A 57,671-nucleotide genomic window follows, 5' to 3' on the forward strand; every position below is an offset into this window, starting at 1 on the left:
ATCGGCCTTTGGACTTGTCCATTCCCGGTTTTCGACCAATACCTTTCCATCTTGGTCGTTGGCACAACCTTTCCGCATGATTGCCCACAATGGGGAAATCAACACCCTGACCGGCAACTTGAACTGGTTCTATGCAGGTGTTCGAGCCTACTCCTCGCCCTACTTTACCGCAGAAGAAATGGAAATCCTATTGCCGGTGGTGGACCGAGGGCAGTCGGACTCCGCCTGTCTGGACAACGTCGTGGAATTGCTGCTGCATTCCGGCCGTAGCCTTCCCCACGTCATGTTAATGCTGGTTCCCGAAGCGTGGGACGGCAATACACAGATGGACCCTTTGAAAAGAGCGTTCTATGAATACCATGCCACCTTAATGGAACCTTGGGACGGCCCTGCTGCCCTTTGTTTTACGGATGGCAATATGATCGGTGCCACATTGGATAGAAATGGCCTTCGCCCATTGCGCTATGCCGTTACTTCCGATGATCGTGTAGTCGTAGCTTCCGAGGCCGGCGCTTTGCCGATCGATGAAGCGACCATTATCAAAAAGGGACGACAACAGCCCGGTAAGATATTCGTAGTGGATATGGAAGCAGGCAAGATCCGCACGGACGAGGAAGTGAAGGGCGAGCTTGTTCGCCAACAGCCGTACGGCGAATGGATCAACAATTACAAGATTAAATTGGAGGAACTGGCAGAACCGCGGGTAACCTTTACCTACCTGTCCAAGGAATCCGTATTCAAATACCAATTATCCTTCGGGTACTCCCGGGAGGATATCGAAACGATACTGACGCCAATGGCGCTAACAGGCTATGAACCGATCGGATCGATGGGTACCGATGTGCCCTTGGCGGTACTATCCGACCAACCGCAGCACATCTCCAGTTACTTCAAGCAATTCTTTGCCCAGGTAACCAACCCACCGATCGACCCCATCCGGGAGCGCCTGGTCATGAGTCTAGCCACGTTCATTGGCAATTCCGGCAATATTCTGGTGGAAGACAAGAAGTTCTGCCATTGTGTAACGCTGGAGCATCCCATCTTGACCTCCAGCGAACTGGAAAAATTGCGCTCGATCGATACGGGTGTTTTCCAGGCGAAAACCATCCAGAGTTACTTTCGAGCAGATGGTAAACCAGGATCATTGGAAGCTGGTCTGGAAAGGCTATGCCGCTATGCGGACGATGCCGTTCGTGACGGTTTCGAGGTCATTATATTATCCGACCGAGCAATAGATTCGCAGCATTGCGCTATCCCATCCCTGTTGGCGGTATCCGCTGTGCACCACCACCTGATCAAAACCGGAAATCGCGGTGCTGTAGGATTGGTTGTGGAAGCGGGAGATGCCTGGGAGGTCCATCATTTCGCCTGCCTATTGGCCTTCGGCGCAACAGCTATCAACCCGTACATGGCTTTGGCGAGCATCCGCACGATGAAGGAAATCGGCCAATTGGACACCGACCTGACTTGGGATGATCTGAAGAAAAATTATGTGAAGGCCGTTTGCAATGGCCTATTGAAGATATTTTCTAAAATGGGGATCTCCACCCTACAATCGTACCATGGCGCCCAGATCTTCGAGGTCCTGGGGATCGATAGCGAAGTGGTGGACACCTATTTCTGCGGTGCAGTATCCCGCATTGGCGGCTTAAAATTGGACGATATCGCCAAGGAATCCCTAGCCAAGCATTGGCGAGGATTTGAGAACAGCCGCATAGCACCTACCCTGCTTCCCGAAGGTGGTCTCTACCAATGGAAGCGCCGCGGTGAAGGGCATCTATGGAATCCACAGACCGTACATTTATTGCAACAGGCATGTCGCACCGGCGATTTTGCAATCTATAAGAAGTATGCTGAATTGATCAACAACCAAAAGGAACGCATGTACACCCTACGTGGCTTATTGGACTTCGCAAAACACCGCAGTCCGATTTCCGTTGACCAGGTAGAACCGGCCAGCGAGATCATGAAGCGCTTTGCAACGGGTGCCATGTCCTTCGGTTCGATATCACACGAAGCACACAGCACTTTGGCCATTGCGATGAACCGCATTGGCGGAAAATCCAATACTGGAGAGGGTGGCGAGGATGAAATCCGCTACGCCAAATTGCCGAACGGTGATTCCATGCGTTCAGCGATCAAACAGGTTGCCTCTGCACGCTTCGGTGTAACATCCAATTACCTAACACAGGCAGATGAGATCCAAATCAAGATGGCGCAAGGCGCAAAACCTGGAGAGGGAGGTCAGCTTCCTGGCCATAAGGTTGATGAATGGATCGCTAAGGTTCGCCATTCCACGCCAGGCGTTGGGTTGATTTCTCCGCCACCACACCACGATATCTATTCCATTGAGGATTTGGCTCAGCTGATCTTCGACCTGAAGAACGCCAATCGCCAAGCCCGGATCAATGTGAAGTTGGTATCAAAGGCCGGCGTAGGTACCATTGCCGCAGGTGTGGCAAAAGCCCATGCCGATGTGATCCTCATTGCCGGATATGACGGCGGAACGGGCGCATCGCCCATCAGCTCCATCAAGCATGCCGGCCTACCTTGGGAACTCGGACTTGCCGAAGCACACCAGACCCTGGTGCTGAACCGACTGCGCAGCCGCGTTGTCCTTCAAGCCGATGGACAGATGAAAACCGGACGCGACCTGGTGATTGCGACTTTATTGGGAGCCGAAGAATGGGGCGTTGCCACGGCAGCCCTTGTTGCTGGTGGATGCATCATGATGCGCAAATGTCACTTGAATACATGTCCGGTAGGTGTTGCCACCCAGGATCCGGAATTGCGCAAGCTCTTCTCCGGAAAACCAGATGATGTCGTACACCTCTTCCAGTTCCTGGCCGAGGAAATGCGTGAGATCATGGCGGAATTGGGTTTCCGCACCATCAACGAAATGGTGGGACGGGCACAATTCCTCAAGAAAAGAGAAAACCTGGAACATTGGAAGGTGAACAAGATTGACTTCTCAGGAATCCTGCACGTGGCGGCAAATGCCCAAGGCGAGACACTATACAATACGGAAGAACAAGATCACGGCATGAGCATGATCCTCGATTGGGGGCTCCTCCAGCAGGCGAAAGCCGCCCTGGACACCAAGACACCCGTGTTTGGAACCTTCCATGTGAAAAACACCGACCGGACCATAGGAACTATGCTATCAAACGAAATATCGAAGCGCTACGGTTCCGAAGGGTTACCGGACAACAGCATCAACTTCAAGTTCGAGGGGTCAGCCGGTCAATCGTTCGGCGCCTTCAATACGAAGGGTATTTCATTTGAATTGGAAGGCGAAGCCAATGACTATGTCGGCAAGGGCTTATCCGGTGGCCAGCTGGCCATTTATCCGGCAAAGGAAAGTGAATTGGTTCCGCATGACAACATCATCATCGGCAATGTCGCCCTGTACGGTGCAACATCCGGGCACCTGTTCATCAATGGTAAAGCCGGCGAGCGATTTGCGGTGCGGAATTCCGGCGCCACAGCGGTCGTGGAAGGCATCGGCGACCACGGATGTGAATACATGACGGGCGGTCGAGCGCTGATCCTTGGGGAGACAGGGCGCAATTTTGCGGCCGGTATGAGCGGCGGTATTGCGTGGATCTACGATATCCAGGGAACTTTCCGGGAAAACTGCAACCGCGAGATGGTGGACCTGGATCCACTGGAAGGTGCCGACGAATCGGAAATCATTGCGCTACTGAAACGGCATATCCACCTGACAAAAAGTGAACGGGCGAGCTATATCCTCAACAATTGGGCAGCAGAGAAAAGCCGGTTCATCAAAGTATTCCCGAAAGAGTACAAGAATGTTTTACAGATAAAATTAGCAACAGCATAACCGCGGAGGGTCAATATCATGGGAAAACCTACAGGATTTTTAGAATTTGAAAGAGCTGTTCCTCAGAAAGATGCTGCAGCGGACAGAAAACAGAATTATCAGGAGTTTGTGCATTCCTTTTCGGATGAGCAACTTAACAACCAAGCAGCGCGCTGCATGAATTGCGGCATCCCGTTTTGCCACTCGGGATGTCCTTTGGGCAATGTGATCCCGGAGTTCAACGACGCTGTATACGATGGGAATTGGGAAGAAGCGTATGCGATTCTCAGCTCCACCAACAACTTCCCCGAATTCACGGGTAGGATCTGTCCGGCCCCTTGTGAGTCGGCATGTGTTCTGGGCATCAACAAAAATCCGGTGGCCATTGAGGAAATCGAAAAGCATATCATCGAGATCGCCTTCAAAAAAGGTTTTGTGCAACCAAACAAGAGCTATTTAAAAACGGGCAAGCGTGTCGCTGTTGTCGGCTCCGGCCCTGCAGGCCTTGCTGCTGCCGCACAGCTCAATAAAGCAGGTCATGATGTTGTCGTCTATGAACGGGACGATAAAGTCGGAGGTCTCCTCCGTTATGGCATCCCAGATTTCAAACTTGACAAATCGGTAATCGACCGCCGCATTGAGGTCATGGAACAGTCGGGCGTGGAATTCAGAACCAATTCCGAAGTGGGAAAAAACGTTCCTACGGAAGAATTGGACAGCTATGACGCCATCGTCCTCGCAGGCGGCTCCACCATTCCACGGAACCTGAATATCCCCGGTCGGGAGTTGAAAGGTGTGCATTATGCCATGGAATTCCTGAAACAGCAGAATAAACGCGTTGGAAACTCGGCCATTGAGACGGAGGAAATACACGCGAAGGATAAAAATGTCCTTGTGATCGGCGGTGGTGACACGGGCTCCGATTGTGTTGGTACATCCAACAGACATGGTGCGAAGTCTGTAACGCAATTTGAACTGATGCCCACACCGCCGACTGCACGGACGGAAGCCATGCCTTGGCCAAGCTACCCGATGCTCCTGAAAACAACGACTTCCCACGAGGAGGGCTGCCAGCGTCACTGGAGCATCAGCACCAAAGAATTTTTGGGTGATGCTGACGGCAACCTGCGTGCAGCGCGCGTGGTAGACCTGGAATGGGAAACCGATGCATTGGGTCGCCCCGTATCCTTTAAAGAGGTGGAAGGTTCCGAACGTGAACTTCCTTGTGAGCTCGTGACGTTAGCGATGGGTTTCTTGCATCCTCAGCACGAAGGCTTGCTCCAGCAATTGGGCATCAAGCTGACGGATAGAGGAAACATCGATGCAACGGAAACCGAGTTTCAGACCAACAAAGCCAATGTGTTCACAGCCGGCGATATGCGCCGCGGCCAATCCCTCGTTGTTTGGGCCATCTCTGAAGGACGTGAATGTGCTAGAAAGGTGGATGAATACCTGATGGGAACTTCTGTTCTGGAAAGTAAGGAAGCGGTCATGGGCATTGCGGGATAAGCACTAGAACCGTACATAAAGAAATCACTATTTTAAAACAACGTTTTCCGAAACAGACCGCCCTTGGATGAAAATCCAGGGGCTTTCTTTTTGGTGAATCGGCATAGGCCCGACCAATTTTCCGTAGGCAAAAAGTGCATAAACTAAAAAAGCCCTCCAAAGAGGGCTTTTTATCCAAGTAGCGGGGACCAGACTCGAACTGATGACCTTCGGGTTATGAGCCCGACGAGCTACCAACTGCTCCACCCCGCAATGTATTGTAAATGTCTTTGGATTGCGCCTCGCGCGCAATCCGGTTGTTGTAGTAGCGGGGACCAGACTCGAACTGATGACCTTCGGGTTATGAGCCCGACGAGCTACCAACTGCTCCACCCCGCAATATATTTTCAAAAAATCTACTCTAAAATTATTTAAAAGCAGATTATACTATCTCCGAATTGGAGTACAAAGATATTATTTGTTTCTTTGTAAAGCAAATAAAATTTGAAATAATGTCGCATAAAGCAGGATTCGTCAGTATCATCGGTAAACCAAATGCCGGAAAATCTACCCTAATGAACGCATTAGTGGGGGAAAAGATGTCTATTATCACCCCTAAAGCGCAAACAACCCGGCACCGAATTATCGGAATCGTGAATGATGAAGACTATCAAATCGTCTTCTCCGACACACCCGGTGTGATCAAACCCAACTATTCCCTACAGGAATCCATGATGAATTTTGTGATGGGTTCGATAATCGACGCCGATGTGCTCCTCTTTGTTACAGACATCCACGAAAAATACGACGAAAATGATGTGCTCGATAAATTGAGGAACACAGGTTCGCCAGTTGCTGTCATCATCAACAAGGTCGATAAATCTTCGGAAGAAGAGGTCAAGGCTAAAATTGAGTTTTGGCAAGAAAAGATTAACCCAGATGCCATCTTTCCTATTTCTGCCCTATTGGGATACAATGTGGAAGCGGTCATGAATTACATCAAGGACAAATTGCCGGTCCATGCCCCATACTACGAGAAAGATGAACTTACAGATAAATCCATGCGATTCTTTGTCTCGGAAATCATCCGCGAGAAAGTCTTCAAATTATACGATAAAGAAATCCCTTACAGCACCGAGGTGGTAATTACATCCTTCAAGGAGGAAGCCCATATCACCCGTATTGCGGCAGAGATTATCGTGGAAAGGGATTCGCAGAAAAACATCATCATCGGAAAAGCCGGAGCCATGATCAAGAAGGTCGGCACCTATGCCCGCCAGGATATTGAAGAATTTATCGGTGGTAAGGTGTTCCTGGAAATGTTCGTTAAGGTCCTTCCCGATTGGAGAAGTAAGAAAAATTACCTGAAGAGGTTTGGATACGACGACTAGAATGCAAAAATATAGATTAGGGGGTAGCAGCAATGCTACCCTTTTTTTCGTTATGTCGATCAGTTTTCCACGGAAGCTTCCAAATCGCTGAGTTTCTTTTTCGGCTTTTTCGCGGTTTCCTTCTGCCCTGCCATGGTATTCCAGATATTCCGGGATTCCTTCGTCAACAAAGGCGAAATAATCGACAGCAATAATACATAGACCACAACGAAGGATTGGATCACAGGCAGCAATTTCCCCGCCTTACCAATGTTCGCCATAATAATGGAAAACTCGCCACGTGCGGATAGGGTAAAGCCGATATCAACGGAATTCTTTGCCGGCAGTTTGGAAAACCGACTGGCAAAATAGCCGGAAGCCACATTGCATACTACGGTAATCGCCGCCGCAAATACTGCCCAACCAACTGCACCGCCAAGGGAATACATATCGATGGACAGGCCGAAACTGAAAAAGAACATCGCCCCGAAGAAATCCTTGAACGGCAGCACCATCCCTTCGATCTTCTTGATGTATTTCGAATCCGCAAATACCAGACCTGCCATCAATGCGCCAATGGCTTCCGCCACATGAATGGTCTCCGAAAACCCTGCAATAAGGAACAGCAAACTGAAGATGATCAGAATAAAAAGCTCCGAGGATTTTTCGTACAATAGCTTATCGATGAATGGAACCAGTTTACGACCCAATATCAGAAAGGAAAGGATAAAGCCCAGGGCTAACAGCGATGTTCCCGCAACGGTCCAGAAAGACGAACTGCCCGTCAGGATCAGACCCGACAGGAAAGAAATATGCATGGCGATAAAAAGGTCATCAAACATGATCATTCCCATGATAACCTCGGTTTCGGGATTGGCGGTACGTTTCAGGTCCGTCAGCACCTTCGCAACGATCGCTGTGGAGGAACTAGTCATGATCCCACAGAGCACCATCATTTCCTTGAAGGGCAGATTCATCATCCAACCAACCAAGAGCCCAGAGAAGAAGTTCAGCAGCACATAGATCGTCCCACCAGCCACAATGGACTTCCCGGACTTGATCAGGCGCCCAACAGAAAACTCCAGCCCCAAATAGAACAAAAGGAACAGCACACCCAGCCGCCCCATAAACTCGATGAACGGCTTACTCTCGGTAAAGGTGAGGAATTTCCATACGGAATTAAACCCTTCCTTCAAGCCCTCACTGCCCGTATTGTTCAGGAAATCAGCAACAAATCCAGGGTACGATTCGTTCCCCAAGACCATACCGATCACAATAAAAAATGGAATAACCGAGAACTTTAGCCGATTGGCCAACAAACCGACCAAAGCTACCAATAAAACTGCGATTCCAATTTCTATAATGAGGGTACTATGCATAATTCGCGATTACAGTAAGATTTCTTTTAGCAATTTGATATTCTTTAATTTACCGGCAATGACCAATGTCGTTCCTGGGGTGATGACATAATCAGGTCCGGGGTTGATGATGGTTTCATCTTCCCGAATGGCAGCAATAATGGATGCACCGGTTCGCTGCCTTACTTCCAATTGGCCAATGCTCTTGTTCACGCCATCATTGGAAGCTCCAACCTTATACCATTCGATCCGTAGATCATCCAAAGCGACCTCAATGGTCTCCAATGCTTTGGGTTTATAGGACAGTCCTCCCAAAATACCGGCCACCTGACGGGATTCCTCATCCGACATCGTCATCACACAATGCGTCTCGTTGTCCTCATCCTCATGGCGGTATAACTCCCGACGGCCATCATCGTGGATGACCACTACCATGTTGTCGCCAGCTTCCGTTTCAATCTGATATTTCTTGCCAATACCAATTAGGTCACTCTCTCTAACTATCGACATGATTTCCTTTTGTTAATTAAAAATTAGATTATTTATTTCCCAGCTTATTTCAAATATATTGAATTCAAATGATTTATCCAGCATCGATGATCTTATAACTGCCATCTGCACGCTGTTCTGGTCTTCCGACGGAAATATTCTTGGAATGGTAAAACAGGAACACCCATCCTTCAGGAGCGCCCGCTTCCCAATATTGCGCCCGTAGATCGCGCGCCTTTCTTCCATCGTAATCATACTTGGCGATAAAGCTGCGGAAGATTTCCTCCGGTTCGGGCAATTCATCGCCTCCAAAGAAGAAATGCTCACCCTCCGTTTTCACGTGAAAGACCTGATGGAATTCGCTGTGTCCACCTGAAAGTTCATAACTGATCTCCGGCGTCAACTGCCCGTCGCCATTCACGAACAGGATGTTGCCGCTCCGCTGCAGGACGTCAAAGACCTCCGTCCGGTAGGATGGAGACTCGGAGCTGTACGCACTCTCCCACTCCTGTTCCTGGATCACATATTCGGCATTCGGAAAGGCCACCCGTTTTACGCCGTCCCTGATATCCACCATACCGCTGGCATGGTCCTTATGCAGGTGGGACATCAACACATAGCGGACATCGTTAATGGAAAACCCCAATTTCTTGATGTTCTCATGAATCACCAATTCCCCCGCTTCGTTGCGCAGGCCCAATCCTGTATCAAGCACGATCAAGCCATCCTTGGTTTCAATCAGGAAAGGATGCACATGGATGAACAGGGACCCGGGCCGATCCTTGGGATCGTCCTTTTTCGGATCAAAGGGAATAAATTGTTTCGTTTTATCAACAGAGTAGGAACCTTCAAATAAGGAATATGCTTTAGCCATATGTATTTATTTGTCTTCTTGACAGTTAAGTGCAAGTGATTTTGAACTTCGTGTACCACATTAGGTATCTAAGCCGATATAATGTATCTTTACACGTTAATTATTAGGCAAAGATATGCAAAAAAGGTGGGTGCTGAAACCAAAAAGGAATCAAGAAAAGATTAGCAAGCTCCAGGAAGCGCTTGGTGTAAACCCCATCATTGCAGAACTCCTAATCAACCGTGACGTTGAAACATTCGATCAGGCTCGGGATTTCTTCCGACCATCCCTAGATCAGCTACACGACCCCTTCTTGATGAAGGATATGGACGTGGCCATTACGCGCATCGATCGCGCCATCGGGAACAAGGAGAAGATCCTTATCTATGGCGATTATGACGTCGATGGTACCACGGCAGTTTCCGTGGTGTACAGTTTCTTCCGCGATTACAATTCAGGCATTGAGTTTTATATCCCAGACCGATACAGTGAGGGGTATGGTATTTCCAACAAGGGCATTGACTATGCCTATGAAAACGGATTTACACTTATCATTGCATTAGACTGTGGTATCAAGGCTGTCGATAAGATCGCTTATGCCAACAGCAAGGGCATCGACTTTATCATCGGTGATCACCATCTGCCCGGTGATGAACTTCCGGATGCAGTCGCTGTCCTGGATCCGAAGCGCAGTGATTGCCCCTACCCCTACAAGGAACTATCGGGCTGTGGCATCGGTTTTAAGATCGTACAGGCCTTCCTCCAGCACAACGGCATGCCCAAGGAGTTGGCTTACCAATACCTAGACCTCGTGGCGGTGAGCATTGCCTCGGATATCGTTCCGATTACCGGCGAGAACCGCATCCTCACCCATTATGGGCTGAAGAAACTCAACACCAACCCGTGCGTCGGGCTGCAGGCGCTGATCAACCTGTCGACTCACAAATCCGGTTCATTTTCCGTAAACGATGTGGTCTTCCAGATCGGTCCGCGCATCAATGCCGCCGGCCGTATAGACCATGCCAAGGACGCCGTCAAACTATTGACCGTAAAGACCCTGCAGGATGCAAAACCCTACTCGGATAGCATCGACGACCAGAACAATACCCGCAAGGGCTATGACCTCAAAATCACCAACGAAGCCCTTGAGCTACTGGATAACGACGAGATCCTGAAGGCGCGGAAAACAACGGTGCTGTACAAGGAAGACTGGCACAAAGGTGTAATCGGCATTGTGGCCTCCCGTCTGACCGAGAAGTATTACCGCCCGACCATCATCCTGACAAATACCAACGGCCATATCGCCGGTTCGGCAAGGTCCGTCTTGGGATTCGATCTTTACGAAGCACTCAGCGAATGCAGCGACCTGCTGGACCAATATGGCGGCCATAAATATGCGGCCGGCCTGACCATGCAGACTGTCAATGTCCCTCTTTTCCAAGAGCGTTTCGAGGAAGTTGTCAGCAAGAGTATTAAACCTGAGATGCTGCAGCAGGAAATATTGATCGAGAAAGAAATTACGTTAAAAGATATAGACGCCAAGTTTTACAAGATCCTGCATCAATTCCAGCCTCATGGACCAGTGAACGAAGCACCGACTTTTCTGGTCAAGGGCGTCACCATGGGCTACGGCGCTACCATTGTAGGTAGCACCCACCTCAAATTCTCCGTTAAACAGGGAGAATCGCCTATTTTTGACTGCATAGGTTTTGGTCTTGCCCTGTATATCGATCGGATCTTGGCCGGCAGGACCTTTGACATTTGCTTCAGCATTGAAGAGAACAATTGGCGTGGCAAGAAGAATTTGCAATTAAATGTAAAAGCAATTCGATTTTAAAAAATATATTTGCAATTAACGGTATAAGCACATGATTCTACGAGCAGAGCACCTTATCAAGAAATATAAACAACGAACCGTTGTGAACGATGTATCCTTCCATGTGGAACAGGGAGAGATTGTCGGTCTGTTGGGTCCCAACGGAGCCGGAAAGACGACCTCCTTCTACATGATCGTAGGCTTGATCAAGCCCAACGAAGGACAGGTTTTTCTTGATGACCTGGAGATCACCCAAGACCCGATGTACAAGCGTGCACAGCGTGGAATTGGCTACCTTGCCCAGGAAGCCTCCGTTTTCAGAAAGCTTTCCGTAGAAAATAACATCCTTTCCGTACTGGAGATCCATCACCCCAACAAAGCCGAGCGCAAGGAGAAACTGGAAGAACTGCTGACGGAATTCAGCTTGCACCGTGTCCGCAAGAACCGTGGCGACCTATTATCGGGTGGTGAACGCCGGAGGACTGAGATCGCTCGTGCCCTGGCCGCAAACCCGAACTTCATCCTGCTCGATGAGCCCTTCGCTGGGGTTGACCCGATTGCCGTTGAAGAGATCCAAACCATCGTTGCCAAATTGAAAACACGCAACATCGGGATCCTAATCACCGACCACAACGTACAGGAAACACTTTCCATCACCGACCGAGCGTATCTATTGACCGAAGGAAAGATCATGCTTACGGGAACTCCCGAAGAAATCGCAGACAATGAGCTTGCACGTAAATTTTACTTGGGAAGACATTTTGAATTAAGAAGGAAAAAATTCTAAATTTACGATTCTATAACCACTGTATGGCCTTATTAAACTCACTTTTTACGTGGATCATGAAGAAACGCATGCATCAGATCGATCTGTTCATGAAGTATCCCCATGATGTACAAGATGAATGGTTCCAAAGCTTGATTTCCGCAGCGGAGGCGACCGAGTGGGGCAAAAAATATGGCTATAACAGTATCTATACACCTGAGGAATACAAAAACCGGGTTCCCATTCAGGATTACGACGATATTAAGGGGTATGTGGACCGCATGATCAAGGGTGAACAGAATATCCTCTGGCCATCCGACATCAAATGGTTCGCCAAATCCTCCGGAACGACCTCCGACCGCAGTAAATTTATTCCCGTGAGTATGGAGGCCCTTGAGGAATGCCACTACCAGGGCGGAAAGGACATGCTGTCCATCTTCTGCCACAACAAACCGGAGAACAAGGTCTTCACCGGAAAGTCCGTCGTTATCGGCGGATCCTCCCAGATCAACAACTTTAGCCCAGATTCCTATTATGGCGACCTCTCTTCCATCCTGATCCGCAACCTCCCTTTTTGGGCCGAATTCAAACGGACACCGAATATCGAGGTCACACTGAATCCGAATTTCGAAGAGAAAATCGAACAGATCGCACAGATTACCATCAAGGAGAATGTCACCTCGCTGGCGGGTGTGCCAACCTGGAACATGGTCATGGCCAACCGGATCCTTGAGATCACAGGCAAGGATAATCTCTTGGAAGTATGGCCGAATCTGGAATTCTATGGCCATGGAGGTGTAAGTTTCAAACCTTACCGGGAGCAGTTCAAGAAACTGATCCCATCGGACAACATGTATTTCTTCGAGAATTACAACGCCTCGGAGGGCTATTTTGGCCTTCAGGACCGTTCCGATTCCGAGGATCTGCTGCTGATGCTCGATTATGGGATCTATTATGAATTCCTTCCCATGGAAAATATCCATGAGGAAAACCCGAAAACGCTGGCGCTGCATGAGGTGGAGGTCGGTAAGAACTACGCATTGATCATTTCGACCAATGCGGGTCTATGGCGGTACAAAATCGGGGACACCATTAAATTTACATCCATTTCACCCTACCGTTTCCAGATTTCGGGCAGGACAAAACAGTACATCAATACATTTGGCGAGGAGGTGATCGTGGACAATGCCGAACAAGCCTTGGAAGTAGCCTGCAAGGCTACCGAAGCGACGATAAAGGATTATACTGCCGGACCGGTGTATTTCAACGACAAGACCGCTGGAGCCCATGAATGGGTCATCGAATTCGAGCACCAGCCCAATGACTTCCAACGATTCCGTGAAATCCTGGACGCCACATTACGGGAAATAAATTCCGATTACGACGCAAAGCGGTACAAGGACATGGCACTCGCTGCACCTATCATCCACAATGCGCCAAAGGACAGTTTCTATAACTGGATGAAGAGCCGGGGTAAGCTGGGCGGACAGAACAAGGTACCACGCCTGGCCAACAGCCGGGAATACCTGGACCCGCTCCTGCAACTGATAAAAGGCTAAAAAACAAAAAATCCAGTGCACCGCGCTGGATTCGTATTCTTTTTTTAAGCACCGATGGTGCAATTCAACAATTAATTCTTACGCCGACCCCTTTGGTACCCCCACCATTCCAACCGAATGCAAAAGGTAGTAAAGAAACCTGCGTCATTTATCCTTAAGGACGGATGGCAGTTTTGTAAAGGAAAACAAAAAAACCAAGGATAAACTTCCATACACCTACCTGCGCGGTAGCCTGTACATTTAATTCTGTAGATTCTCTTTCCATAATGTTACCAATAAAATCTTTAAAGTTCTCACTCCGGAAACTTGTATCTCCCGTCCAGATCCTGAACAGCCGCAGGTTAGTTGCGACAGAGCTTCCAAAGCATAACCTCTATGCCAAATTCTGTACCGAAAATCGAGAATCATTCCCCCAACTGCGAAACAATCGTTTCCGCTGAGAAATCATGCCGCGGAACTATCCAAAAGAAAGGACAACTGATGCATAGGAAAATATACAATGTCCTAAAAGTGTTACGTAACAATAAATTAACCTCCGACCCACTTTCCAATTTAATCCCCCAAATGGCCGGTGCTTTTAATATTTTTGACTAAATTGCAGCCATTAATATTCTAACATTATGAGTTCCTCACAAACAACTACGATACAAGTGGAGCCTACACAACAATCTAGGCTTGCGCAAGTGGATTTTAACAATTTAAAATTTGGTCAGATCATGTCCGACCACATGCTGGTTGCTGAATATGACAATGGAAAATGGGAATCGGTAAAGATTGTACCTTATGGGGATCTTGCGGTCAGCCCTTCCATGTCTGCATTACATTACGGACAGGCAATTTTTGAAGGTATCAAGGGTTACAAATTTGAAGACGGAACAGTTAGTATCTTCCGTCCGGACAAGAACTGGGAGCGTTTCAACAAATCAGCTGCTCGCCTGCAAATGCCGGAGGTGCCTGAAGAGATCTTTATTGATGGCCTGAAGCAATTGTTGGACGTAGACAGCGAATGGGTACCAAACAAAGAAGGTACTTCCCTGTACATCCGTCCATTTATGTTTGCTACAGAAGCGGCATTGGGTGTCCATCCTTCCAAATCCTATAAATTCATTATCATCACCTGCCCTGTCGGTGCTTACTACAGCAAACCAATCAGCTTAAAGGTGGAAACACACTATACGCGTGCCGCAGAAGGTGGTGTTGGTTTCTCGAAGAATGCCGGAAATTACGCCCTTTCCCTATACCCTACGCAATTGGCAAACGATGAAGGTTACGACCAGATCATGTGGACCGATGCTTTGGAACATAAATACATCGAAGAAGCAGGAACGGCAAACTTAATCTTCCGCATCGGTGATAAGATTATTACACCTCATGGCGACACCATCCTTCACGGTGTGACAAGACGCACGATTATGGAGCTGGCTGAAAAATGGGGTTACCAAGCCGAGCAGCGCAAGGTATCCGTACAGGAATTGATCGACGGTATCAAGGCCGGTGAAGTATCGGAAGCTTTTGCCGCAGGAACCGCCGCAACCATTACCCATATCGACCGTATCGGATTCGAAGGACAGGATTATACACTGCCTCCAGTAGAAGGCCGCGAGTTCTCAAACAAAGTGTTGGGCTACCTCAATGACTTACGCTACGGCAAAACAGAAGATCCATTTGGCTGGAATTTAATCGTGAAATAAAAACTGCCAAAGTAGAACATAAAAAAAGCCACCGAAATCGGTGGCTTTTTTATGTTTTAGCGATTCCAATCTATTATTTTTTTTGAGGTAAAATTTACTGATATTCAATATTATACCTATTTTTTTTTAATAGCCAGTGCTAAATCTTTTTAACAAAACAAATTGATGATTAGTTTTCTTCTCAACTCTACTAATCAAAATATTTATTAAAGAATTCTACCCCTAAATCATAGTAAGAAAAACTATTACTCAATCGATTTCGTAGTTAAAACAATCGATTGTTTGCGATTAACAATTCGTTGATTCTAAAATTCTTCCTAGAATTATAGCTATAAATAACCAAAAAGATAACTCTAATAATAATCACAAATTGGTATGCATATGACTAATTACTTTACTCGGGTAAGGTGGACAAAATTATATTGCCATTTGGCACTTCTGTCACCCCTTACATTGATTGCAGGTCCCTCGTTTGGTACCACGATCGAGTTTACCAAACCAGATTTAAAAAATCAAACCCAATTAACAGCTACTTTTCAACAAACCATTACCGGTACTGTAAGGGACCAAGATGGCAACCCTATTGCAGGCGTTACAGTTGGTGTCAAGGGCGGTACCGCTAAAACATCGACAGATCAAGGTGGCCATTATGAAATTTCAGTCCCTAGTAATACTGCGATTTTAACGTTTTCTTCAATAGGCTATGTCACTTATGAAACTCAGGCTTCGAATGCTAAAACGATCACACTTGCTAGTTCAGAAGATACATTAGATGAAGTGGTGGTGGTTGGATACGGAAGACAGAAAAAGACAAACTTAACGAGCGCAGTTTCTCAAGTTGATTCAAAAATGTTGGAAAACCGTCCAACGCCTACAGTAACCAACATGCTTCAAGGGGCTGCTCCAGGTTTAGTGGTTACGAGAAATTCTGGACGTCCAGGGGCACAAGGATTAAATATCTCCGTCAGAGGGGCTACTTCCGCAAATGGTTCTGTCGCACCTTTGGTCGTTATCGATGGGGTAATCAGTTCAGACCAGACATTTGTAGCTTTAAACCCAAGTGATATTGAGAATATTTCGATCCTAAAAGATGGTGGAGCAACAGCAATCTATGGAGCGCAGTCTGCAGGAGGAGTTATTTTGGTAACCACGAAAAAGGGAAAAGCTGGTGTTGGCCGTATTTCCGTTTCCAGCAATATAGGATTTCAAAAACCAGGTGCAATGCCTGATCGTCTTTCCCTAATTGATGAAATGAACTATGTCAATTTAGCGAGACAAAATGCAGGTATTGCTGCAGAGTACAGTGAAGAAGATTTGGAATATGCTGTCAATGGACCAACGTTTGTATTGGGTTCAAATGGACAGTGGCGGACTTACAACCAACAAAATATCTTGGATCAAATTGTAAAAGATAATTACAACATCTACAATAACAATATCCAGTTTTCTGGAGGTTCTGAAAACATAACCTACTTAGCGTCATTAGGAAATATGACTCAGAATGGTATGTTCAAAGTGGGCGATGACAAATTCTCCCGTATAAATGCGCGGGTAAATGTTTCTGCTAAGGTTAATAAGTATTTAAAATTAGATCTAGGCAATGCCTTTATCAATCAAGACACAGATAATCCACAAGATGGTGGTTACGGAATTGATGGTGGTGGAAATTCCATTCTTAGACAATTTTACTCCTCAAGAATGAGATTTCCAATTTACAATGAAGACGGCACCTATTATAAAAGTGGTACATCTTCTGCATTTGGATATGCACTTATGAAAGATGGTGGCTTTAATACTGATCGCAAAAAAACATACTTCAATAATGCGACAGCAACCCTTAACAATTTTGTCAAAGGATTAGAAATTAAGTTGATGTATAGTCGTGAGAGCATTGATCTACAAAACAGAAATTTCCGTAGAACAGTTGATTTCTATTCAGGACCTACTGCAAATACGAAATCACAGCTGAATAATCCAAACAACTATAGCATCACAAATTACAAAACACTTAAACAAAATGTTCAAGCTGTAGTAGATTACGATTTGACGGTTGCTGAAAATCACAACTTCCATATTATGGCCGGATATCAGTTTTATGACCACGATTATCAATACCAGAGTGCTTCTACCAAGAACCTGTATGTAAATGATAATCCGAGTTTAAACTTTACATCCGATCCACTAAATAAATCGCACAGCCAATATGCTGAACGTGAAAAAATGCAATCATATTTCGGACGTTTTAATTACAATTTTAAAGAGAAATATTTGTTTGAAGCTACAATTCGTAGTGATGAAAGTTCTCGATTATCGCCAAATGTGAGAACTAAAGTTTTCCCTTCATTCTCTGCAGGTTGGAATGTCGCAAAAGAAGATTGGTTTGAAGGAGCCACAGGAATAATTACCGAATTAAAACCAAGGCTCTCTTGGGGTAAAGTCGGTTCTAAAATTGGTATTGGCTTTTATGATTACATAACGCAATTAAATTCGGGATCCAACATTATTATAAATGACCTTAAGCAAACTTATATCTATCAAAATTCATTACCGGCAAGTGATCTTTCTTGGGAAACAATTGAAACCAGAAATATTGGTGTAGACTTCAGCCTGTTGGGAAGTAAACTTACAGGTAGCTTTGACTATTTCCAAAAATACAACAACAATATGCTCGTGTCTATCAGTTTACCAGCAACTATCGGCATAAATGTTCCTAAATCAAATCAAGGCCAGATGAAAACTTGGGGATGGGAAGCTACCTTAGGCTACCGCGATAAGGTCGGAGAAGATTTCAATTACAACGTTTCCGTAAATCTTGCTGACAATCAAAATAGATTAATAAAATATGGCGGTGCTAATGATATTATTTATTCTGGAACAAATGGTTTGGTGGAAGGATATGCATTGAACTCTATATGGGCATACAAAACGGATGGTTATTTCCAAACAGAAGATGACGTCAAAAATGCGCCTAATTATGAAAAAATCATCAATAAAGCGGGCGTACCGGGAATAGGTGATATTCGATATGTAGACGTAGATGGTGATGGTTATATCACTCCTGGAGATAATAGACTGGGCAAAACTGGAGATTTAGTGTATTTAGGAGATACGAATCCAAGGTATCAATATGGAATCAATGCCTACATGGGTTACAAAAACTTTGATTTCTCTTTCTTTATCCAGGGTATCGGCAAAAGAAACCTGAAACCAAGCAATGAATTGATTCAACCGCAGTTATACTCTTATTATTTACCCATGGATTTCCAAATGGACTACTGGACACCTGAAAATAGAGATGCGGCGTTTCCACGACCATTCTTAGAAGGTAATCAAAACTTCCAAAATTCGGATAAGTGGTATGTAAGTGGAGCTTATGCACGATTGAAAAACATACAATTAGGATACACATTAACAAAAGATCTTGTGCGGAAAATGCCTTTCAACAGAGTGCGCCTATATGTATCTGCTGAAGATATTTTAACGGTATCCAAATTGGGTGTGTTCAAAGGGGCAATTGACCCAGAAATAAGACCCGAGGACAGTAAAGTTTCTCCATATCCTTTTGCAACCACGGTATCTTTTGGTTTAAACATCGACTTATAACAGATAATCATGAAAAAGAGAATTTTATATATACTATTAGCATCATTGAGTTTAACTCAATTCACATCTTGCGAAATTGACGAGATGCCAGAAACAACTTTGCATGATCAAAATTTTTGGAGAACCGTTTTGGATTTAAAAATGGCATCCAATTACTTTTACACGACTCTACCAGGTTTAAACACGAGTGATGTCACAGAAGATGTTTGGTCCAGCTATGGTTATTCCAACAGTGGAGATGCAACAAAGATAAACGATGGATCACGAGTAGCTCCAGCTTCAAGTGGCGACTACAACTATTATAATATTTATCAAACAAACAAATTACTTGAAAGCGCACCACTTATCCTAGAACAAGGTGGGAATGAAAAAGAGGTGAATTGGTATGTAGGGGAAGCAAAATTTTTTAGAGCATTCTACTATTTTGAAATGTTCAAAAGGTTTGGGGGTGTACCATTGATCTTGAAGACATTAAAGGTTGATGATCCTGAAGTATTTGCAGATCGTGCAACCCGCGAAGAAACATTTAATCAGATATTAATTGATTTGGATGATGCGATTAAGTTACTTCGTAGCGCTGATGAATTGGCATCTGCAAAAGAATACGGTCGCATTTCTAAAACCGCAGCTCAAGCCTTTAAAGCGCGAGTTGCATTGTTTGAAGGAACTCGTGAGCAGTACCATAAATATGGAGATGCAAGAAAGCACCTTACCATTGCAAAAGAAGCTGCAAAAGAGGTTATCGATTCTAAACAACATGCCTTATTTTCCCAACCTTCAGAAGGCACCAATGGTCAGCGACTAAATGACGCTTATTATAATTTATTTCAATTGGCTGGTGAAGGAAGAAGTAATAAAGAAAATATTATTGTTAGACCGTATGGTGTAAACAGGGAAAATGCGATCAGTTCAGTGGCTGTACAACGTTATTATGAAGGCAGCAATGTATTGCCAACGCAAAATTTTGTGGACAACTATTTAATGGCAGATGGCCTTCCAATAACAAAATCAAAATTGTATAAAGCTCCTACAAAAGAAACCACCCATGCTCAGTATTTTAACATGAAAGATCCGAGAATGTCCTTCACGATATTCAAGCGTGGCGATGAGTTTATTTCAAGCAGTAATTATACGATTCCAAATCCACGCCAACACCGTAGTGGTTATGGTATCCGAAAATACGCTAATAAAGAATATTGGAACCTCCAAGCTTCATACATAGACAAACCAGTATTAAGGTATGCAGAGGTACTTTTGATTTATGCAGAAGCAACTTATGAGCTCGATAAAAAGATTTCTGATGAAGACTTAAACTTGACTATAAATGCTCTCCGTGAAAGGTTACCTCAGATCAATATCGGTACCACTGAAGCTCCAAATTTCGTGGATATGCCAAAGCTCACAAATGCATTTGCTTCAACAAATGGATTAAACCTACTTGAGGAAATTCGTCGTGAGCGATTGGTTGAATTAGCATTCGAAGGCTTTGCTTACTGGGATTTAATCCGTTGGAAAACCGCAGAAATTGAAATGGTGAAACCGTTGATAGGAAGCTACCTCTTTACAGAATTTATTACGGAAAAAGGTGAACCTTGGGACCCAAAAACGCAAGTAGATACTAAAAATCATATTATCTTACAGCCAGCAAGCTTGAGAAAGTTTGATCCTGAAAAGGATTATTTATGGCCAATACCTACTACTGAAATTGCAAAAAATGGAAAAATTAAGCAAAATCCTAAGTGGTAGAAAATCAATTTAGCAATTGAAAAGGGTGTTCTATTTAGAACACCCTTTCTTTTTGAGGCCATAAGAAAAGGACAGAATATCTAGGGAGTGTGAATAATAAATCCACCCCCCTTTTTACCCCCACCAAACTCGCAAAATAAGCGTTTATCAACCATTTTACCTACCACACCAAAAATCACATAAAACCTTAACTACCAATTTATTAAAACAAAAAACATCCAAATCCTAGCTAAAAACTAACTGGACCTTGTCTGAGGTGCGTCCGAGGTGAGAGCGTACTGAGAGCGTGGTGAGAGCGTGTCTATAGGCACGCTCTCACCACGACTACACCACGCATGCAGTACGGCTTCATGTCAGACAAGGTCTAGGCTATGAAAAACACAGATTTACGCAAAAATGAAAATTGAAAAAGAGGTAAGAAAATAACAGAAATCTTGAAAAAGTCGTAGGACGACAGCGTGTAGCCGTTGCTATATTACAAAACAAAAACCTTGAAAATTAAGGATTTACCAAAACAAACTGGGAGTCTGTCTTATGGAAGGAATTTGTTTAAAAATACAAAATATGCCTGGATATTTCCGTTTTATTCCGGCAAAAAAAGAAGGCGCACCGTGGTGCACCTTCCTTTCAAAACTTATATAAATCATGTATTACATTTTCGCATCCATCAGCTTATCGGCCACCTTTTCTGGTGCTCCCCATTCCATCTTGATGACAAAGGCACGGTCGGACTGGAAATCTTTGGGTAAGATCACATCGTAATACGTGTTCTTATCCAAATCCAATCCAATATCTGCATGTTTGACCTCCAATTGCTGGCCATTGGCCAACAGTACCGCCGCCACAGGTACCTCTTTTGCATTTTTAGGTACAGCAATCCGCGCAATATTATTTACGGGTCTATTGAAAACGGTTAGGTATAGATTTTTATCCTTTTGGGTATAATAACCTAGCTTGCTCGTTGGCAGATCAACATGGCGCACGCCATAAACAGCTTCGGCGTTCACCTTCATCCAATCGCCGATCTCTGTAGCCAATTTATCCTCTCCAGGATGCATCTTCCCTTGTCCGTCGGGACCGAAGTTCAGTACAAAATTTCCGTTCATGGAGACCGTCTGCATCAGCATATCCAGGATATCATCGGTGGTTTTGGTATATAATCCTGACCAGTCCTTCATATACCCCCAGCCATTCGGCGGAATGGTCATTACGGCATCCCAATCATTCCCGTCCAGCCAAGAAACATCCTTTGGCAACTTGCGCTCCCAACCCTGTTCGTAATCGCCCAGGATGTCACCATTGCTATCGAAGTGGCGCTTACCATGTTCGTCATTACGGAATCGCGAACCTATGATCAATCCCGGATGTTTCGCACGAAGTTCCTTCTCCAAGTTGTAGGTAAATTCATACGATTTTATCCACGCCTGATCCCAGGTACCATCGAACCAGAATCCTTTGATGGTCGGGTATTTATCCAGCAACTCAAATAGTTGATTCTTGGTGTACTGCAGGAACTTATCATATTTTTTCTGCTCGGCTTCATTCTGTGGGGCCTTGTAGAAATAATCGGGGTTATTCCATTCCAGAACGGAGAAGTACAGGTAAACATCTATCCCTTCAGCATTGTAAGCATCCACGACTTCCTTCACGATATCCTTTTTATAGGGCGCTTTGGTGATGTTATAGTCGGAATATTTGGTCGGCCACAAGGCAAATCCGTCATGGTGCTTTGTGGTGAAGATCATGTACTTCGCACCCATATCCTTGGCCTGTTTTGCCCAAGCCTTCGGGTCGAAGGATTTCGGATTGAACTGCTTATAGAGGTTATCGTATATCGTTGTCCAATCTTTTGGTGCATTGGGTCCCTTCCAGGTGCGGATCCATTCGGATGCAGCGGCACCTTTGCGGGCGCTGACACCTTCCCATTCATTTCCCGGAATGGCATACAATCCCCAATGGATGAACTGACCCAATCCGTAATTCCGGAAAGCTTCCATATCGGCATCCGTACGGTGCTTCGGCGTAATCGGACCATATTTCACGTCCACTCTTTCCGTTGGCTTCACCTTCGGACCCGTCCATTGCCCGAAACTCTGTTGGCTCATCAGCAGGCAGGACATGCCCAACAACGCAATCTTTACTATATTTTTCATCGGTATATTTAAGCTTAAGTTAGTTTAACGTCCATTTCATCTCATCCGAAAGGGTTTCATTTTCATGCTTTCCTTTGGCTTGGATGGTATTCTCTCCTTTTTGCAATTGCACATTCTCCACCACCCAGTGTCTTTTATTGACGCCTTGCTTGGCGGTATAGGATTTACCGTTCACGATCAGCTCCACGGCCGGCAGATTGGAGAATACCTGCACCTGTGTGTTGGCCATGGTCCGTTGGTTATCCCGACGGTTGGCGATATAGAGCATAGGTTCTGGGTTCCAATTGGCTTTGTACCAATAGAAGGAGTCTTTCTTACGCTGGCGATCAAATGTGATCAAACCCTTCAGGTTGCGTGCATTCACACCACCGCGGTTCCATGCCGGAACGGCAAATTCGAACATATTCCAGACATAGGATGCCAGGATTATCGGGTTCTGCTCGATAGCGGCCCATTGCTGGATATGCGTTTCTGTCTGGTAGTTCTCAGCAAAGGCCTTCCCGCTGATCACATTATCCGGTTCTTCCACCTTTTCCTTGCCGATATCAATATTGCCATCCGCACCATATTCCGACAGCATCACTTTGTAATCCGGAAAATCCTGCTGTACCTTCTTTGCCCATGGAGCCAGGTCGCCGATTTTGCCGCCATACCAACCGAAGTAGTGGTTGATGCCCTGCACATCCGTGCTGAGGTTTTCCTGGCGATCGATGACATTGTACCCGGTAACCGCAACGGTATAGCGATCTGGATCCAATGTCTTGGCGATATCATTCAGTTCCCGGGATAGAACCGGAACCTGCTCATCCGCAGTTTTGGAATAAACTTCGTTGTGTACCCCCCAGATATAGATGGATGGATGGTTGAAATTCTGTTTCACCAGTTCCGTCATCTGCTGTTTCGCATTGTCATTTTCATAATAGGATACGCGGTTTACGAATGGGATCTCTGCCCAAACCAGGAAGCCCATTGTATCCGCTAGGGCGTACATATCCTGTGATTGTTGGTAATGGGCCAAACGGATGGTCGTGGCGCCAATCTCTTTGATCAGCTCCATATCTTCCTTATGCTGAGCAAAAGATAGCGCGGAGCCATAGCCCCAGCGGTCCTGATGTCTCGTCACCCCGTACATCGGGTATTTCTTATCGTTGAGATACACACCATCACCAGCTTTCAATTCCACTTTCCGCACACCTAAAGGTTGCTTCACGGCATCCAGCTCCTTCCCGTTCGACAGCACCTTGGCCGTTAGGGAATACAGGTACGGATCGCGAACACCATCCCACAGGTGCGGTGCCTTCATCTTGATCTGCTCATGAACATAGGTAACCCCTTGCGGACTGATCTTTACCGGTTGCTTGGTGCTATGAACCAACTTTCCTGCTTGATCGTGGATCTCGACTAGGAGTTCAGCAGATTGCACATGTTTCTCTTTGGTTTCCAATTTGGCTTCCACCTGAATATCGGCCTGCTTGGCGGACACATTTTTCTGGCGGATGTAGATCCCGGCAGCAGCTTGGTCCGTCACGACGAAACCGGTTTTATTGGTACTGATCAACTGCACCGGACGGTAGATTCCACCATACACCGGGAATAAAAACTGGTTGATCGGGATGATATCTTTTCTGGATTTGTTATCCGTCACCACAGTAACGGTATTTTCTTTTTCGTAGTCAATGGAATTTGTGATCTCGAACACGAACATGGAGTAACCCCCTTTATGTTCCCCGATGTAATTTCCATTGATGTACAATTGTGCTACGGCACCTACGCCCTCAAAGCGTAGAAAAGTCCGACGATTTCGCTCTTCCGGGCTCACCTTGAACGTCTTTTGGTACACGGCTTTGCCCTCGAAGAAATTACGGTCCTGCTGCATATCATCTTTATTGTAGGTATGTGGCAGCGTGATATCTTCCCAGACCTCCAATTTCGTCCATTGATTCTGGCTCTCGAAATATTTCTGGCCATTTTCAAAATCCGTAAAGAAGGTGGAATTATTGGCCTTATAGAATTTCCAATCTGTATTGAAAGAACTCACCACTCGCGATTGCGCCAGGGCCGATCCACTGACTACCAACCCTAAAAGAAGGGAAGCAAAGAATTTATTGCACGTAATACTCATTGTTAGGTATATATTGAAACATCCAAGATACTCAATAATACGCTAAGGTGCTTTTCACAAACGATTGCGCAAGTCACGAAATGGTTTTCGTAATAAAGGCATTGCAATGGAAATATCCGTTTTCAGGTATTTATACCGGCTCAGGAACACCATATCTTTGTACTATGCGAGCAATCCGACATTCGGCTTCACGAGCAGCGCGCATCCCAAGAATTATCTTTTATACGACTATACTACCATTAAAAAAGCTCCTATGGGGCTTTTTCTCTTTCTTGAGCGATATGCTCTATGATTTCATCAAATTGCTGTGGCAGAAACCAGGTAGTTTCTCCATATTTCTTGAACCAGGTGATCTGTCTTTTAGCATAGCGCCTGGAGTTTTGCTTAATCAAGTCAATGGCCTCCACCCAAGACAGCTTTCCCTCAAAATAATCGAATAACTCCGCATAACCCACGGTTAAAAGAGCTGGTTTATTCCGGAATTCAATCAGGGATTGCACCTCGCCCATCAAGCCCTCCTCCAGCATGTGGTCCACCCGGTTGTTGATTCGCTCATACAGATCCGCACGATCCATATTCAGGCCTACCGTAATGATGCGGAAAGGTCTTTTGGGGGATTGGTTCTTTAGGAAAAGGGACATCGGTTTGCCGGAAGCCTCAAAGACTTCAATGGCGCGAACGACCCGTTGCGGGTTATCAATATCGGCTTTCGCGTAGTATTCGGGGTCGATTTCCTGCAGATAGGCCTGCAGTGATTTGAGTCCTTCCATGCGCAAGCGATGGTTTAAGGCTTCACGCATCTCTTCGGGTGCTTTGGGCAGGTCATCCAGGCCTTCGCATAGCGCCCGCACAAAAAGTCCGGATCCGCCAACCCCAATAACCGTGTCGTGTTCTTTAAACAGGTCCGCCAACAGCACCAATGCATCACGTTCAAAATCGCCCGCGGAATAGTCCTCCCGGATGGAATGGGAATCGATAAAATAATGGGGCGCCTGTGCCAGTTCCTCCGCATCCGGTTTTGCCGTGCCGATGCTCATCTCCCGATAAAATTGTCGGGAATCCGCAGATATAATGGCAGTATTGAAATGATTGGCCAAACGGATTGCCATGGCGGTTTTCCCAACGGCTGTTGGCCCCACCACCATAATTAACGTCTTCTGTTTTTCCAAACCCTTAGTCATGTCACAAATTGACAAAAAATAGATGAAAGGCAAAGCCTATCATCTATTCTTTTCATATCGTGTACTATTAATAATCTACTAATAATCCTCTTCTTTGGATCCACTGGATTCCCCTTCGGACTCTCCACCCTCTTCGTCATCGAACATATCGAAGTCATCTTCCTCATCCACGCCGTACTGTTCTGCATCTTCATCTACAAAATCCTCATCATCATCCTCCTCACCCGTCACCGGGAAATTGGCAGCAGAAAGGACCCTCGGAGCCTCCCCGACTTTCTTGAAGATCGACGGGTATTCTTTGCCATCTTCCTCTTTCAAGATCTTGATCAATTCCACATGCAGGTCATAGGGACGATCAAAGTTGTAAACGTAATAGAATTTCTGATGTGGATCATCAATAAACTTGCTCAGTCGGATATCTTCCATGCCCAACACACCCGCAGCTTTCTTTCTTTCATTGGGCAGGTAGGCGATTTCCGTACCTTTTTTCCACTGATCATTGCTCACATAAAAAGAAGATGATTTCTCTACATCATAACCTGTTGATTTTTGAATACTTGCATGCAAGTCCATGAAAGTACTCTTTGAAGGCATATCAATCTCACGGTAAACATCCTCATAATCTTCAAACGATATTCTAAATCTATAAATCGCCATGGTATCTATTTAATTTAAAAAGCCCTTAATAGGCATTAAAGTTACATATTTTTTAAAAAAATCAATTGCCATTTACGGGGTTCAGGCCTAAGTTTTTTCCTTTTTCCAGCATAAAGCGCATGGCCTCCTCTCGGGAGTTTGGAATATCACCTTCCAGAATAGCTTCACGGATGGCGTTCTTGATCATGCCGACGTGCCTGCTCGGTCCGATGCCGAAAGCCTGCATAATGTCCTCACCATCGATGGGTGGCTGCCAATTGCGCAGGTGATCCCGCTCTTCCACATCCTTCAGCTTTTGCTTCACCAGCTCAAAGTTCTCGCGGTATTTTTTCTTCTTGTAATCGTTCTTGGTTGTTACGTCCGCATGGCACAGCATCATCAGGGCATCGATATCATCACCGGCCTCAAAGAGCAGGCGCCGCACCGCTGAATCGGTCACGATATCCTTGACCAGCACAATAGGGCGTAAGTGCAGCATCACGAGCTTCTGCACAAACTTCATCTTTTCGTTGAGTGGCAGCTTCAGGTCCGCAAACAGCTTGGGAACCATCTTTGCTCCTCGGTCCTCATGTCCGTGGAAGGTCCAGCCCACTTTTTTATCAAAGCGCTTGGTTGCTGGCTTGGCGATATCGTGCATAATGGCGGCCCACCGTAACCACAGGTCATCGGACATCTCCGCTACATTATCCAGTACCTCCAGGGTATGGTACAAATTATCTTTATGCCCCTTCCCTTCGATCACCTCGACCCCATGCAGTTGGTGCATGGCCGGGAAGATACGCTCCAACAGACCGGTATCAAACAGGTATTTGAAGCCGATGGATGGTTTTTCGGCTAGGATAATCTTATTGAGTTCGTCGATAACCCGCTCGCGGGAAATAATCTTGATCCGATCGGCATGGCTTGAGATGGCATCCAATGCCAAGGAATCGATCCGGAAGTTGAGCTGTGTGGCAAAACGGATTGCGCGCATCATCCGCAGGGGATCATCGGAAAAGGTAATGCCCGGTTCCAAAGGGGTCCGGATAACGCGGTTCTCCAGATCCTCCACACCGTGGAATGGATCAACAAGTGCACCGTAATCGGCATCGTTCAGGGAATACGCCATGGCATTGATGGTGAAATCACGCCGATTCTGGTCGTCTTCCAGGGTTCCATCTTCCACAATGGGTTTTCTGGAATCCTGACGATAAGATTCCTTGCGGGCGCCCACAAACTCGATCTGCAGACCATCGTATTGCAGCATAGCCGTACCAAAGGACTTGAAGACAGTCACCTTGGCCTGTAGGATCTCGCCGAGTTTATTCGCAAAATCAATCCCACTACCCAATACCACGATATCAATATCGTTCTTGAAAGGACGGCCCATAATATGATCGCGGACAAAACCACCGATCACATAGCAAGAAACACCCTCTTGTTTCGTTAAATCTTTGATTATAGGGAATATGGGATGACTTAAATTTTCACTCATAGCAACAAAGTGCAAAAGTAATGAAATTTATAGACAACAGCGGTCGCAGGACCAAGTAAAAATCAAGGGAATGTCCTAATCTCTATCTTTTGACAAACGTCGGAAGGATAAAGGATTCTCCGTTAAGATCTCTTGTTCGCGTCGTCTGCGTACAATATGTTCGGCTTCAAAGATGGCTTCCAAGAAAGAGGTATGCGATGCAAGGTTCTTACCTGCAATATCATAGCCTGTTCCATGGTCCGGTGAGGTGCGCACGACCGGCAAGCCTGCCGTAAAGTTGATGCCCGTCCGGGAAGCGATATGCTTGAACGGAATCAACCCCTGATCATGGTACATCGCCAGAACAGCGTCAAATTTTGTATAGGTATCTCCGGCAAAAAAACCATCTGCTGGATACGGTCCAAAACAGAAGATGCCTTCCTTATTTGCTTTTTCCACCGCTGGGCGGATAATATCCTTATCCTCGGTACCGATCAGGCCATCATCTCCCGCATGTGGGTTCAATCCCAATACGGCGATTTTGGGTTTCTGGATCCAGAAATCCTTCTTCAGGCTATCGTTCATCATGCGCAACTTCTGCAGGATGCTCTCCTCGCTGATGGCTGCAGCAACGTCCTTCACGGGAATATGACCGGTCACTACGCCGACGCGCAGATCTTCGCTCACCATGAACATCAGCACATCTTTCGCACCGAAGGCATCTTGGAGATATTCGGTGTGCCCAGGAAACTGGAAACCTTCCTGTTGGATATTGTGCTTATTGATGGGTGCCGTAACAAGCGCATCTATCAATCCGGCTTTCAGGTCCTCCGTTGCGCGTTGAAGGGAGATAAAAGCATATTTACCACCAATCTCATTCTCTTCACCCAGAGAGATCTTGACATCTTCCTGCCAACAGTTGATCATGTTGGGACGCTTTGGATTCGCTTGGTCGGCAGAATTGATCACATTAAAGCTGAAATCATTCACGCCAACTGCTTTCCGATGAAATGAAGCTACTTTGGTATTCCCGTAGACAATCGGTGTAAAAAAATCCATCACGCGGTTGTCCATCAAAGACTTGATGATCACCTCTAAGCCAATTCCGTTAATATCACCTATTGAAATACCTATTTTTAATTTTTCACTCATCGTATCCTGATTTATAGATATCCAAAAATAGCAAAAAAACATAAACATTCAGGCGCAATTGGGATTTAGGTCGTATATCCGGATTTTCTTGAGCCCTATACCTGGCAAAAAATGTATCTTTGTGGCAAATACTTCCTATGGGTTCAGTACGCGCAAAGAAACATTTAGGCCAGCACTTCTTGAACGATAAGCTTGCGGCACAGAAAATCGTAGATGCTTTAACGCCATCCCTTGGCTTTAAGCAGGTTTTGGAGGTGGGCCCCGGTATGGGCGTACTTTCGGATTTCCTCTTGCAGCATGAAGAGTACGAGACCTTCCTGATCGATGTCGATGATGAATCCATCGAGTTTTTGGCCGATAAGTACCCCCAACTAGGCGAACGCTTGATCCATGGCGATTTCTTGGAACTGGACTTCGGTAATTATTTCGAGGACAAGATGGCGGTCATCGGGAATTTCCCGTACAACATCTCTTCGCAGATTCTATTCAAGGTCCTGGAGGAAAGGAACCGCGTGGTGGAAATGGTTGGGATGTTCCAAAAGGAGGTTGCCGAGCGTTGCGTGGCGAAACCGGGCAATAAGGAATACGGTATCCTGAGTGTTTTCCTGCAGGCCTATTACGATGTGACCTACCTATTCACGGTGAAAGCCGGAGCGTTCAACCCGCCACCAAAGGTGCTATCTGGAGTCATGCGCATGGTCCGGAACAACCGGGAAACCTTGGACTGTGATGAGAAGTTATTCTGGCGCGTGGTGAAAGCATCCTTTAACCAGCGACGTAAAACCCTGCGCAATTCCCTTTCCGCGGTGATTCCAAAGGATAGGATGAGCGATAACCCCTTATATGACCTGCGGGCGGAACGACTGAGCGTTCAGGATTTTGAAGTACTCACCAACGAAATAGCAAGCAAACTTTAACGATGCGGAATCAGACAGAATTTACGATCATAGGTGGTGGGGTTGCCGGATTGACCGCAGCGATTGCTCTCCAGAACCTCGGTCGTGAATACCAACTGTTTGAACAGGCCGAAGAACTGAAAGGGATAGGTGCCGGATTTGGCCTTGCTGCCAATGCCATGCATGCCCTCGACCTATTGGGGCTGCGTGATGAAGTGGAACAGTATGGCTATTACCTGGATTCCTTTGCCATTCTGGATCAAAAGGGAAACGTCCTTGCCGATCCCAACACCAAAGATATTTCAGCAAAATATAAACAGTGGAATTTCGCCATACACCGGGCGGATCTCCACCTCTACCTCCTGTCCAAGATCAACCAGGAACACCTTTTCTTGGGAAAACGCGCGCTTACGCTAGAGCAGGATCATGACGGCGTAACCATCCATTTCCAGGACGGCACGCAACAGCGCAGCAAATACCTGATCATTGCAGATGGCGTAAAATCCCCTTTGCGGCAGTTTCTCGTACCGAGTGCGACACCGCGCTATGCAGGTTATTCTTGTTGGCGGGCGACCATCGACAACAGCCAGATCAAATTGAAAAAAGGCACCGAAACTTGGGGCAAATCAGGGCGCTTCGGTATGACACCCCTGATCAACGACCGTATATACTGGTATGCCTGCATTAACGGACCACAGCAGAACCCCACTTTTAAGCAATATACAATAGCTGACCTTTCCCGTATTTTCCGGGATTACCACGATCCGATTCCGGCGTTACTGGATAACACCCGGAATGAAGACCTGATCTGGAGCGATATCATCGATCTAAAACCCTTGGATCACCTGGCTTACGGCAGGGTATTGATCATCGGTGATGCCGGTCATGCCTGCACACCAAACATGGGACAGGGCGCCTGTCAGGCGATTGAGGATGTTGCCGTCCTGGTGGACGAGCTTCAGCAGCCCAAAGCCGTGATGGATGCTTTTGCAGCATTCGAAAGAAGACGGAAATCCCGGGTGAAGTACATTACGGACACCTCAAAATTCATTGGTGAGGTGGCCCAATGGGAAAATCCTGCCCTTATTTCCCTGCGCAACCTGATCATGAAAGTCACGCCCGACCGCATCAACCAACGTGCGCTGGACCGGCTCTTCAAACAAGATTTTATGACCCTTAACAAAAACTAACATGAATATATTGATCGTAGATGACCTGCACGAGATCCTTTTGGAAAAGTTGCGGAAGGCCAATATTCCTTTCAACTACCAACCCGACATTACACGGGAGGAAGCGGAAAAGCTGATTCCAGAATATCAGGGTCTGTTGATCCGCTCGAAGTTCCAGGTCGATCAAGCCTTCATGGATCTGGCGCCCAACTTGGAGCTCATCGGCCGTGCCGGCGCCGGTATGGACAATATTGATGATGCCTACGCGGCCAGCAAGGGCATCACCTTACTATCCGCAAACGAAGGAAACTGCGATGCCGTTGGCGAACACATGATCGGGATGTTGCTGAACTTAATGAACAACCTGAACCGTGGCAACTGGGAAGTGCGAAACGGGCAATGGCGCCGTGAGGAAAACCGTGGCTATGAGTTGAAAGGTCGCACGGTCGCCCTGATCGGTTATGGCCACAATGGCAAAGCTATGGCCAAGAAACTGTCCGGATTTGACGTGAATATCATTGCTTACGATAAATATAAAACAGGATTTTCCGACCAATACGTCCGTGAGGTCTCCATGGAGGAGGTCGTCCGCCAGGCAGACGTACTGAGCTTCCATATCCCCCTGACCCGCGAGACCAAGGGCATGGTGGATGAGGAATACCTCTTTCATTTCCGCAAACCGATTTTCTTCCTGATGGGTGCCCGCGGGGGAATCGTACAGGTGCCAGCCGTACTCAAAGCATTGGACAGCGGCAAGATATTAGGAGCCGCTTTTGATGTGCTTCCGGTGGAAAAATTCCCTACGCTCCAAGAGCAGGCTTGGTTTGCCGATCTGATCAATAGAGAAAATGTTTTGCTGAGCCCGCATGTGGCAGGATGGACTTATGAAAGTTATTATAAGCTGTCGGATTTCCTAGTGGAAAAGATCTTACATTACGTAGCTGAAAAACAACACCAATAGCCATTGGAGGATTAGCGCAAAGTCCAAGAGATATACATGGTGGTAGTGCTTCTGTTTGGCAAAGATCACGTACTGGAACAACACAAGGATTAGCGCAGTCGTCAATACCATCCCGTATTTAACAATGAGCGCATAGGGAGACCCAATGATCAGCAACAGATGCAGCACGCCAATTCCAAAGGACAACTTGATGGCGTTCTCCTTACCCAGGAGCGTCGGCACAGTCTTCAGGTTATATAGACGATCCTGATCATAATCCCGGATATCAAAAGGGAGGGTACAGAGCACCAAAAAAACAATCTTCACGATGCCCAGGTAATTGGCCATGTACCAGTCGATGGCTGTTCCATTGGCAAACAGTTCGATAACCGGCAACCCGACACTACTCAGGGACCATACCATCGCAATATAGAATACCTTAAGTCCTGGTACTTGGCGCATGCTCGACCATTGCCCCCTGATCCGTACCAGCGGCACCGAATAGGCAAGGCTGACCCCACCTACCATTCCCAAGAAGAAGAAGGTCATGAGATGGATATGCAATAGGGCATAAAAAGTCCCGATGGCGGCAAGTATACTCAATGTCCAGAACAACCACATGTTACGGCCTATCCATCTAGTCCGCTGAAAGGGCGACTTCTGCGGTTCCCTAGGCATGGAAAGGTATAGGCTCAAGTTATAAAGCAACAGGGTGGTTGTCCCCTCAATCACTAAAATATAAGGGTCAACCGGCAAATTGAGGATCATATAGGTCAGTGCGCATTGCGCCACAGCAGCTAAGGCGATCAGCAGATTGCTATGCACCATAAAGTAATAGATCCTTTTAACTGCTTCTGTCATGTCAAACTAACAACTGCCCCCAATTTTTGTTATAGCTGCACAAAAATTAGAATTTCAAACGAAAAAAAATTAAATTAGCTATACAGGCCGCGATATTTTCCGCTCTTAATAATTAATTGACCGAATCTAATAATATCCTGCCATAAAGTAAATGTAGACCTATAATTTTTTTAAAAAAGATGAACTTTCAGATTAAATCTTTTGAGGAGTATCAAGAAGCTTACAAGAAGAGTGTTGAAGAACCCGAAGCGTTTTGGGGCGAGATTGCCGATCATTTCTTCTGGAAAAGAAAGTGGACCAATGTACTGAATTGGAATTTTAAAGAACCGGACATCAAATGGTTCGAAGGCGGGAAACTGAACATCACCGAAAACTGTTTGGACCGTCATATATATAAACTAGGCGATCAACCTGCCATCATTTGGGAACCGAATGATCCCAACGAAGCCCACCGCGTACTGACCTATAAGCAATTGCTGCAAAAAGTGGAGCAATTTGCCACGGTATTGAAGAACAACAACATCCGCAAGGGCGACCGCGTATGTATCTACCTACCGATGGTTCCGGAGTTGGTGATTGCCGTATTGGCATGTGCCCGTATCGGTGCCATCCATAATGTGGTTTTCGGGGGCTTCTCCGCGCGATCAATCGCTGACCGCATCATGGATGCGGAATGTAAATTGGTCATTACCGCAGACGGCGGTTTCCGTGGTCAGAAGGTGCTGGAATTGAAATCCATTGTCGACGATGCCCTAATGCAGTGCGATTCTGTCGAGAAGGTGATCGTCCTTACCCGTACGCGCACACCGATCTCCATGATCAAGGGCCGCGATGTATGGTGGGAAGATGAAATCAAGAAAGTGGAAACCATGGGCAACCCGCCATGTCCTGCCGAGGAAATGGATGCGGAAGATACCCTATTCATCCTGTATACATCTGGTTCAACAGGGAAACCGAAGGGTGTGGTACACACAACCGCAGGTTATATGGTCTATACAGGCTATACATTTGCCAATACGTTCCAATACCAACCGGGAGAGGTGTATTTTTGTACGGCAGATATCGGTTGGATCACCGGTCACAGTTACATCATTTATGGGCCGTTATCACAGGGGGCAACATCCTTGATGTTCGAAGGTATCCCGACCTATCCGGATGCCAGTCGCTTCTGGGACATCGTTGAAAAATATAAAGTAAACACACTCTATACGGCACCTACCGCCATCCGTTCGTTGATGGCCTTTGGTGATGAATTCATCGAGGGTAAGGATCTTTCCTCCCTACGTGTATTGGGTACGGTTGGTGAGCCGATCAATGAGGAGGCTTGGAACTGGTACCACGATAAAGTCGGCGGCGGAAAATGTCCGATTGTGGATACGTGGTGGCAAACGGAGAATGGCGGTCACCTGATTACGCCGATCGCTGGTATTACACCGGAAATTCCGGGATATGCGATGTTGCCATTGCCAGGCGTTCAACCGGCATTGATGGATGAGAACGGCGAGGAAATCCAAGGGAACGATGTTTCCGGAAATCTCTGCATAAAATTCCCATGGCCGGGCATGCTGCGCACCACATGGGGCGACCATGAACGCTGTCGTCAGACCTATTTCTCCACGTATGAGAACATGTACTTCACCGGCGACGGCTGCTACCGTAGCCCGGAGGGATATTACCGCATCACAGGCCGTGTGGATGACGTATTGAACGTATCCGGCCACCGTATCGGTACAGCCGAGGTGGAGAATGCCATCAATATGCACGCAGACGTTGTAGAATCGGCAATCGTAGGCTACCCGCATCCAGTAAAAGGACAGGGAATTTATGCCTATGTCATCGCCAACCACCATATCGACGCCGAAAAGACACGCCAGGATATCCTGCAGACCGTGACTCGAATCATTGGCGCCATTGCAAAACCGGATATTATCCAGTTTGTCGATGACCTGCCCAAAACCCGATCCGGTAAGATCATGCGCCGTATCCTCCGCAAAATCGCGGAAGGCGAACTCGAATCACTCGGCGACACCTCAACCCTACAAGACCCAACGGTGGTGGAAGCCATCATTGAAGGATCAAAACAAATGAAGTAACGCAAAAAATAAGCTCGGCATGCCGAGCTTATTTTTTGCGTTGATTTGAGATGTGAAATGGAGATTTGAGATATGAGATATGAGATATGAGATAGAAAGGGGGATATTGGTGTGATACCTAAAATCTCCGCTAGTTCTTAACTATTCACTTAATCTTATGTCTCAATTCTTACATATAATCTTCACGCTATCCCTCCCACTGTCTCAAATCTCACATCTCACATCTCATATCTACAAGTTGTATGTAAATGATATATAGAATCCTCTTGGAATAACCTTCGGCCCATCGTTGTAGATGGACTGGAAGCCACGGGTTCCTTGCAGGCGGACATCATAGCGCAAATAGTTTATTCCCACACCATAGTTTGCGCCCCATTCCTGTTTTCTAAGGGAGTCTTTGAAATCCAGTTTTTGGTCTCCAATTTTTGCTTTCAGGTAATGGGTGTAGTAAGCACCGGCGAAGACATAGAAATTTGTACCAAATTGTAGGTTTAAGGGAACCATGATGCCTTCTCTGGAGAAAGTCTGCTGTGCGGACTGGCTGCTGTTGTAGTTGTAGAGCCCTTCAAGACTCAATGAAAATTGCCGATGGAAACGATATTGGAGCCGAACACCACCGCTGGCAGCAGCATCTTCCTTGGCATCAAAGAATTCCTCTTTATACGAGTGGCTGCTGCTTCCGAGGCCGAAGGTGAGTCCATAGGTGAACCGCTGGTAGTTCCGTCCACCCTTACCGCGCTTTACATCCATGCTGCTGATCGCCAGAATTTCCGGTTGGCTGGCAAGGTCATCCACTAGATCTGCTGTGTACTGGGCGACCTTTTCCATTCCTGGATAATCTAGCAGATCGGCTTTGTCAGCTGGTTTGTGATAAGGTGATTTACTACCTGTATACACGTGGATGGCAGGAATTCCCTTTTTGCCGAAAGGATCGGTATCCGTTCGCATTTCAATCAAACTGGACACATTCTTTACCTGCAATTCACGAGCATGCTTGTGGGCAAGCTCCTTTCCATTGGCCAATGTGCCGATGCCCTTCAGTCCGAGTCCACCATTTTTTGACAGCATACCCACCATATCAAAGCTGAACATTGCCTTGATCTGAATGAGGGTATCAGTGGCCAAATGGTCCACAAAATATTTGGATCCGTTCAGGCCGGATTCTTCGGCATCAAAGGCAATGAAGATCAAGCTGCGCTTCGGTCGATTTTCTGGCTTTCCATAATAACTGGCTAATTCCAGCAAAGTGGCAACGCCAGATGCATTATCGTCAGCACCTGGATAATAATCCTTACTGTCCCTGGTTCTACCCAAATGATCGTAATGTGCGCCAAGAACAATATACTCTTGTTTGAGTGCAGGATCACTGCCCTCCACCAAGCCTACGACATTGGTCGCCATAAGCCAAGCCAGATCGATCTTCAGTTCAAACTCCTGCTTGTAACTCGGGAAGAAAGGTTGTAGACCAGCGCTTTGAAAATGATCGAGAATATAGGCGGTCGCTTTATCTTTTCCTGCGGTACCCAAGGCACGGCCTTCCAATTCTTCGGAAGCTAAATAATGTACGTGCTTCGACAGTTTGTCAGATGAAAAGGTTTGTCCAAATGTTAGTTGAACAAGAAAAATCAGCAAAAAGAAAATATAGAATTTTTTCATATTAAATAATTGGTTAGCATCCATCGAAGATAATAGAATAGTCGGAAAAAATTAAGAACAAGAAAACTTATTTAACATCCTATTAACTTTCAACTACAGTGATTTCCATATCAACCCCAATTGAACACGACCTTTCTTCCTCGAATTCAGGAATTATAGTGATTTCCAAAACTGAGCTGGACGCCTTAAAAACCATAAAAAATGGATGAAAAGCCGGCATATTCCAAGTTTTAATATGAATTTAACACGGAAAAATACCTATTTTTTACTATTTTTAACGCAATCCCAAAATCTTTAAGAGAGAGCCCATGCTATTTACCATACTTCTAGGACTGATTTCTTCCCTATTGCTGATACCTTTTGGCAAAAAGTTAAAATCATCTTGGAGTATTTTATTGCCTTTGGTGCCGACAATTCTATTTGCCATTTACCTGGGCTATATCCCAAAAATCGCCAATGGAATAACTTTATCGCAAGCCATTAATTGGGTTCCGTCCTTGGGTGTCAACTTTAACCTGAAGTTAGACGGACTTTCCCTACTGTTCTGTTTATTGATTACGGGCATCGGCACGGGTATCTTCTTTTATGCCCGAACATACCTAAAGGGACACCCCTATTTCGACCGATTCTTTGGCTACCTCTATTTGTTTATGTCAGCCATGTTGGGTGTGGTCCTATCGGATAATATCTTCCTGCTGTTCATTTTTTGGGAGCTGACGAGTATCAGTTCATTCTTCCTTATCGGTTTCAACAACGATCAGGAGGCCTCCCGCAAAAGCGCGATGACAGCACTGACCATTACCGGGATGGGTGGTTTCTTTCTGTTGGCCGGCTTGGTGCTGGTGGGCAATGTGGCGGGAACCTATCAGATTTCGGAACTCATTCAATACAAAGACCAGATACAGGCACATCCGCAATACCCTTTGATCTTGGGGCTTATCTTTATGGGTGCATTTACCAAATCGGCGCAGTTTCCATTCCATTTCTGGTTACCGGGCGCGATGAAGGCACCGACCCCCGTGTCGGCATACCTCCACTCGGCCACCATGGTAAAAGCAGGGATCTATCTTTTGGCACGTTTCTTCCCAATTTTGGGAGGCACCGAACTGTGGAGCTATACCCTGATGGGCTTCGGCGGATTTACCATGCTCTTTGCAGCGGTACATTCCCTCTTCCGAACGGACCTCAAATCCATCCTTGCCTATACGACAATTTCGGCACTCGGTATCCTGGTATTCCTATTGGGCATCGGCACCAAGGAAGCGATTGTTGCCGCCTCGGTGTTTATATTGGTCCATGCCCTTTATAAGGCTACCCTGTTCCTGGTGACGGGAATTATTGACCACGAAACGGGCACCCGTGATATCTGCAAACTGGGCGGATTGCGGAAAGTATTGCCCCCTGTAGCATTAGCTGCATTTTTAGCCGCGCTGAGTAGTGCCGGAGTGCCCCTCACCTTCGGCTTTATCGGAAAGGACCTCATCTACGAAGCTACCCTCCATTCACCTGAAGGCTGGATGCTGATCCTGACAGGATTAGCCGTTGTGACGAACATCTGCCTTTCCGCCGGCGGTTTTATGGCCGGTCTGAAGCCTTTCTTCGGTAAATTACCGGAAGCCTACAGCAAGGTCCACCTGCCGTACAAATCCATGTGGATTCCACCATTGATCCTAGCAGTTCTGGGCGTTGTTTTTGGCTGTATGCCGGGATGGGTGGGCAACATGCTGAACTACCAAGCGGCTAACAGCATATTTGGCACCGATACGGAAATGCACTTGGCGATATGGCATGGTTTCAACACCGTCCTCTTGCTGAGCGCTATCACCATAGTCAGTGGATTTATCCTCTACTTCAGTAATAAACCGAGCGCAGCCAAAGTTAATTTTATCCAGAAATTTGAGTCCATCTCCGCGCAGCGCATACTGACGGGATATGGAAATGATATCCTGAAATTTTCGGAACGCTTTACGAACTTCTTCCACAACGGATACCTGCGCTCCTACCACATGAAGATCATTCTCTTTGCAGAAGGATTACTGATCTACAAATTGTGGCAGAGTGGACCCATACAGATTGATTTCGACAACCTGACACCGCTCACCATCTATGAGGTTGCCGTGGTGGTTATTCTCTTAGGGGCATTGCTGATCGTCGTATCGACACCTTCCCGCTTAACTTCGGTGGTGGCGATGAGTGTTATCGGGTATTGTATCTGTTTGATGTATGTGTTCTACAGTGCACCGGATTTGGCGATGACGCAGTTTACCATCGATACATTAAGTACGGTCTTGTTCGTTTTGGTGCTTTACAAACTACCAAGCTTCCTGAACCTAGCTTCCAAGAAGCAGATGTACCGCGACAGTGTGGTAGCTTTAGGTTTTGGTGCCATCCTGGCGATTATCGCCCTGAAAGTACTTTACGAACCGATTCAAACACAGACCAGCGATTTCTACGGAGAAAATGCCTATATATTGGCAAAGGGAAAAAATGTGGTCAACTTGATCCTAGCGGATTTCCGTGGTATTGACACCATGTTTGAAACCGTGGTTCTTGGCATCGCCGCATTAGGGGTGTACAGTTTATTAAAATTAAGGTTAAAATCATCAGAAAAGGAATAGGATGCGCAGTATAATTTTACAGACAGCAACGCGGTATCTATTACCGATCTTATTATTGTTCTCCTTCTTTCTGTTATTGAGAGGACATTACTCCCCTGGAGGGGGATTTGTGGGCGGCTTGGTTGCATCCATTGCATTCGTTTTGCACAGTTTCGCCAATGGTACCGAAGCCACCATGAAAATATTGAAGCGAAAACCATTATCCCTCATCCCAATCGGGTTGGGGATATCGGCGGTCAGTGTGGTCCTTCCGACGTTCTTCGGTCTGCCACCCATGACCGGATTATGGTGGGAAGAGAAAATCCCCGTGATCGGCATGATCGGATCGGCGCTGTTCTTTGACCTGGGCGTTTACCTGGTCGTTATTGGCGTGGTATTAACCATATTGTTCACCATTTCCCTAACGAAAGATTAATCCATGGAGTTACTGTTAGTATTGGTCTTAGGCCTCTTGTACGCTGCTGGGGTATTCCTGATCCTTCGCCGGAGCATGGTGAAATTGCTCTTGGGGATCATGTTGCTCGGGAATGGAACGAACATCCTGATTTTCCTATTGGGATCCATTACCAAGGGAAAACCACCTGTCATCGATCCGGACCATAATGTTTTCCAGGATATCTACGCTGATCCGATCCCGCAGGCACTGATCCTGACGGCCATCGTGATCAGCTTTGCCTTGACAGCCTTCGCGATCGTATTACTGAAACGTGTCTACGCATTAGTGGACACCGATGATTTAGATGACTTAAACACGCCGGAAGAAGAAGATATATGATCGATAACCATATTTTAGCCCCAGTATTTATCCATCTCTTTACGGCGATCATCCAATTGGTTGCCTGGCGGAAGACGGTTTCTCAACGCTTTCTTAGCGTTGGCGGGACATTCATTGGCTTGCTGATCGCTATCCGACTGTTTGCGAAGGTCTATACCGAAGGCTCACTGCACCTGAATGCATCCAACTGGGAAGCGCCTTTTGGCATCGTCTTCGTGGCCGATCTGCTCAGTACCACCATGGTGCTCTTGACATCGATCGCCGGATTTGCAGTATCCATCTTTTCCTCCGTTGGCTTGAGCAGACAGCGAATGCTGTATGGCTATTTCCCGATTTTCCACTTCTTGTTGATGGGGCTCAATGGTGCCTTCCTGACCGGCGATATATTCAACCTATACGTCTGGTTTGAGGTTATCATTATCTCCTCCTTTGTGTTGATGACCCTAGGTGGTCGTAAGGCGCAGTTGGAGGGCGCCGTAAAGTACATGGCGATGAACATCCTGGCTTCGACATTTTTCCTTACGGGCATCGGGATTCTATATGGCATTACGGGATCCTTGAACATGGTCGATCTGGCCCTGAAAATCCGTGACTTCGACAACAAAGCGCTGGTGGGTGTGACATCCATCTTCTTTATCCTAGGATTCGGTATTAAATCGGCCGTATTCCCGCTCTATTATTGGCTGCCATCCTCCTACCATACTCCGCCATCAGCGGTGGCCGCAACGTTTGGAGGTTTGCTCACCAAGGTCGGCATTTACGCCATCCTGCGGGTTTTCAGCTTGATCTTTATTCCGGACGACTTTACCAGAACATTATTTATGGTCATTGCCGTGCTCACCATCCTGACGGGAGCATTCGGCGCGCTGATCAAAACAAATATCCGCAGGTTATTTTCCTACCTGATCGTCTGCCACATCGGCTTTATGTTGGGTGGTATCGCTATGTTTACCAAACTCGCCCTGATGGGAACCGTATTCTACCTGATCCATGACATCATGGTCAAGACCAATATGTTCCTGATTGCTGGCTATATCCGCCTGGTCCGGGGAACCATGGACATGAAGCGTTTGGGTGGCCTCTATAAGGAATATCCCCTGATCTCCCTGATTATAGCGTTGATCCTGTTCTCCTTGGTAGGTATCCCACCATTATCTGGATTCTGGCCTAAGATCTACCTATTCCAGGAAGCCTTTGTCGATAAACAGTATTTCTTCGTTGCAGCGCTGATCATCGGGAGTTTGGTGACCATGTACGTCATCGCCAAGATGTGGTCAGAAGTGTTCTGGAAGGATAGCCCAGCGGACGAAGTGGTGGAAGACAACTTCAAGGATTTGCCCCTGTTCAAAAAGCTTCTGCTGATTATTCCGATTCTTATCTTGGGATCAGTAACTTTATATATTGGGTTGAATGCAGAAAACATCATCACTGTAGTCGACAGGATAACGAACGAATTGTTGGACACAAGCTCATACATCCGTACGGTGTTGGGTGATAAAGTATTTGAGCAATGATCAAGTTTTTCCTAATGAACCTCTTGCTATCCTTTATCTGGGTAGCGCTGACCGGATCCATGTACTATTCGAACTTCATTTTCGGCTACCTCTTGGGTTTTGGCGTGCTATGGGTTATGAACAGGGATGAAACCGACCAACGGTACTTCTATCGTGTTCCGAAGATCATCAGTTTCTTTTTCTTTTTCCTGTTCGAGATGATCAAGGCCAACATTCAGGTGGCCTACGATGTGATCACCCCGAAATACTTTTTTAAACCGGGCATTATACGGTACCCGATCAATGCGCAGACGGATTTTGAAATCAATATCCTCTCCACATTTATCTCCCTGACACCCGGTACACTGATCATTGATATCAGTGACGATAGAAAAGCGATTTATATACATGTGATGTACCTGAAGGATGAGGAACAGTTCATCCGTTCCCTAAAGACAGGTGTTGAGCGTAAATTATTGGAGATATTACGATGAGTTTAGAGACCTATTTTGATTATGTCATCCTGCCGATCCTGACCATTTCGGTATTGTTGGTCTTTATCCGATTGTTTAAGGGGCCAACAGTTGTGGACCGGGTGATTGCCCTGGATCTGATCATTACGATTGGTATCGGTATTATCACGGTCTACAGTATCCGTCAGGAACAGGAAGTCCTGTTGGATGTGGCGATCATCCTTGCGCTGATTGCATTCTTGGGGACCATTGCCTTTTCATATTACATAGAGAAACAGAAAGATGATTGATATTATATTGGCCATATTCAGCACCATCGGTGCCTTATCCATTCTATTCGCAGCAATTGGCGTCCTGCGGATGCCTGATTTCTACCTTCGCCTCTCCGTGACCGTAAAGGCGGCAACCTTAGGGGTGGGTTTGTTACTCACCTGTGCAGCCATTATGTTCCCAGAGGATGTTTCGGTAACCACCAAATCCATCGCCATTATCTTCTTCTTGCTTCTTACGGCTCCTATTGCCGCCCACATGATTGCCAAGGCCGCGTATTTTACAGGTACTCCGCTCTGGAAAGGAACGGTGGTAGACCGATTACAGGGCATGTACAACAAGGAAACCCACTGCTTGGAGAGCGACCCTAAAAAAGCAGATCGTGCCGCCGAAGATAATATCGCCGACACGGACGATGCCACGGACTAAAACAGAATACACACCGGTTTAGACGCCTTGATTCGCTTACCTGAATCGGTCAGCAATCCTTTCTTAGCATCCCGAGCGAAGACAACAATCTCGTCTGTCAGTTGATTGCCCACCAGGATAAAGCGCTCATCCGGGCTAAAATTAAAGTTTCGCGGTCCTTTTCCCATCACCGATATCACCTGTTTTTGCGTTAATTTACCCTTGCGGTTCACGGCAAAGGTCGCTATGGTATTGGCATCCACACGATCCGTTGCATATAGGAATTTACCATCTTGGGATAACTTGATATCTGCCGCCCCGTTCTTTCCAGCAAACCCCGGAGCGTTCATGCTAATGGTTTGCACCAAAGACCACGTGTCCTTCTTTTTTTCAAATACATGGATATCCGCCGTCAATTCGGAAAGGGAATACAACAGCTTGCCATTTGGATGGAAGGCGAGATGTCTTGGGCCTGATCCCGCCGGCACCGTAATTTCCCCCTTCTCCTGAAAAGTATAGCCTCGATCACCCTGCACAACGGCCAACATATAGATCTTATCAGCACCAAGATCCGAAACATAGAGCAGGCTATCCTTACCAAAGAATGCCGAATGGATATGGGATGCTTCCTGTCTATTCTTATTGACACTGGAACCTTGATATAACTTAGTATCTGTTTTCTCCCTCAAACTACCATCAGCGGCCAATGCATACAGATCCAGCGCACCACCGAGGTAATTGGATACAACGGCATATTTGCCTCCTTGATCCATTACGACATGGCAGGGAGCCGAACCTCCCGTTGGGAGGGCATTGATAAGGCTGAGTTGCTTATCCCCTATCCGAAAGGCGGAAAGAGTCTGGCTTCCATCGGTCATTTCATTGGTCGCCAAGAGCAGAACACCACGTTTGGCAATGAAGGACGGATTAGAGCTCTTTGTTTCCCCGATAAGTTGGGCATCTCCTGTCTTCGGGTCAAAGGCAAACTCATAGATTCCCTGACTGCCATTCGGTGAAGTATAGGTCCCTACATAGAGTGGAATTGTCGGGTTTTGAGCGACGGAAACACTGACAGCAAAAGCCAGAATAAATGCGCCTAGATTTCGTTTTATCATCTGTTAAATATGGTTAAAGTGTGATAAGTTTACTGCTGATTCCCTATTTTAGCTCGAATTACTGAATTTAAGCTCGGTATATTTGCAATTATTAATATATAAAAGTAGAAAAAAGGCATAATATTTAATAATTTTGCCCAAGACTATAGATAAAGCGTGACGACAGATAGCATGAAAAACTTTTCAAGTTTCCTTATAATTCTTTTACTAGCTTGTACATTCCAGGCTAAATCCCAAGAAAAACTTATTGACCGTGTAGTAGCAACTGTAGGGTCAGGTATTATTCTGCAATCGGATATCGACATGCAGTACACCCAATATTTGGGGAATGGCGGTACGCCGACAGATGATTTCAAATGTACAGCCTTGCAACAGTTGATCATGACCAAGTTATTATCACAGCAGGCTGCGATTGACTCCATCGAAGTAACCGAAGCGCAGGTAGATGATCAGTTGAATGCACGTATGCGCGAAATGACACGTCGTGCCGGAACTAAGGAAAGACTAGAAGGCTTCTTGAAACGTTCTTTGTTACAATACAAGGAAGAAATGAGACCGATTCTTACTGAACAGATGAAAGCTGATGCCTTCCAGAGAACAATTGTTGATAAAATCACCATTACTCCTCAAGAGGTAAAACAATATTTCGAAAACTTAAATCAGGACAGTTTACCGTACTTCGATACAGAGGTTGAAATCGGTGAGGTCGTGATGTATCCGGAATTAACCAAAGAAGAGAAATCTGTATTTCGCGAGAAAGCGGAAGGTTTCCGCAAGCAGGTATTGGACGGCACGGACTTCGGTACAGTTGCGCGTTTCTATTCCGAGGATCCAGGATCATCCATGGCGGGAGGTGAACTTGGCTTTGCACCACGTGAGAACTACGTAAAAGAATTCTCGGCCATGGCCTTTAAATTAAAAGCTGGTGAAATTTCCCCGGTTTTTGAAACTGAATATGGATTCCATTTCCTACAGGTCCTAGAGCGTCGTGGTGAAGAAGTGAATGCAAGACACGTTTTGGTGACCACAAAGCCAACACAGGCCAGCTTAGACCGCTTGAAGGGCAAGATCGACTCCATCTACCAAAAGGTAGTGGACAAGAAGATTCCTTTCAGTACAGCAGCGACCATACACTCGGATAACAAGGAAACGAAATTCAATGGCGGTATGGTTGTCAATCAGAACAGATCGACCTTGATCCCTGTCAATGGATTGGAAAAAGAAGTGTTCATGGCGATCGATACGCTACAGCCGGGTGGCATCACAAAACCTTACCAATTCCAAAATCCACGTGATGGCAAGGTTGGCTACAAATTCACATACCTGAAGACACGTATCCCACCGCACAAAGCCAGTTTGGAGCAGGATTTTGCTAAAATCCAAGAAGCTGCACAAGAAGATAAGACCAGAAGGAAATTGAGCGAATGGTTCGAGAAAAAAACAAAAGGCACCTTCGTACACATCAACCCAGAATATCAATCTTGTCCTGAGTTACAGATGTGGCTAAAGGAAGATAATATCGCTGCAACAAAAGAATAAAAACACTAAAGTATATAAAAAAAGAGGTTCAGCAACGAACCTCTTTTTTTGTGCTGTGCAGGGATGGGGGGCGGAAACTCAAAATTATCCGTTACGCATTCTAACTAGTGTTTGCACCGGTTCTACATGCACCAAGTAGTGTCCTAGCGAAATCCGACTTTGCAAGGCATATGTATTAACGTCAATAGTACAAGCACTGTAATTTTAACCAGCCTAAATAAGACCTGTACAGAAAACTGATGCACCCCTACCAATTCTGACCCTCGGTTTAAAGAAGACACCAACAACAAAAAAGCACGGTATTCCTACCGTGCTCTAAACTCTTATTGCAATCCATCCCTTATCTTTCGTACATCATCTCCAGGATAACTTTCCATTGGAATTCTCCTGTCAATTGCCAGATACGGATATAATTGAATTTAACAACCTTATCTTTCATACCTACGGTCGCCGTACCGGAGGTATAGGCGAATTCCCCGGAGTATGCTCTACCCACATCGTTTGGATCTGTATCGATCTCAATGCGGTCTTTTTTCAGGAAAGCCAAGACATTGTCCCTCCCCTCGATTTCATTCTGCCAAGGGAAATAGAACCGTGCATCATCGGCCAGGAATTCCTTATAACCCGTTCTGGTATCTGCCTTTAGAATCGTCGAGAACAGTTCATCTGTCTGCATAACAACTTCCTCACGCTGTTCCAATCGTTTTACGGAACGGTGTTTCAGGTAGTTCTTGTCATCCGGTTCGAAATACTCCAAAGGACCGGCCTTTTTCTTGCCGTAGTTTTCGACCTCGGCACGGATATGCGCACGCCAATTTCCCTTCTTATCCCTTCTCCAAACCGTCAGGTATTGTCCGTAGCGCTTCGTAGCACCCATCTTCTGGAACTCAATCGGTCCAGAGGTCACTCCCCAGTCCAAACTGCGGGATACCAGGGCAAAGTTCGGCGTCCAGGATAAACGATCCGGAAGATTGGGCCTATTGTCTAGGTAATTCTGTGCATTCACGGGAGAAGGGACGAAAAAAACCGTCTCCTTGTCCGTAATATACTTCAGTCCGGCATGCGGACTTTCTGATTTTGAAAGATTTGCAGCCGTCCGGTCCACCGATAATAGACCGCCTACCTTTTCCGGTAATTGGGCAAAACTCGTTAGCGTAAGGAATACTGCGGCAATTAAAGCTATGCCTTTTCTATAACTCATTTTTGTAATTTTCACCTACCTACTCAAATCTTATTCCAAAGTGTCCCATCCTTGCTATCCTTCAACTGGATACCGGCTGCCGTAAGTTGCTCACGGATACGGTCAGAGGTAACGAAGTCCTTATTCTGCTTCGCCTCGTTGCGTAGGTTGATGATGATGTTCATCAGGTCATCCATGCTATCTGAATCGCTCACCTGGTCATCCTTCAAGCCCAAGATATCGAACACAAACTCCTGAAGATAAGCCTTTAACGCCTCCAAATCAGCAGCATTGATGGTCAATTTTCCATCGTGGATGGAATTGATGATACGGACCACTTCAAATAGTTCCGCGATCAATACTGGACTGTTGAAATCATCGTCCATAGCTGCATAGCTACGGGATTTTATTTCTTCCAGTTTTCCGAAATTGGACTTGGATGCCGGCACGATCTTATCCAATAGACCAATGGCATTCATCAATCTTTTATAACCTTTATCTGCAGCTTCCAGCGCTTCATTGGAGAAATCCAACGTGCTTCTGTAATGCGCCTGCAGCATAAAGAAACGTACTGCCATCGGCGAATAACCCCTATTCAGCAGTGGATGATTTCCCGTGAAGAGTTCTCCAGGGAGGAATCCATTTCCTGCAGACTTGGACATACGCGCACCATTTACGGTAAGCATATTGGTATGCATCCAATATTTTGCCGGGCTGGTATGGTTACAAGCCTCGGATTGTGCAATCTCATTGGTATGGTGCGTAGCGGCCAGGTCCATCCCTCCACCGTGGATATCGAATTGATCCCCCAGGTATTTACGGCTCATGGCAGAACACTCAATGTGCCAGCCCGGAAAACCGACGCCCCAAGGTGACGGCCAGCGCATGATATGCTCTGGTTTGGCTTTGATCCATAGCGCGAAGTCCAAACGGCCACGCTTTTCATCCTGCCCGCCAAGTTCACGCGTATTGTTCAGCATGTCCTCCAAATTGCGGTTGGTCAGGATCGTATAATTATACTCCTTTACGTATTTTTCAACATCGAAATACACCGTACCGTTCACTTCGTAAGCAAAACCATTGTCGATGATCTGTTTCACCATCTCGATCTGCTCCGAGATATGCCCCGTTGCAGTAGGTTCAATGCTCGGTGGAATCGTATTGAAAAGACGAAGGACGTCGTGGAATCCGATCGTATATTTCTGCACGATCTCCATAGGCTCCAATTGTTCCAGTTTCGCCTTTTTCGCAAACTTATCGTCCCCTTCGTCATTATCACCTTCCAAATGCCCTGCATCCGTAATATTACGAACATAGCGCACCTTGTAACCCAGATGGATCAGGTAACGAAAGATCAAGTCAAAGGAAACAAAGGTACGGCAGTTCCCCAAATGTACATCGCTATACACAGTGGGACCACACACATACATCCCAACCATATTGGGATGGATAGGTTCAAACTTTTCCTTCTTCCTCGTCAGGGTATTATACAGTACTAGATTATGCTCCATGAACTATCTGAAACGGTTTATTTTTGTCTAAAGAATATCTGAATAGGCACGCCTTTGAAATCAAAGTTCTCGCGCAATTTGTTCTCTACGAAACGTTTGTACGGATCTTTGATGTATTGCGGCAGGTTACAGAAGAATGCAAACATCGGCGATCGCCCAGGCAACTGAGTTACATATTTGATCTTGATGTATTTACCCTTGATGGACGGTGGTGGGTAATTCTCGATGATCTCCAACATCACATCGTTCAATTTGGATGTCGGAATCTTCTTGGTTTTATTGTTGTATACCTCCATCGCTGTTTCCACAGCTTTGAAGATCCGTTGTTTCTCCGTTACGGAAGTAAAGATGATCGGCACATCAGTGAATGGGGCTATCTTATTACGGATAGCCTGTTCAAATTCCTTGGCCGTTTTGTGGTCCTTCTCCACGGTATCCCACTTGTTCACCAAGATAACGATTCCCTTTTTGTTCTTCTCTGCAAGGTGGAAGATATTGATGTCCTGGGCTTCAATTCCATCTTTGGCATCAATCATCAGGATAACGACATCCGAATCTTCCAACGCCTTGATGGTACGCATTACGGAATAGAACTCTATATCCTCATTCACTTTTGATTTACGGCGCAATCCTGCCGTATCGATCAATAGGAACTCATGTCCGAATTGGTTGTAATGGATGCGGATAGAATCGCGCGTAGTTCCGGCAATAGGTGTTACGATGTTACGGTCTTCACCTAAAAGTGCATTGGTCAGGGAGGACTTCCCAACATTCGGGCGACCAACGATGGTAAACTTCGGCAATTCACTCTCCTCTTCCTCTTCCACCTCAAAGTTTGCAACCACATCATCCAACAGTTCTCCAGTTCCGGAACCTGTCATGGACGAGATATTATAGATCTCGCCTAGCCCCAACGAATAGAACTCTGCAGAATCATGGGTTTGTTTTGCGCTATCGACCTTGTTTGCAACAACGAAAACAGGCTTCTTGCTGCGGCGCAGCAAGTTTGCGATTTCATCATCCAAATCTGTAATGCCCGTGGTGACATCCACCACGAAAAGCACGGCCGATGCTTCTTCGATCGCGATCAATACCTGATCCCGGATGGCTGCCTCAAAGACATCATCCGATCCCTGTACGAAACCTCCCGTATCGATCACCGTAAATTTCTTGCCTATCCATTCTGCCTGACCATAGTGGCGGTCACGCGTCACGCCGCTAAAGTCATCAACAATAGCTTTCCTACTTTCTGTCAAGCGGTTATATAAAGTGGATTTCCCAACATTGGGCCTTCCAACAATTGCTACAATATTTGCCATATTTCTAATTTGTCGTTACCTCACGGCAACATTTTCAGGTATCGTGTAAAGGTACAAAGTTACACAATATCCGAACATCTTGCGTTAGAAATCAGAAAATGAATAGCAAGGTTCCTCCAGAGCCGTTAAAGAGAGAAAGGAAGGCAGATTTAAAGAAAAGACTGCCTCTCATGTTGGGAGGCAGTCCGTTCAAATAGTTTTGAAAATTAACAGTTAGAAAGTTATACAGTCCAAACACTTAAATAACAATAAGTGAGGACTTTATTAATTTATTTCAGTTATTAAATGAACTTCATAAAAGGATTCTGAAAGATAGAAAAATTATTCCGAAAACTTAAGCAAATAAAGTGGATATTTTTAACCGAATTCCGACTAAAAAAGTAGATATTAGGTAAAAAACTAAATTATTTATTCTTTTCGTTGCAAGTTTTTGCTCGCCAGCGACACGATAAACCTACTTAATTCCTATAAAGAAAGGGTATTTTCTCGGTAAGCAAAACCTCGTTTTTATACCAAATTCAATGGGCGAAATAAAAGTTTCACCGCTTAGCGGCATTCCATAAAAAAAGAAAGGCGAAGCTTTCGCTCCACCTTTCCGCATTAATAACAAAACTTATAAAGTATTGGGATTTTATGGGTTCTGTTTTAGGATTCCGTTGGATAGTACGATCTGCTGTTCAGGGATAAACTCGATTATCTCCTTGGAGTTCGGTGCTACGGTAAGGAATGAGTTTTCATTGGCAATGTGGGTACCTGGGTACTGTCTGTTCAATGTTTTTCCATTTCTGAAAATATCGAACTTCCGATGTCCTTCCCATGCCAATTCCAAATTACGTTCATTCAAAACAACATCAAGAGCTGTTCTTCCGTCCAAATTGGCTGCTGTCCACAATCCAGCATCTGGAATTCCAGCACGCTTACGGATCAGGTTCACGTCAGCCAATGCACCAGCGGTATTGCCATTTTTGGCATAAGCCTCTGCACGGATCAAGTAAATTTCAGAAAGTCTGGAAATGATCGGCGACCACAAGTGCGCTTGACCTTCCTGACCTGAACACTTCAAAATGTAATATTTCAGGTAACCATTTCTGTCGTCCAATTTCTGGTCGATTAAGGCTGTACGTTTCTTGCCTTCAATATTGATGTAGTATTGGTAAGCACCAGCACCATTGGATTCCTTGATCAGGGTCTTTGGCGCAGCACCTTCAGATTCTATGTAGGTATAATCCGTTCCGTTCTTCGTCACAATGACACTTGCGTATTTGTAATTATCCGTTACGTAATAGGCATGCAATTCATTGGCGTTGGAAACAACTGGCTTTATCATTTTATAACGCACATCTTCCGGATATTTACGAACATTTTCCAAATACGAGCGAGATGCGTACATTTCTCCCCATCCGGATCCGTCTACACTTGCATACATGGAACCAATCGTGTACCAACCATTATCAGGGTAGTCGATATCCTTTACAAATTTGATCGCAAAGATATTCTCCGGATTGTTCTCCGGAGCAGCTGTGGATAGGTTGCCATAATTGCCGGTTGTCAACAGGGAAAATTTGCCCGATTCAATCAATTTATTCGCATAGGCAATCGCCTTATCGTTCTCCCCTTTGTACAGATACAAACGTGCCAATAACGCTTGAGTTGAATAAACACTTGCGTAAATACTGCTCTTATAGGATTTGAACAAACTTTCCGCTTTCAATAAATCTGTTTCGATCTGTTTGTACACCTCTTCCACCGTATTGCGCGGAAGCACCTCAAATGGATCATCCTTCAATTTGATAGGCACGGCAAGTGTAGCCTGGGGGTTCTGATCGTACGGCCTACCGAACACATTCGTCAAGTAGAAATACATCAAACTTCTCAGGTACAAGTTCTCGGCAATGATCTGATCATTTTCGTCATTCTCACCTTCGGTCAAACGACTCAAAAGGTGGTTGGTTCCCGCAATGATCTTATAGGAGTTTGCCCAGTACGAATTTACCCGCCCATTACTTACGATACGCTGGTAGTTGTAGTTGTAGAACAGGTTATCGGTTGTTGTCCCAGAAAGAGAAACATTATCCCCAGGATATTCGGTCACACGGTGCCAGTTCTCCACCCATCCCTTCAGGGTGTGGTAATTTCCTTTGTTCAAGGCATCCAATGCCCCAGGGGTATTATCGATGCTCTCGTTGGTAAGTGCATCATATGGCGTTTTGTCCAAGGAACATGAACTTGCCAATATTGCTGTAACAGCGGTATATATTAATATTCTTTTCATGTTGTCAATTCATTAAAATGTTACATTCAAGCCAAAGATGAAGCGCTTCGGCGCTGGATACTGTGATGTGGCATCACTTTCCGTCTTGCTAGGTGAATCATCATTACCCACAATGGCACTTTCAGGATCAAATCCGGTGAACTTCGTTGCTGTCCATAAGTTATCAGCAGACAGGAATAGGCCTAGACCTTTCATTTTCAACTTATCGGTCACGGTTTTGCCAAAGTTGTAACCTAACGTCACGTTTCTCAAGCGGAAGAAGGATGCATCCTCCATGTATCTTGATGAAATTTTATTTGAACTGGAGTTGTTGTTGTACATCGCTACAGGATGCGTAGCATTGGTGTTTTCTGGCGTCCATCTGGACCATCCATCCTGTAAAGCGATTTGATTGTAGGATGGATATGCCCCATCGGCGTCAAAATACTGACGTGCTGCATTGAAGGTATGTGCACCGGTCAGGAAGGACCCGCTAGCACTCAAGTTAAACCCTTTGTACGTCACGGAAGTGGACACACCACCTGTAAATTTCGGCGTACCTGTACCCACGAACTGAAGCGATGCCGCATTGTAGTTGGATGTCTTGGTAATCTCACCGGTTTCTGGATCTACGATCTCCCACTGTGGAGCACCGTTTTCTGGATTTACACCCGCCCATTTACGCATGTACCACGAATCGATATCTCTACCTTCGGAAAGCCTTCTCAGATCACCTCTAGGGATATCAGCGCCGTCCTTAAGTTCCAAGATTCTATTTTGGTTGTGCGCGAAGTTCACACCAACATTCCAAGAGAAATCCTCTTTTCTGATGATATCGCCACTCAAGGCAACTTCAATACCCCTATTTCTAATCGCACCGGTGTTCAACCAATAACCTGACCAACCTGCTGTGGAAGGGAAGGTAATGTAGTAAAGTAACCCATCGGTGTTCTTATTGTAAAGATCTACGGAAAGGTTCAATCTGTTGAACATCCCCAATTCAACACCCAAGTTTGCATCTTTTGAAGATTCCCAACTCACCATCGAGTTCTGGTACTGGTTCAGGATAGCTGCCGGATCGCCGTTGTACTGCGCGTTCAAACCGTAGGTTGAAAACGATGCGTACAAGCTGGTAGGCAAGTTACCTACCGTACCGTAGGATGCTCTCAAACGCAATAAGTTAATGGCAGGTACTTGGAAGAATTCCTCGTTGTGCACATTCCATGCCCCAGAAACCGACCAGAATGTACCGTATTGTTTCTCGGTACCAAAGCGGGAAGAACCATCCAAACGGAAAGACGCCTGTGCATTATACCGTTCGTCATAGCTATAGTTCGCTTGAACGATTCCGGACTGCAGGGAATAATCGTTCTTGGTACCTTGTTTATTCAATACCGCAGCGGCATTTCCCACGATTACGGTTCCCGGAGCAATACCTTTACCTGTTAGACCAAGGTCTTGGTACACATAATCCTGGAACTCATAACCTGCAAAAGCAGAAACTTTATGCTTATCAAAGGTTTCATTATATTTCAACATCTGATTGAAGAAACGGGTAATCCGTTTCGCTGAGAAGTTGTTGATCGAACCTTTGTCGCTACGTCCGCCATTGGACAATGGATCCACATAAGCCATGGACGTACCGTTATAGTACTGTAAGTTGTTGGTCGATTCAAACGTGAAACGGTCCGAGATTCTGTAGGAGAAATCCAGGTTGGCAGAAATATCGAATGTTCTCTGTTCGCTATAATTGTACTGCAGGTCGTACAGGTAATTTCTTGCATCACGGCCATACCAATTGTAAAGCGATGAAGTACCTTCCAACGTTGGATTCTTCAACGAACCATCTTCCTTATATGGGCTATCCCAAGGCATGTTCAACATCATATCATACAGGGAATGCTGTCTGGAATCTGTAGAAACATAGGATGCATTCAATTTGGGCTTGAATGTAATCTTGTCGGTCAGTTTATGATCTACGTTCAAGCGTGCCGTCATCCGGTTATAATCATAACCCTTCACGGTACCTTCATCATCGTAATAGTTTAAGCTACCATATACCGAAGTTTTCTCGTTCCCACCTCTATAGCCCACAGAAAAATCCTGCAACCAAGCCGTTTGTGTACCGTTCTTCAACCAGTCGTAATCTGTTTTCAAAACATCTTGTGTTACATTCGCTGGGATTTTGTCTTGATTATTGAACGATTGGTACAGGTCCCACATCTGTTGTGAGTTCATCATTTTCACATTACCCATGTTGAAGTTGCTCACCCCGGATGACAGATTAACCGTGAAAATACCATCGCCAGCATTCGCTGCTGACTTGGTTGTTACAATAACGACCCCGTTTGTTCCGCGAGAACCGTACTGTGTCGTTGCAGCTGCATCTTTCAGGATGGAGATCGTTTCAATATCGTTCGGGTTTACAACTGGGGTTCCGTGTGCTACCACACCATCTACAACCCATAATGGCGCTGTACCCGAGGAGATCGAGTTTCGGCCACGGATCTTGATATTTGCTGGTGCACCTGGACGGCCAGAACCATTCCCCACATCTACACCGGCCACTTTACCTTGCAATAGGTTGGAGATGTTCGGAGACTTCTGATCCTGCAATTGCTTTTGGCTTACGGTTGCAATGGACGCTGAGATCTCCCCTTTCTTTTGGGACGAATAACCCGTTACCACGATTTCATCGATCAATTCATCAGTCGATGTTAATTGAACATTCACGGTTGTACCGGAAACTTTTACTTCTCTGGATTCGAAACCGATCGCGCTGAAGATCAACGTCTGTCCGGAGGTGGCAGCAATGGTAAAATTACCGTTAGCATCTGTACTGGTTGCTACAGAAGGGTTTTCTTTCACAGAAACCGTAACGGAAGCCAATGGTCCCTCGGAGGAGGACACCTTACCTGTTACCTCTTGTTGCATGGCATAGTAGCCTGCTGGGTCCTTCGTTAAGCCCGCATCTGCAGCATAACCCTGAACCAATCCTAAGCTTAACAATACTGATAATGAATACCGAAATCTTTTAAGCAAAAGAACATGATTAGTAAATCTTTTAATCATAATTATCTCTTTAATTTTAATCTTGAGGTTTAAATTGACCCTCAATCACAATTTAGCAAGGGGAATATAGCCGAATAATCAATGATTTAACAAAACCTTAACTAACGAAAACGTTTGCACAAATTGCACAAACGATTGCACAGCTAAGGAATTGTAACTCAATTATTAAATTAGGATTAAAATTATCCCCGTATGGAGGAATTAAAGAGACGTAGCGAAGCCTTAGACACGATAACTCGAAATGAAAACGGATTAGACCTTCAGTTTCGCTTTTAGGTAGGGATAAACGAAAACCGCAGCCAGCACAATAACGGCTCCGAAATAGAAACCTGTACTCATCGCTTCTTGTTGCCCGAAAATCAGCAGGGCAAGGATTATGCCGTAGACCGGCTCCATATTGGTGGTCAACGCAACGGTAAATGCGGAAAGTTCCCGCATCACGGCAACCCCCATAACATACGCTATAGCCGTACAAACGACACCCAACAGCAACAGGTAGAGCAAGTCGGATTGGCTGAGGATCATTTGGCTATCAAAGTCCCCAGTATACAGCATAACCAAGGATACCCCGATAAAGGCACCCAGCATTTCGTAGAGGGTAATGGTCGTTGGACTTCCCTTTTTCACCATTCTGGCATTCAGAATAGAGAAAATACTTGCGCAGAATGCGCAGGACAACCCAAATACGATGCCCCAGAAATATTGGAACTCAAATTTGAAGATCAGGTAAATACCGAATATGATAACCAGGCCCACTACCACATCTGCAATGGAGATGGTCTTTCTATTGATCAAAGGTTCGAGAATAGCGGTAAATAGGGTGACGGAGGAAAGGGTCACCAAGGTCACCGATACGGTGGACACTTTAATGGCATGGAAGAAGAGGACCCAATGCAGGCCCACGATCATGCCCACGCCCAGGTATTGCAACATTTTCTCCCGGGATACAACGATGGATTTCTTCTTGATCAGGTAATAGATATACAGGGACAGCGCCGCAATGAGCACACGGTACCACACCAAATGCAACGCGGAGACCGTAATCAATTCCCCTAAGACGCCCGTAAATCCCCAGATCAATACGGTCATGTGCAATATGATGATATTGCGGTTAATAACAAACTTTGGCATGGTCAGAACAGCTTATTTCGGTGCCTTCTTCAATAGGTAGAAACTCAGAATCAAGAAGATTACATTCGGAATCAATACGGATATCAAAGGATCCAGTCCCCCTTTAATGGAGAACATACTCGAGAATCGCTCGAGCACGATATAGATACAGCTCAGGGCAATACCAAGCCCCAAACTCAGACCGATACCTCCACGCACCTTCTTCGACGATAGCGACACCCCGATCAGGGTGAGTATAAAAGCTGAAAATGGATTGATGAGGCGTTTATATTTTTCCAAGAGCAGTTCGTTCATCATCCCGGTCCCGCGGGTCTCCTCCTTGCTGATCCGCTCGTTCAGCTCCTGGTTGTCCATGGTGGTAAAGACGTTCTCGTAGGATTCGAAATCCATCGGCCGCATATCCAGTGTGGTATCTCGCTTATCGCCACTTTCCATTTTCTCCTTGAAGCCATTGATCTTCCGATTGGTATAAGCATGCAGGCTCCATTTACCAGCTACCGAATCCCAGGTTACCCGCTCGGCCATCAGCTTTTCCGTCATCTTATCCTTGTCGAACTTCTCCAGACTGAAATTGTACCCCATCTTGGATTTGGTATCGAATGACCCCATATATACATAGGTATTGGAATCAACCTGCATATGGATAGAGGAAGAAGTCGTACTGACCTTATTGGGTTTTACATAGACATTCTCAAAATCTACCTTGATCTTGTTGGTGAATGGGATGATATACACATTGGAAACCAAGGTGAGTGCAAAGATCAATCCCGCACAGATCATGTAGGGACGCAATAGTCTGTTGAAGCTCATGCCCCCGCTCAGGATCGGCACGATTTCCGTCTGATCGGCCATCTTGGAGGTAAAGAAAATTACGGCAATGAAGTTGAACAGCGGCGTCAACATATTGATGAAGAACGGCAAACTGCCCAGCGCGTAATATTCAAAGAATACCCGGGACATGGGCGCCTTGTACTTATTGAAGTCATCGATTTTCTCTGATATATCAAAGATTACGATGACCACACAGAATATGGCTACCGTAAATACAAAAGTAGACAGGTACTTTTTAATGATATATTTATCAATGATCTTCATGTACGATTATAAACGTTGTCCCAATATTTTTACCATTTTTTCCTTCCAATCATAGAATGTGCCGTCGACAATCTTCTCGCGAGCTTGTTTGACTAACCAAAGATAAAAATGTAAATTATGTAACGAAGCGATTTGTGCACCTAAAATTTCTTGGGAACGAATCAGGTGCCTCAAATAGGCTTTGGTGTGGATTTGATCCACTAAAAGATCACTTTCGGCCTCAATCGGACTGAAGTCATCCTTCCATTTCTCGTTTTTGATATTGATGATTCCGTTTTGGGTAAAGAGCATCCCGTTTCGGGCATTACGCGTCGGCATGACACAATCGAACATATCGATTCCCAACGCAATGTTCTCCAGGATATTCACAGGCGTTCCAACACCCATCAGGTACCGTGGTTTATCGTGTGGAAGGATATTGGTAACCACCTCCGTCATGGCGTACATTTCCTCAGCAGGTTCCCCTACCGATAAACCGCCAATGGCATTACCCTCACGCCCGAAGGACGCAATGGTCTCTGCGGAT

The 57,671-nt window shown here is 45.8% G+C and carries 41 protein-coding genes and 2 tRNA genes (2 of these 43 cut by a window edge); 21 read left to right on the forward strand and 22 right to left on the reverse strand.

Annotated elements, in window-relative coordinates; genetic code table 11:
• Together gltB and G6N79_RS01310 are read left to right on the forward strand one after the other, a co-directional pair.
• Window positions 1-3,844: the 3' portion of a glutamate synthase large subunit gene (gene gltB / locus G6N79_RS01305; RefSeq protein ID WP_103904808.1), read on the forward strand. 656 nt of this gene lie to the left of the window's left edge; 3,844 of the gene's 4,500 nt are visible here — the last part of the coding sequence; its start codon lies beyond the left edge, outside the window; its stop codon occupies window positions 3,842-3,844.
• 18 nt (window positions 3,845-3,862) lie between these two features.
• Window positions 3,863-5,332: a glutamate synthase subunit beta gene (locus G6N79_RS01310; RefSeq protein WP_103904809.1), complete on the forward strand. Its 1,470-nt coding sequence runs from the start codon at window positions 3,863-3,865 to the stop codon at window positions 5,330-5,332.
• A gap of 179 nt (window positions 5,333-5,511) precedes the next feature.
• Here G6N79_RS01310 and G6N79_RS01315 read toward each other — a convergent pair.
• Both G6N79_RS01315 and G6N79_RS01320 read right to left on the reverse strand, forming a co-directional pair.
• Window positions 5,512-5,584, reverse strand: a tRNA-Met gene (locus G6N79_RS01315).
• Between the two features lie 53 nt (window positions 5,585-5,637).
• Window positions 5,638-5,710 (reverse strand) — tRNA-Met (locus G6N79_RS01320).
• Window positions 5,711-5,823: 113 nt separating this feature from the next.
• On the opposite strand from G6N79_RS01320, the gene era reads away from it, so the two are divergent.
• Window positions 5,824-6,702, forward strand: a complete 879-nt coding sequence (gene era / locus G6N79_RS01325) for a GTPase Era (protein WP_103904810.1) — start codon at window positions 5,824-5,826, stop codon at window positions 6,700-6,702.
• 59 nt (window positions 6,703-6,761) lie between these two features.
• On the opposite strand, the gene G6N79_RS01330 is transcribed toward era, so the two are convergent.
• The 3 genes from G6N79_RS01330 to G6N79_RS01340 all read right to left on the reverse strand — a co-directional run bounded on the left by G6N79_RS01330 (window position 6,762) and on the right by G6N79_RS01340 (window position 9,402).
• A complete protein-coding gene (locus tag G6N79_RS01330; protein ID WP_234993127.1) occupies window positions 6,762-8,060 on the reverse strand; it encodes a cation:proton antiporter in 1,299 nt (432 codons plus the stop codon).
• Between the two features lie 9 nt (window positions 8,061-8,069).
• Window positions 8,070-8,549 (reverse strand): cation:proton antiporter regulatory subunit, encoded by a 480-nt coding sequence (locus G6N79_RS01335; RefSeq protein ID WP_103904812.1) that lies wholly within the window; start codon window positions 8,547-8,549, stop codon window positions 8,070-8,072.
• A 73-nt stretch (window positions 8,550-8,622) separates the two neighbouring features.
• Window positions 8,623-9,402 carry an MBL fold metallo-hydrolase gene (locus G6N79_RS01340; RefSeq protein WP_103904813.1) on the reverse strand — a complete coding sequence of 260 codons (780 nt, stop codon included), beginning with the start codon at window positions 9,400-9,402 and terminating at the stop codon, window positions 8,623-8,625.
• Between the two features lie 115 nt (window positions 9,403-9,517).
• Here G6N79_RS01340 and recJ point away from each other — a divergent pair, with 115 nt between their 5' ends.
• From recJ to G6N79_RS01370, 6 genes are all read left to right on the forward strand, one after another.
• Window positions 9,518-11,218 (forward strand): single-stranded-DNA-specific exonuclease RecJ, encoded by a 1,701-nt coding sequence (gene recJ, locus G6N79_RS01345; RefSeq protein WP_103904814.1) that lies wholly within the window; start codon window positions 9,518-9,520, stop codon window positions 11,216-11,218.
• A gap of 31 nt (window positions 11,219-11,249) precedes the next feature.
• Entirely contained in the window at window positions 11,250-11,984 is a 735-nt protein-coding gene (lptB, locus tag G6N79_RS01350) for an LPS export ABC transporter ATP-binding protein (RefSeq protein WP_103904815.1), read from the forward strand.
• Between the two features lie 23 nt (window positions 11,985-12,007).
• Window positions 12,008-13,522 (forward strand): GH3 auxin-responsive promoter family protein, encoded by a 1,515-nt coding sequence (locus G6N79_RS01355; RefSeq protein WP_103904816.1) that lies wholly within the window; start codon window positions 12,008-12,010, stop codon window positions 13,520-13,522.
• A 620-nt stretch (window positions 13,523-14,142) separates the two neighbouring features.
• Window positions 14,143-15,213: a branched-chain amino acid aminotransferase gene (locus G6N79_RS01360; protein WP_103904817.1), complete on the forward strand. Its 1,071-nt coding sequence runs from the start codon at window positions 14,143-14,145 to the stop codon at window positions 15,211-15,213.
• A gap of 381 nt (window positions 15,214-15,594) precedes the next feature.
• Complete coding sequence (locus tag G6N79_RS01365) at window positions 15,595-18,816, forward strand: SusC/RagA family TonB-linked outer membrane protein (protein WP_103904818.1); 3,222 nt, start codon at window positions 15,595-15,597, stop codon at window positions 18,814-18,816.
• A 9-nt stretch (window positions 18,817-18,825) separates the two neighbouring features.
• Window positions 18,826-20,562, forward strand: a complete 1,737-nt coding sequence (locus G6N79_RS01370) for a RagB/SusD family nutrient uptake outer membrane protein (RefSeq protein WP_103904819.1) — start codon at window positions 18,826-18,828, stop codon at window positions 20,560-20,562.
• A gap of 650 nt (window positions 20,563-21,212) precedes the next feature.
• Here the strand turns inward: G6N79_RS01370 and G6N79_RS01375 are convergent.
• The 6 genes from G6N79_RS01375 to pdxA all read right to left on the reverse strand — a co-directional run bounded on the left by G6N79_RS01375 (window position 21,213) and on the right by pdxA (window position 29,280).
• Entirely contained in the window at window positions 21,213-22,715 is a 1,503-nt protein-coding gene (locus G6N79_RS01375; RefSeq protein WP_234993128.1) for an alpha-L-fucosidase, read from the reverse strand.
• Between the two features lie 19 nt (window positions 22,716-22,734).
• Window positions 22,735-24,837 carry a glycoside hydrolase family 2 protein gene (locus G6N79_RS01380; protein WP_103904821.1) on the reverse strand — a complete coding sequence of 701 codons (2,103 nt, stop codon included), beginning with the start codon at window positions 24,835-24,837 and terminating at the stop codon, window positions 22,735-22,737.
• Between the two features lie 251 nt (window positions 24,838-25,088).
• Window positions 25,089-26,018 carry a tRNA (adenosine(37)-N6)-dimethylallyltransferase MiaA gene (gene miaA, locus G6N79_RS01385; protein WP_103904822.1) on the reverse strand — a complete coding sequence of 310 codons (930 nt, stop codon included), beginning with the start codon at window positions 26,016-26,018 and terminating at the stop codon, window positions 25,089-25,091.
• Between the two features lie 78 nt (window positions 26,019-26,096).
• Window positions 26,097-26,675: an IS1096 element passenger TnpR family protein gene (locus G6N79_RS01390; protein ID WP_103904823.1), complete on the reverse strand. Its 579-nt coding sequence runs from the start codon at window positions 26,673-26,675 to the stop codon at window positions 26,097-26,099.
• Between the two features lie 61 nt (window positions 26,676-26,736).
• The gene (locus tag G6N79_RS01395; protein WP_103904824.1) at window positions 26,737-28,149 is read right to left on the reverse strand and encodes a CCA tRNA nucleotidyltransferase; all 1,413 of its coding nucleotides are present in this window, start codon (window positions 28,147-28,149) and stop codon (window positions 26,737-26,739) included.
• A 75-nt stretch (window positions 28,150-28,224) separates the two neighbouring features.
• Window positions 28,225-29,280 (reverse strand): 4-hydroxythreonine-4-phosphate dehydrogenase PdxA, encoded by a 1,056-nt coding sequence (gene pdxA / locus G6N79_RS01400; protein ID WP_103904825.1) that lies wholly within the window; start codon window positions 29,278-29,280, stop codon window positions 28,225-28,227.
• 137 nt (window positions 29,281-29,417) lie between these two features.
• Between pdxA and rsmA the strand changes: the two genes are divergently transcribed.
• The 3 genes from rsmA to G6N79_RS01415 are packed head-to-tail and all read left to right on the forward strand — an operon-like array spanning window position 29,418 to window position 32,306.
• Entirely contained in the window at window positions 29,418-30,197 is a 780-nt protein-coding gene (gene rsmA, locus G6N79_RS01405; RefSeq protein ID WP_103904826.1) for a 16S rRNA (adenine(1518)-N(6)/adenine(1519)-N(6))-dimethyltransferase RsmA, read from the forward strand.
• 2 nt (window positions 30,198-30,199) lie between these two features.
• On the forward strand, window positions 30,200-31,366 hold the full coding sequence (locus G6N79_RS01410) for an FAD-dependent monooxygenase (protein WP_103904827.1): 1,167 nt from the start codon (window positions 30,200-30,202) through the stop codon (window positions 31,364-31,366).
• Window position 31,367: 1 nt separating this feature from the next.
• The gene (locus G6N79_RS01415) at window positions 31,368-32,306 is read left to right on the forward strand and encodes an NAD(P)-dependent oxidoreductase (RefSeq protein WP_103904828.1); all 939 of its coding nucleotides are present in this window, start codon (window positions 31,368-31,370) and stop codon (window positions 32,304-32,306) included.
• Here the strand turns inward: G6N79_RS01415 and G6N79_RS01420 are convergent.
• On the reverse strand, window positions 32,274-33,146 hold the full coding sequence (locus G6N79_RS01420; protein WP_103904829.1) for a UbiA prenyltransferase family protein: 873 nt from the start codon (window positions 33,144-33,146) through the stop codon (window positions 32,274-32,276). The genes G6N79_RS01415 and G6N79_RS01420 overlap by 33 nt on opposite strands.
• 179 nt (window positions 33,147-33,325) lie before the next feature.
• Here G6N79_RS01420 and acs point away from each other — a divergent pair, with 179 nt between their 5' ends.
• Entirely contained in the window at window positions 33,326-35,239 is a 1,914-nt protein-coding gene (acs, locus tag G6N79_RS01425; RefSeq protein ID WP_103904830.1) for an acetate--CoA ligase, read from the forward strand.
• 231 nt (window positions 35,240-35,470) lie between these two features.
• On the opposite strand, the gene G6N79_RS01430 is transcribed toward acs, so the two are convergent.
• On the reverse strand, window positions 35,471-36,895 hold the full coding sequence (locus tag G6N79_RS01430) for a M28 family metallopeptidase (RefSeq protein ID WP_160003596.1): 1,425 nt from the start codon (window positions 36,893-36,895) through the stop codon (window positions 35,471-35,473).
• Window positions 36,896-37,203: 308 nt separating this feature from the next.
• On the opposite strand from G6N79_RS01430, the gene G6N79_RS01435 reads away from it, so the two are divergent.
• Genes G6N79_RS01435 through mnhG form a run of 7 tightly spaced genes read left to right on the forward strand, consistent with a single transcriptional unit; the run spans window position 37,204 to window position 42,953 of the window.
• Window positions 37,204-39,513 (forward strand): putative monovalent cation/H+ antiporter subunit A, encoded by a 2,310-nt coding sequence (locus G6N79_RS01435; protein WP_103904832.1) that lies wholly within the window; start codon window positions 37,204-37,206, stop codon window positions 39,511-39,513.
• Window position 39,514: 1 nt separating this feature from the next.
• On the forward strand, window positions 39,515-39,928 hold the full coding sequence (locus G6N79_RS01440; protein ID WP_103904833.1) for a Na+/H+ antiporter subunit B: 414 nt from the start codon (window positions 39,515-39,517) through the stop codon (window positions 39,926-39,928).
• Window positions 39,929-39,931: 3 nt separating this feature from the next.
• Window positions 39,932-40,288, forward strand: coding sequence for a Na+/H+ antiporter subunit C (locus G6N79_RS01445; protein ID WP_103904834.1), 357 nt, complete (start codon window positions 39,932-39,934; stop codon window positions 40,286-40,288).
• The gene (locus G6N79_RS01450; RefSeq protein ID WP_103904835.1) at window positions 40,285-41,802 is read left to right on the forward strand and encodes a proton-conducting transporter transmembrane domain-containing protein; all 1,518 of its coding nucleotides are present in this window, start codon (window positions 40,285-40,287) and stop codon (window positions 41,800-41,802) included. Before G6N79_RS01445 ends, G6N79_RS01450 begins: the two co-directional genes overlap by 4 nt.
• Window positions 41,799-42,275 carry a Na+/H+ antiporter subunit E gene (locus tag G6N79_RS01455; protein WP_103904836.1) on the forward strand — a complete coding sequence of 159 codons (477 nt, stop codon included), beginning with the start codon at window positions 41,799-41,801 and terminating at the stop codon, window positions 42,273-42,275. The genes G6N79_RS01450 and G6N79_RS01455 overlap by 4 nt, the downstream gene beginning before the upstream one ends.
• Window positions 42,272-42,544, forward strand: coding sequence for a monovalent cation/H+ antiporter complex subunit F (locus G6N79_RS01460; protein ID WP_103904837.1), 273 nt, complete (start codon window positions 42,272-42,274; stop codon window positions 42,542-42,544). Before G6N79_RS01455 ends, G6N79_RS01460 begins: the two co-directional genes overlap by 4 nt.
• The gene (gene mnhG / locus G6N79_RS01465; protein ID WP_103904838.1) at window positions 42,537-42,953 is read left to right on the forward strand and encodes a monovalent cation/H(+) antiporter subunit G; all 417 of its coding nucleotides are present in this window, start codon (window positions 42,537-42,539) and stop codon (window positions 42,951-42,953) included. Before G6N79_RS01460 ends, mnhG begins: the two co-directional genes overlap by 8 nt.
• Here the strand turns inward: mnhG and G6N79_RS01470 are convergent.
• Window positions 42,950-44,047, reverse strand: coding sequence for a lactonase family protein (locus G6N79_RS01470; RefSeq protein WP_103904839.1), 1,098 nt, complete (start codon window positions 44,045-44,047; stop codon window positions 42,950-42,952). The two genes, mnhG and G6N79_RS01470, sit on opposite strands and share 4 nt — an antisense overlap.
• Before the next feature lie 171 nt (window positions 44,048-44,218).
• Here G6N79_RS01470 and G6N79_RS01475 point away from each other — a divergent pair, with 171 nt between their 5' ends.
• Complete coding sequence (locus G6N79_RS01475; protein WP_103904840.1) at window positions 44,219-45,586, forward strand: peptidylprolyl isomerase; 1,368 nt, start codon at window positions 44,219-44,221, stop codon at window positions 45,584-45,586.
• Window positions 45,587-45,926: 340 nt separating this feature from the next.
• On the opposite strand, the gene G6N79_RS01480 is transcribed toward G6N79_RS01475, so the two are convergent.
• The 8 genes from G6N79_RS01480 to tgt form a co-directional block, all read right to left on the reverse strand.
• Window positions 45,927-46,787 carry a YybH family protein gene (locus G6N79_RS01480; RefSeq protein ID WP_103904841.1) on the reverse strand — a complete coding sequence of 287 codons (861 nt, stop codon included), beginning with the start codon at window positions 46,785-46,787 and terminating at the stop codon, window positions 45,927-45,929.
• Window positions 46,788-46,810: 23 nt separating this feature from the next.
• On the reverse strand, window positions 46,811-48,277 hold the full coding sequence (gene cysS / locus G6N79_RS01485) for a cysteine--tRNA ligase (protein ID WP_103904842.1): 1,467 nt from the start codon (window positions 48,275-48,277) through the stop codon (window positions 46,811-46,813).
• 17 nt (window positions 48,278-48,294) lie between these two features.
• On the reverse strand, window positions 48,295-49,596 hold the full coding sequence (gene der, locus G6N79_RS01490; protein WP_103904843.1) for a ribosome biogenesis GTPase Der: 1,302 nt from the start codon (window positions 49,594-49,596) through the stop codon (window positions 48,295-48,297).
• Between the two features lie 631 nt (window positions 49,597-50,227).
• On the reverse strand, window positions 50,228-51,868 hold the full coding sequence (locus G6N79_RS01495; RefSeq protein WP_103904844.1) for a RagB/SusD family nutrient uptake outer membrane protein: 1,641 nt from the start codon (window positions 51,866-51,868) through the stop codon (window positions 50,228-50,230).
• Window positions 51,869-51,880: 12 nt separating this feature from the next.
• On the reverse strand, window positions 51,881-54,889 hold the full coding sequence (locus G6N79_RS01500; RefSeq protein ID WP_206517947.1) for a SusC/RagA family TonB-linked outer membrane protein: 3,009 nt from the start codon (window positions 54,887-54,889) through the stop codon (window positions 51,881-51,883).
• Window positions 54,890-55,171: 282 nt separating this feature from the next.
• The gene (locus tag G6N79_RS01505; RefSeq protein ID WP_103904845.1) at window positions 55,172-56,050 is read right to left on the reverse strand and encodes a DMT family transporter; all 879 of its coding nucleotides are present in this window, start codon (window positions 56,048-56,050) and stop codon (window positions 55,172-55,174) included.
• Between the two features lie 12 nt (window positions 56,051-56,062).
• On the reverse strand, window positions 56,063-57,145 hold the full coding sequence (locus G6N79_RS01510) for an LptF/LptG family permease (protein ID WP_103904846.1): 1,083 nt from the start codon (window positions 57,143-57,145) through the stop codon (window positions 56,063-56,065).
• A 6-nt stretch (window positions 57,146-57,151) separates the two neighbouring features.
• Window positions 57,152-57,671, reverse strand: the end of a protein-coding gene (tgt, locus tag G6N79_RS01515) for a tRNA guanosine(34) transglycosylase Tgt (protein ID WP_103904847.1). It continues 611 nt past the right edge of the window; the window shows 520 of its 1,131 coding nt (coding positions 612-1,131); the start codon falls outside the window, past its right edge; the stop codon is at window positions 57,152-57,154.

The sequence above is a fragment of the Sphingobacterium lactis genome, from assembly GCF_011046555.1.
GTDB classification, from domain to species: domain Bacteria; phylum Bacteroidota; class Bacteroidia; order Sphingobacteriales; family Sphingobacteriaceae; genus Sphingobacterium; species Sphingobacterium lactis.

What these genes read in the sequence shown, in the direction of transcription:
- G6N79_RS01475 (WP_103904840.1), top strand. Translation starts at nt 44,219, where the DNA reads ATGAAAAACTTTTCAAGTTTCCTTATAATTCTTTTACTAGCTTGTACA.
- G6N79_RS01360 (WP_103904817.1), top strand. Translation starts at nt 14,143, where the DNA reads ATGAGTTCCTCACAAACAACTACGATACAAGTGGAGCCTACACAACAA.
- G6N79_RS01420 (WP_103904829.1), bottom strand. Translation starts at nt 33,146, where the DNA reads ATGACAGAAGCAGTTAAAAGGATCTATTACTTTATGGTGCATAGCAAT.
- recJ (WP_103904814.1), top strand. Translation starts at nt 9,518, where the DNA reads ATGCAAAAAAGGTGGGTGCTGAAACCAAAAAGGAATCAAGAAAAGATT.
- G6N79_RS01450 (WP_103904835.1), top strand. Translation starts at nt 40,285, where the DNA reads ATGATCGATAACCATATTTTAGCCCCAGTATTTATCCATCTCTTTACG.
- G6N79_RS01395 (WP_103904824.1), bottom strand. Translation starts at nt 28,149, where the DNA reads ATGAGTGAAAATTTAAGTCATCCCATATTCCCTATAATCAAAGATTTA.
- G6N79_RS01470 (WP_103904839.1), bottom strand. Translation starts at nt 44,047, where the DNA reads ATGATAAAACGAAATCTAGGCGCATTTATTCTGGCTTTTGCTGTCAGT.
- lptB (WP_103904815.1), top strand. Translation starts at nt 11,250, where the DNA reads ATGATTCTACGAGCAGAGCACCTTATCAAGAAATATAAACAACGAACC.
- G6N79_RS01380 (WP_103904821.1), bottom strand. Translation starts at nt 24,837, where the DNA reads ATGAGTATTACGTGCAATAAATTCTTTGCTTCCCTTCTTTTAGGGTTG.
- G6N79_RS01445 (WP_103904834.1), top strand. Translation starts at nt 39,932, where the DNA reads ATGGAGTTACTGTTAGTATTGGTCTTAGGCCTCTTGTACGCTGCTGGG.
- G6N79_RS01510 (WP_103904846.1), bottom strand. Translation starts at nt 57,145, where the DNA reads ATGAAGATCATTGATAAATATATCATTAAAAAGTACCTGTCTACTTTT.
- rsmA (WP_103904826.1), top strand. Translation starts at nt 29,418, where the DNA reads ATGGGTTCAGTACGCGCAAAGAAACATTTAGGCCAGCACTTCTTGAAC.
- G6N79_RS01460 (WP_103904837.1), top strand. Translation starts at nt 42,272, where the DNA reads ATGAGTTTAGAGACCTATTTTGATTATGTCATCCTGCCGATCCTGACC.
- G6N79_RS01335 (WP_103904812.1), bottom strand. Translation starts at nt 8,549, where the DNA reads ATGTCGATAGTTAGAGAGAGTGACCTAATTGGTATTGGCAAGAAATAT.
- miaA (WP_103904822.1), bottom strand. Translation starts at nt 26,018, where the DNA reads ATGACTAAGGGTTTGGAAAAACAGAAGACGTTAATTATGGTGGTGGGG.
- G6N79_RS01390 (WP_103904823.1), bottom strand. Translation starts at nt 26,675, where the DNA reads ATGGCGATTTATAGATTTAGAATATCGTTTGAAGATTATGAGGATGTT.
- G6N79_RS01410 (WP_103904827.1), top strand. Translation starts at nt 30,200, where the DNA reads ATGCGGAATCAGACAGAATTTACGATCATAGGTGGTGGGGTTGCCGGA.
- acs (WP_103904830.1), top strand. Translation starts at nt 33,326, where the DNA reads ATGAACTTTCAGATTAAATCTTTTGAGGAGTATCAAGAAGCTTACAAG.
- era (WP_103904810.1), top strand. Translation starts at nt 5,824, where the DNA reads ATGTCGCATAAAGCAGGATTCGTCAGTATCATCGGTAAACCAAATGCC.
- G6N79_RS01370 (WP_103904819.1), top strand. Translation starts at nt 18,826, where the DNA reads ATGAAAAAGAGAATTTTATATATACTATTAGCATCATTGAGTTTAACT.
- mnhG (WP_103904838.1), top strand. Translation starts at nt 42,537, where the DNA reads ATGATTGATATTATATTGGCCATATTCAGCACCATCGGTGCCTTATCC.
- G6N79_RS01430 (WP_160003596.1), bottom strand. Translation starts at nt 36,895, where the DNA reads ATGAAAAAATTCTATATTTTCTTTTTGCTGATTTTTCTTGTTCAACTA.
- G6N79_RS01495 (WP_103904844.1), bottom strand. Translation starts at nt 51,868, where the DNA reads ATGAAAAGAATATTAATATATACCGCTGTTACAGCAATATTGGCAAGT.
- G6N79_RS01365 (WP_103904818.1), top strand. Translation starts at nt 15,595, where the DNA reads ATGACTAATTACTTTACTCGGGTAAGGTGGACAAAATTATATTGCCAT.
- G6N79_RS01330 (WP_234993127.1), bottom strand. Translation starts at nt 8,060, where the DNA reads ATGCATAGTACCCTCATTATAGAAATTGGAATCGCAGTTTTATTGGTA.
- G6N79_RS01435 (WP_103904832.1), top strand. Translation starts at nt 37,204, where the DNA reads ATGCTATTTACCATACTTCTAGGACTGATTTCTTCCCTATTGCTGATA.
- G6N79_RS01440 (WP_103904833.1), top strand. Translation starts at nt 39,515, where the DNA reads ATGCGCAGTATAATTTTACAGACAGCAACGCGGTATCTATTACCGATC.
- der (WP_103904843.1), bottom strand. Translation starts at nt 49,596, where the DNA reads ATGGCAAATATTGTAGCAATTGTTGGAAGGCCCAATGTTGGGAAATCC.
- G6N79_RS01355 (WP_103904816.1), top strand. Translation starts at nt 12,008, where the DNA reads ATGGCCTTATTAAACTCACTTTTTACGTGGATCATGAAGAAACGCATG.
- G6N79_RS01310 (WP_103904809.1), top strand. Translation starts at nt 3,863, where the DNA reads ATGGGAAAACCTACAGGATTTTTAGAATTTGAAAGAGCTGTTCCTCAG.
- G6N79_RS01415 (WP_103904828.1), top strand. Translation starts at nt 31,368, where the DNA reads ATGAATATATTGATCGTAGATGACCTGCACGAGATCCTTTTGGAAAAG.
- pdxA (WP_103904825.1), bottom strand. Translation starts at nt 29,280, where the DNA reads ATGAGTGAAAAATTAAAAATAGGTATTTCAATAGGTGATATTAACGGA.
- G6N79_RS01505 (WP_103904845.1), bottom strand. Translation starts at nt 56,050, where the DNA reads ATGCCAAAGTTTGTTATTAACCGCAATATCATCATATTGCACATGACC.
- cysS (WP_103904842.1), bottom strand. Translation starts at nt 48,277, where the DNA reads ATGGAGCATAATCTAGTACTGTATAATACCCTGACGAGGAAGAAGGAA.
- G6N79_RS01375 (WP_234993128.1), bottom strand. Translation starts at nt 22,715, where the DNA reads ATGAAAAATATAGTAAAGATTGCGTTGTTGGGCATGTCCTGCCTGCTG.
- G6N79_RS01480 (WP_103904841.1), bottom strand. Translation starts at nt 46,787, where the DNA reads ATGAGTTATAGAAAAGGCATAGCTTTAATTGCCGCAGTATTCCTTACG.
- G6N79_RS01455 (WP_103904836.1), top strand. Translation starts at nt 41,799, where the DNA reads ATGATCAAGTTTTTCCTAATGAACCTCTTGCTATCCTTTATCTGGGTA.
- G6N79_RS01340 (WP_103904813.1), bottom strand. Translation starts at nt 9,402, where the DNA reads ATGGCTAAAGCATATTCCTTATTTGAAGGTTCCTACTCTGTTGATAAA.